Raw genomic sequence first — 55,874 nt, 5'->3', positions numbered from 1 at the left:
GTTAGGTCGCATTCGTTCCGGTCAAGAAGGTGCTGCATGAACCTGATGGAATTGGAAGTCGAGCGTCAGTCGAACCCGGTCGATATGATCGAGTACGTTGCCTCCAACAACGACTGGTCGTTCGAACGGTCCGGCGAGGACGAGATCGCGATGACGGTCGAGGGCCGCTGGACGGACTACCACGTCTCCTTCTCCTGGATGGAGGAATTCGAGGCGCTGCATCTTGGCTGCGCCTTCGATATCAAAGTTCCCGACATCAGGGTCAACGAGGTGGTCAAGCTGCTCTCGGCGATCAACGGGCAGGTGCTGATGGGTCATTTCGACCTCTGGCGCCAGGAAGATGTCGTCATTTTCCGCCAATCGCTGCTGCTTGCCGGCGGTGCGGAGCCTACCAATCGCCAGGTGGAGGTGCTGCTTTCCAGCGCGCTCGATACCTGCGAAGCCTATTTCCAGGCATTCCAGTTCGTCGTCTGGTCCGGCATGGAAGCGACGAAGGCGATGGAAGCCGTGCTGTTTGAAACGGTCGGCGAGGCATAGGATGCCGACGACCCCTTTTTCCTCGACACATCCCGTCGTTCTGATCGGTGCCGGAAACATGGGCGGGGCGATGCTATCCGGCTGGCTGAAAAGCGGCGTTCCGGGCTCGGCCGTTATCGTTGTCGATCCCGGCCCGTCGCCGGCCATGCTTTCGACGATCAGCGAGGCTGGCGCGACCCATCTGACCGCGCTTCCTGCGGATTTGAAGGCAAGCGTGCTGTTCCTCGCGGTCAAGCCGCAGGTGATGGAGATGGTGCTGCCGGCGGTGAAGAGCGCCGTCGGGCCGGATACGGTCGTCGTCTCGGTCGCAGCGGGCAAGACGCTCGATTTCCTCGAGAAACATCTTGGCAAGGCCGCCATGGTGCGGGCCATGCCGAACACGCCAGCCATGGTCGGGCGCGGTGTCACCGGCGCTTTTGCGAATTCACGGGTCGGCGATCCGCAGCGCGAACGCGTCCATTCGCTTCTCAGCGTCTCGGGGCCGGTCGAATGGGTGCCGGCGGAAGCCGATATCGATGCCGTGACGGCGCTTTCGGGCAGCGGTCCGGCTTATGTATACTATCTCGTCGAATGTATGGCGGAGGCAGGCCGTAAACTCGGCCTGCAGGCGGACCTCGCCATGCGTCTTGCGCGGGAAACAGTCGCGGGGGCTGGTGAACTCATGCACCAGTCCCCCGACGACGCTTCGCGGCTGCGCGAGAATGTGACCTCTCCCGGCGGCACCACGGCGGCGGCGCTCGCCGTGCTGATGGCCGAAGACGGCATGCAGCCCTTATTCGACGCAGCCCTTGCGGCGGCGCGCAAGCGGGCCGAGGAACTGGCTGGCTGACGGAGACCATATGGCCGACGAGATCACCTACGCCGATTTCGAGCGTGTCGATATCCGCGTCGGCACGATTATCGAAGCCAGTCCCTTTCCGGAGGCGCGCAAGCCGGCATTCAAACTCCTGATCGATTTCGGTCCTGACATCGGCATTAAAAAATCCTCCGCGCAGATCACCGTGCATTATATGCCGGAAAGCCTGATCGGCCGGCAGGTGCTCGGCGTCGTCAATTTCCCGCCGCGCCAGATCGGGCCGTTCCGCTCGGAAGTGCTGACGCTGGGTTTCGAGGACGAGAACGGTGCGATCGTGCTTGCTGCGGTCGAACAGTCGGTGCCAAACGGCCGAAAGATGATGTGAGCGCGAGCTCACAGTTAAAACGTGTCGCGTCGACTCTGATTCAGGCGACGCGTTTCAAGTTTTATGCATGTCGCCCAAAAAACGCTGCGCACTTTGGGCGACATGCATTAGTTGTTCGGGGCTTCGCCTGAGGTGGTCGCATCGGATCCTCCACGAGGCCTGATCTCCTGCAGGAATGGATTGCTTCGCCGCTCGTCGCCGATGCGGCTGCCGGAGCCGTGGCCGCAGATGAAGCCGACGTCGTCGCCGAGCGGCAAGACCTTGTCGCGGATCGAATCAAGAAGCTGCTGATGATTGCCGCCGGGCAGATCGGTGCGGCCGATCGAGCCGTTGAAAAGTACGTCGCCGAGATGAGCGAAATTCTGCGCACGGTTGAAATAGATGACGTGGCCGGGGGCATGGCCAGGCGTGTGATAGACTTCGAACTCATGGGCGCCGAAAGAGATCTTGTCGCCGTCCTTCAGCCAGCGGTCGGGCACGACGTCGCGCAATCCTGATATGCCGTATTTTTCAGCCTGGGTTTCGATCCGCTGCAGCAGCGGCAGGTCGTCCTGATGCGGGCCAACCACGTCGATGCCGAGGGCTTCCTTCAATTCACTGGCGCCGCCCGCGTGGTCGAGATGGCCGTGAGTCAGCCAGATTTCCTTGATGGTCAGACCGTTCTGGGCAATCGCCTGCAGGATGAGCGGCACGTCACCACCGGGATCGACGACGACGCCTTCCTTGGTATCGGGATCGAAGAAGATGGTGCAGTTCTGCTGGAAGGGTGTCACCGGAATGATGCCGGCCTGGAGCATGCCCATAAGTGCCTCGCTTGGTATCTCTGCTGCTTCGGGTATAGTCCGAAACCGCGGCAAGGACAGCCGGAATCTTCCGCCATGGCGGCCTGCCTCACGGCAAAAAGACGGACTGCAACAAGAGTTTATGCCTCTCTTCGCTATTGCCGTAGAGTGTAAAAATCGAATTTTGCTCAATTCTTCAAGAGACTTGGACGAAATCTCCCGCAAGCGGTGTTTCGCTGGGCGGAGTGCCGGGGAACATCGTGGAACCCCGTGCGTTGTCAGCCCATCGAAACCAAGGAGACGCTCACATGACCTTGAAGAGAAACATTCTGTTGGCTGGAGCCGTGCTCCTGGCAAGCGGTGGTCTTGCGCAGGCGGAGATGATGGCCACGACGGTCAATGATCTCAACGTTCGCGCCGGCCCGGGGCCGCAATATCCGACGGTCGGCCTTGCTACCCGCGGTTCGACCGCGGTGCTTGATGGCTGCATCGAAGGCAGCCGCTGGTGCCGCGTCGACGTCAACGGCATGCGCGGCTGGGTCTATGCCGATTATCTGCAGGTCGATCATGGCGGCAGCTCTGTCATCGTCGAACAGCACCGCGCCGAGATCGGCGTTCCCAGCGTGACTTACGAGTCGACCGCGAGTGTCGTTCCGGCCGATCCGCAGCCGGCGCCGGGCGACGAGTTGCTCGGCCCCGTCGGAGCGGTCGAGACCATCACCCCGCCGGAGACGGTCCGCACTTATATCGAAACCAATCCGGGCCAGACAGTGCAGCTCGGCGGTGACGTCGTCGTCGGCGCGGAAGTGCCTGACAATGTCACCTTCCAGACGATTCCCGACTACGAGTACCGCTATACCAGGATCAACGATCGACCGGTGCTGGTCGACCCGGTACGCGCCGGATCGTCTACGTCTATCAATGACGTGATCGACAGAAACTGAGGCGAGGCGGACATCGGACCGCCTCGTTCCGGGGCGCTTCTCCCTGCCTTAATCCCGCATCGGTTGATTTTTCTTAACGCTTTCCTCCAAAATATGATAAAATACTAATATGCCGAAGGTTCGGCATGGATCGGCGATCGGGGAGATCGCCAGAGGAGGAAATCATGGAAGCCCTACTTCCGCTCATCACACAATTGATTGCCGGTGCAATCGGCGGCAACGCCGCGAGCGCCGCTTTGAAGCAGCAGGCGATCAACGTCGTTGCCCGTACGATCGCCGGTGCGATCGGCGGCGTTGCCGGCGGTATGCTGCTCAGCATGGTCGGTGGGGAAGCGGCTATAGCCGGCCTGATCGCCGACGGCATCGGCGGCCTGATCGGCGGCGGCATTCTCTCGACGCTCGCCGGGCTGGTCATGGCACGGGCGCATAGATAGAGGCCCGACGGATCGATTGCGTGAGGGCCTTCGGCGGCGATCGCCGCCGGATAGACTTCCTTCATCTAGTCGTTCATCGGCCTTTCGCAGATCATCGACGGCTTGAAGCGATATGGGCCGATTTCGGAAGCCGGAGTCACTTCCGCAGCCGAGCCGGCGAGGAACACTCGCTGAAGCCGGGAAGCTCTTCCGGCAGGATTGCGCGTTTCATCACCTCGATTCCGCGATGTTTGGCGAGTTCGATGACGATCTGGCTGCCGATGCCGTCATGAAGCAATCCGGGGTCGGCGTGTGAATAACGCCGTCCTGATGAAGAAGATGTTGGCGCCGGTCGCTTCGGCGACCTGACCGCGATAATCTAGCATCATCGCATCGGCGTAGCCCTTGGCTTCGGGGGCGTGCTGTTGGTCAGCACGGAATCTTGGCGTCTTTCCAGGCGACGAACTCGCCGTTGAACCTTATTTCGCCGCCCAACCGGTCGAAAGGAACCGAACCCATCCCCAAGCTCCTCCGGGGCTTCACGCGCCATGCCTGTTGATTGTTGTCCCCATTACGTTTTATCCACAGACACAAAGGGAAATCGCGTATTGCGTCGGAGTGCCGGACGGCCTTGGTTTCCGGGGAAATGCCAGGGAAACGAGAAACCGTGCGGGGCTTCCGCAGTGTTCGCGGAAAGCTAAGCGAAGCAAATTTATGTCAATAAAGCTGACATATCTTCGCGAAAGTTTCCGACAGTGCGCGGAAAAAGAAGGGAATGCCGAGTGTCACGACAGACCGGCCCGAAAGCAGGCAAGCCAGAGCCGCTGGCCACGCCGATGGAAGATACTGAGATCATCGATTTCGAGATCATCGAGCTGTTCTTCTTCGCCTATCGCGACTTCGTTTCCGATCCTGACGCTATCCTCGAAAAGAGTGGCTTCGGCCGGGCGCATCATCGCGTCGTGCATTTCGTCAACCGCAACCCCGGCATGACGGTAGCCGATCTTCTCGAAACGCTGAAGATCACCAAGCAGAGCCTTGCAAGGGTGCTGAAACAGCTGATCGATTCAGGCTATATTCGCCAGGTGGCAGGTCCTGAGGACCGGCGGCAGCGCAAGCTCTATCCGACGAAATCGGGACGAGAGCTGGCGCTTGCCCTTGCCGAGCCGCAATCGCGCCGCATTGAGCGGGCATTCGAAGGGGCTTCTGCGGAGGTGCGGGAGGGCGTAAAAGCTTTCCTTAGCGGCATGCGGGACAGACAGAAGGCGGATTGAATGGCGGTCAAGACAGATATTTCCGACGATGCGGCGCACTTGCTGGTGGTCGATGACGACTCCCGCATCCGCGCGCTGCTCAATCGTTATCTCGCCGAGAACGGTTTCCGCGTCACCGTCGCCGCCGACGGCGCCGAGGCGCAGCGCAAGCTTGCGGGTCTCGACTTCGACCTGATCATCATGGATGTGATGATGCCCGGCGAATCCGGCATCGACGTCACCCGCGGGCTTCGCGCCATCAAGAACGTTCCGATCATCATGCTGACGGCGCTGGCAGAATCGGGCAACCGTATCGAAGGCCTCGAGGCAGGCGCCGACGACTATCTTTCCAAGCCCTTCGACCCGCGCGAACTGGTGCTGCGTATCAACAACATCCTGCGCCGTAACGCCGGCGGCGAGGGACCGAAGATCGAACAGGTGATGTTCGGCCCCTACACCTTCTCGCTGACCCGCAAGGAGCTGAAGAAAGCCAGCGAGGTGATCCGGCTCACCGACCGCGAGCAGGAGATCATGCTGCTCTTTGCGCGGCGCGCCGGCGATACGATCCCCCGCCATGAACTGATCGGCAACGATACGGAAGTCGGCGAGCGGACGATCGACGTGCAGATCAACCGGCTGAGGCGTAAGATCGAGGACGATCCCGCCAATCCCGTCTGGCTGCAGACCGTGCGCGGCATCGGATACAGGCTGAGCATCGACTAAACTCAAGGTTCGGGACCGGCGCTGATGGTGACGATCGACAGTTTGCGGCGGGAAGACCGCACTTCTGCGCCGGGCTGGCGCTCGATCGTCCGCTGGCTGCGCCGGCGGCTGCCGACCGGACTTTACGCACGTTCGTTGCTGATCATCATCATTCCGATGGTGCTCTTGCAATCCGTCGTCGCCGCCGTTTTCATGGAGCGCCACTGGCAAATGGTGACGGAGCGGCTGTCGCTTGCGGTCACCCGTGACATCGCCGCGATCATCGAGATCATCGAGACCTATCCGCAGAATTCGGATTATAGCGAGATCATCCGCATCGCCCGCGACCAGCTCAGCCTGCAGATCTCGATCGAGCCGGACGGCGATCTGCCGCCACCGCGCGTCAAGCCGTTCTTCTCGATCCTCGACGGCATCCTCAGCGACGAGATCACCGACGAGATCCATCGGCCTTTCTGGATCGACACGGTCGGCAACTCGAACCTCGTCGAGATCCGCATCAAACTCGACAACAAGATCCTGCGGGTGCTGACCAAGCGCAGCCAGACCTATGCCTCGAACACCCATATCTTCATCGTCTGGATGGTCGGCACCTCGCTGGTGCTGATCGGCATCTCGATTCTCTTCCTGCGCGGGCAGATCCGGCCAATCCTGACCTTGGCGCGCGCGGCCGAAAGCTTCGGCAAGGGGCAGAAGCCCGATAATTTCTATCCGCGGGGCGCCGACGAGGTCAGGCGCGCCGGTCTTGCCTTCATCCTGATGCGCGAGCGAATCGAACGACAGATCGAGCAGCGCACCGCGATGCTCTCCGGCGTCAGCCATGATCTGCGCACCATCCTCACCCGCTTCAAGCTGCAACTGGCGCTGGCCGGCGACAATCCCGACCTGCATGGGCTGAACGATGACGTCAACGATATGCAGACCATGCTGGAGGCCTACATGGCCTTTGCACGTGGCGAGGTCGAAGAGGATGTCGGCGAGCTGAAACTCAGTGAGATCTTCGCAAAGCTGGAATCCGATTTCGCCCTGCACGGTAAAAAATTCAGCTATTCCATCGAAGGCGATGACGATATCTCCGTCAGGCCGAACGCCTTCATGCGTCTCGTCACCAACCTTGCCTCGAACGCGCGCCGATATGCCGATAGGCTCGACATCGAGGCCAAGCACAATGCCAAATGGCTGACCGTCATCTTCGACGATGACGGGCCTGGCATTCCCGAAAAGAACCGTGAGGACGTGTTCAAGCCGTTCTTCCGGCTGGATACGGCGCGTAACCTCGATGCATCAGGCACGGGGCTCGGCCTGGCGATCGCCCGCGACATTGCCCGCAGCCACGGCGGCAACGTCACGCTCGGCGACAGCCCGCTCGGTGGACTGAGGGCGACGATCCGCATTCCGGCTTAACTCGCCGCAGTCAGCTTGACGGCTTTGCGCGCATCGAAATCGTCCAGGCGTTCGACGATCCAGCGCCAGAGCGTTACGACCTGCATGAGGAGGTCGCGGCCGAGCGGCGTCAATTCGTATTCGACGCGCGGGGGGATCTCCGGGTAGAGCGTGCGGATGATAAGGCCGTCGCTTTCGAGGGTGCGCAGCGTCTGCGTCAGCACCTTCTGGCTGATGCCCTCGACCCGCTCCAGCAGGCGCGAAAAGCGCAAGGGTGCGCCAGCATCAGAGAGCGCGTGCAGGATGCGTAGCGGCCACTTTGCCGCCGCCCGTTCGATCAAGGCGCGCGCCCGCGCATCCTGTTCGTCCGTCATGTCGCAGCAGAAATCGAATATGTCGCTGGTCACTTCAGTTACCTCGAGGTGCGTACAGATCTTGTTGGTACCTTCTTTCGATCGGAAACAATAGAACATACATGGGCCGGGAACCAATCAAGGAGGTTTCCGATGTCGAAGGTATGGTTGATAACAGGGAGTTCGCGCGGTCTCGGCCGGGCACTGGCGGAGGCGGTTTTGGCCTCCGGCGACAATCTGGTGGCGACAGCGCGCGATCCCGGCCAGCTTGCCGATCTTTCCGAGCGGTATGGTGATCAGGTCCTGACGCTTGCGCTTGACGTGACCGACGAGGCGGCGGCAGCGGCGGCAGTCGAGGCGGGTGTGAAGCGGTTCGGGCGCATCGACGTGCTTGTCAACAATGCCGGCTACGGCAATGTCGGCTCGATCGAGGATACCAGCCTTCCCGATTTTCGAGCCCAGATCGAGACCAACCTCTTCGGCACGATCATCATGACCAAGGCAGTCATCGCCCTGATGCGCGGGCAGGGAGCAGGGCACATCATCCAGTTCTCATCCGTCGGCGGCCGGATCGGACCTGCCGGGCGTGGCGCCTATTCGGCGGCGAAATTCGGTGTCGAGGGTTTTTCCGAGGTGCTGGCGAAGGAGGTCGCGCCATTCGGGATCAAGGTGACGGTGATCGAGCCCGGCGGCTTCAGGACCGATTTCGCCGGCGCCTCGACGGTGCTTGCCGAAGGGCGGCAGGACTATGCGGAGACGGTCGGCGCCACGGTGCGCTTCCAGCGTGAATATGACGGCCGTCAGCCTGGTGATCCGGCGAAAGCGGCTGCGGTCATCATCCACATTGCCGGCCTCGACGCACCACCGTTCCGGCTGCTACTCGGCAGCGATGCTGTGCGCAATGTCGAGAAGGCGGATGCCGCGCGCATCGCGGCCGATCGGGAATGGCGCGCCGTCAGCGTCTCGACCGATTTTGAGCCGGACGCCGAGGTGCAGGCGATGCCCTGGGAGAAGAAGTTCGGTTGAGGAAGCCAAAAATGAAAGCGCCGCTGAAGAGCGGCGCTTTGCGATGAACTGTCGGAAGATCAGCCGGCGGTGCAGAAGTGGCTGCGGCCGTCATAGCCGATATAGGTGCCGGTGCGCGGATCGAAGGACCGGTAGCGGTAGGAGCAATAACGCTCCCATTGCGGCGACCAGGGCTCCACCGTCGCACGCACCGGCGCATAATATCGCGGCTGCTCGACATAACGCGGCTCCTCAACATAGACGCGGCGCGGCGCGCGGTAAACCGGAGCGGGCTCGTAGTAACCCGGCTCGTAGGGCGGGTCGATGTAGCGAGGCTCGTCGTAAACAGGACCGTTATTGGCATTGGCGATAGCCGAGCCGACGATCAGTCCGGTTGCAAGGCCGACAGCGCCGCCGACCAGCGCGTCGTTGCGACGCCAATGACGGTCGCGAGCCGATGCTTCGCCGATAGCAGAAAGGGTGAGGGCGGCAGCCGTTGCCGTCAGCAGAAGAGTCTTGGCGAGCCTGTTCATCAGCATAAATCCTAATCCCGGAAACCGAATGCCGGTCCCTTTCTCGATGGCCACAGTCGTACAGATTTGTAGCTGAACGAAGGCTGAACGACAAAACCCGGCATTGCTGCCGGGCTTCAACTCGAATTCGCCAGCCTTGTTAAGGGTTCAGCCCGCAATCTGCAGATTGACGGCCTTCGGGCCCTTGCCGCGGCGATCCGGCTCCGTGTCGAAGCTTACCTTCTGGTTTTCCGTCAAGCCGGCCAGGCCGGAGGCCTGAACGGCAGAAATGTGAACGAAGATATCGGCGCCGCCCCGGTCCGGCTTGATGAAGCCGAAGCCTTTGTCGGTATTGAAGAATTTTACAGTGCCAGTCTCTGCCATGCGTCAGGTCCTTTTCTCTCTGCCCGCCATCCACACGGGCAGCATCATAGCATTGCCTCCTTGCGGGAGGTGTTGGCAGGCAATTCTTGAAATGTGAGAAAAAGGTCCCCTCTACCTCGGCCTGTTCCAGGCAGGGCTTCCGCCCGCCATTTTCGGAACCGGCTGACCGGGATATTAGCGTTCCCGGCGCGCAAATACTTAAGGACTTCCCATGCTCGCAAAATGCCCGAACGCGCTGAGAGTGCTGCGTTTAAAGGATTTTGGCAAGCAAAAGTTTTTTAACGTGTCGTTGCGGGCACACCCTTGCCGATATCCAATTTGCGCAAAAACGCAAAATTTCCTTCGCTGATAGGGAATGATTAACGTTTTATATCGTCTGCAATATAAGTTCCGAGCAGATTTTCCCAAAAATGCAACGTGAACGCGTCTCTCGCGGCAAATGAATTTTTTTCCCGATGCGTGACTCACCCATATTTGGACGCGTGTTCACGCGGCTGGCAAGCGCCGGCGGGTTAGTCCCGGCACGAGTTCGACTACAAGCATAGCGATAAACATGAGCGCGCAACCTGCATAACCTGTTACCGGCATCGTCTCGCCGAGCAGCAGGGCGGCGAGTGAGGCGCCAAAGAGTGCTTCGGAAGAAAGGAAGATCGCGGCCTGCGAGGGCGTCGTGTAGCGCTGGCCGATCACCTGCAGCACGAAAGCAACGCCCGAGGAGAAGATGCCGACATAAAGGATCTCCGGCGCCGCGGCCTGTATTGCCGAAAGGCTGACAGGTTCGACGGCTGCGGCAACGGCCAGCGCACAGACCGCGGTGACGGCAAATTGCGTGGCGGAGAGCGCAAGCGGCCTTCCGGTCTCGGAAACGGTCGTGCCGGCAATGGTGATCTGAATTGCCCAGAAGACGGCACAGACGACGGTCAGCAGATCGCCAGGTGTCAGCGCCGAGAGATGGCCGCCGGACAGGAGATAGATGCCGGTGACCGCCATCAGCGCGCCCGGCCAGATGATCCAATGCGGGGCACGGCGCAGAAAGAACACGGCGATCAGCGGCACGAAGACGACGTAGAGGCCGGTGATAAAGCTGGAATTCGTCACCGTCGTCGTCTGCAGTCCGACCTGCTGCGTGGCTGCGCCACCGAAAAGGGCCAGGCCGATCAGGATATAGAGCTTCGCATGGCGCGCACTGGTCTTCTCTTTGGCCCTGCGCGCTTCAAAAAGAACGAAGGGCAGCACGGCCAGCGTGGCGACGGCAAACCGCAGGCCAATGAACCAGAAAGGGCCGATCGCCTTCATCGCCGTCGACTGCGCGACGAAGCCGCCGCCCCAGATAGCGGCTGCGAGCAATAGGAGAAGGTTCGCCTGAACGCGCGTCATGTCGTCCTCTATGGGAAGGGATGTGCCCCGGCGGTTAGCAGTTGCGTTTCCTCCAGGCAAGGGTGAAGATTTCATGCCTGACGACGGAGGTGAGACCATGCGACGCCAAGAATGGAAGCCGGCCGGTGATGCCGCGCCCAGGACGGCAGGCTATTCCGGCACGCCGCTCGTCAGGAAACTCGGCCTTGCGCATGGGCAGGCGGCTGCTCTTCTCGGCATTCCTGAAACGATCGTCGCCATCAATGGTTTCGACGGTTTTGCGTCGGTCGTCCGCGCGCTTCCCGAAACGCCTCAGCGCATGTTCGACTATGTGCATTTGTTTACGACAGAACGGGCGACGCTGGAGGCGGTCGCGCTTGCGCTTTTCCGTGCCCTGAGGCGGGATGGGATGGTCTGGATTTCCTGGCCGAAGAAGAGTTCCCGCGTGCCGACCGACATCACTGAGGACGTGCTGCGGGAGGTTCTGCTTCCAATCGGTCTGGTCGACGTCAAAGTCTGCGCCGTCGACGAGATCTGGTCCGGGTTGAAGTTCGTCATCCGCAAGGAACTGCGCGGCGCGTTGTGACGTCTCAGCCGTTGCGGGCTTGCGCTCTGGAGATCCTGAGCAGCGCGCCGTCGTCTTCGTCCGTCACCATCAGTAGCGCGCCGTCGGGTGCAACGACGACGTCGCGGACGCGGCCGTATTCGCCCTTGAACAGGCGCTCCTCGGCAACGAAGGCGCCGGTTTCGTCACGCTGCATGCGCGAGAGCAGCCGGAACTTCAGCGCAGCGACGATGAAATTGCCGTCCCATTCCGGGAACATGGCGCCGCGATAGACGACCAGCGCGCCAGGTGCGATCGACGGATCCCAATAATGCAGCGGCTGTTCCAGCCCTTCCTTGGCGGTGCCTTCGCCGATCTCGGCGCCCGAATAGTCTCGGCCATAGGTGATGATCGGCCAGCCGTAATTCTTGCCGGCCTCGGGCTGGTTGATCTCGTCGCCGCCGCGCGCGCCGTGTTCGACGGTATAGAGCTTGCCATCCTTGGCGTCGAAGGTGATGCCCTGCGGATTGCGGTGGCCTTTCGACCAGATTTCCGGCAGCGCCTTGCCCCCGTCCTTGAACGGATTGTCGGCAGGGATGCTGCCATCGGCATTGATATGGATGATCGAGCCGGCATCGTCCTGCCAGTTCTGCGAGCGGTTGCGGTTGCCGCGATCGCCGACGCTGATGAACAGCGTACCGTCAGGGGCAATCGCAATACGCGAGCCGTACTGGATATTGCCTGATGTGAAGCGCCGCATGGTGAAGATAGGCGTCACGGCGTCGAGTGTCTTCTCGTCAGTGGAAAGCATGGCGGTGAAGGCTTCGGTGCCGGAGCCCCGGCTGTTGGCGATGGCGGCGGTGAAATAGAGTTTGCGAGATGTCGCAAAGTCCGGCGCGAGCGCCACGTCCATCAGGCCACCCTGGCCACGGGCACTGACCTTGGGCACGCCCCCAATCGGGTCGGAGATCTTGCCGTCGCGGACGATGCGCATGCGGCCCGGCCGCTCGGTGACGAGATAGGCGCCATCGGGCAACACCTCGACTGCCCAGGGATGTTCGAGGCCGTCGGCGAGCTTGTCGACATGGACGGCGAGTTCCTGCGTATTGATGGTGTCGGCCGCATCCGCCGATACGGCGCCGAACAGGACCAGCGCTGCGGCGAAATGGAAGGCAGGCATTCTCTTCATCTTGCTTCCCCGTCGTCTCTACAGGCTGAACGTGGAGCGGGCAGGGGAGAGCTTCAACCCTCATTCAGCCTGCAATAACGGCTTTGTGTTCTGCGGTTGAACGGAACCCGTGACCTGGCCATCGACCAGTTCCGCCTCGAGGATGTAGCGCAACGGCCCGCGTTCGGTGGCATCGAAGGGCCAGCAGGTGGTCAACACCAGGCGGTGGCCATCGGAGGAGGGATCGATGCCGTTGGCATCCCATGGGGCGATGCGGCCCTCTCCGGCCTTGAAGGCCAATAGTTTGCCGTCGCGGCGAGTGACCTCGATCGTATCGCCCGGCCTTATATATTGCAGCCAGCGGAAATGCGTGTCGCGATGGGCGGCGATGACGGAGGTGCCTTCCTCGCCGGGCTGTGGCGTGTTGACGAGCCAGGCCGGACCGAAGGCCAGAGCCTCGCCAGAGGCGCCGGAGAGCACGATCGCCTCCTTGCCGAGACGCGGGGCGCGCACCTTTGCCTCCGTGGTGAAATCCGCCCAGGGCCAGGGTTTTGTCTCTTCGCCTCGCAATTCGGCGGCGAAGGCGCGTTTCAGCAGGATCTGGGAGAGTTCCGCCTTCGCCTTCAGCAGGAAGCCGTCGCCGATCAGCGCCAAGCCATAGAGGGCAAGGCCGGCGATGGCAAAGGCGATCGCCTTTTCGATCGAGGAAAGTCGCCAGAGGAAGAAACCCTTCCGCTGGCGAGGCTTCGGTATGTCGTGGGCCGTGGCGGCGGCCATGGCGAGCTCCAGATAGGTCGGAAGCGGCTTGAATTCGGCCGCTTCCTCGTTCTGGCTTGCGGAGAGCCTAGAGACCATTGCGCTTGGCTCCGACCGCGATCATGCGCTTGAGGCGGCGGCGCCAGACGGCCAGTCCGCTTGCCGCCGTCAGCGCCAGGAGCAGCATGGTCAGCCCGCGGATGATCTGCTCGTCGGCGCGCGTCGCCGTTTGCGGCAGGTTCACGGTCGTGCTTTTTTGCGCGATCATGGTGGCGGCTTTGGCGGTTGGGGCTGCGGCCATCATGTTTGCGATCTCAGGCGATGCGGCAAGTGCCTGTGTTTCGGCCGCAGCCTGTTCCGGCCCGACGTTTCCTGCCGGCGTGGCCGAGCCATGACGCTCCGCGCCACCAAGAGGGACAGTGTTTTCGCCGAAGACCTTATCGAAATCCCAACCATCCGGCAGATTGAGCGGCAGCTTGGCCGAGCCGAGCGGCTGATCGGCCGGGCGCGACGGGGTGACATCCACGGCAACCAGGCTGGTGACGCGGGAGACGAGATGGTGGGCGAGCGCCACCGTCTCGATATCCTTATCGAGCGCGGCCGGATCCTGACGTTCATAGGCACGGGCCTCGAAATCGTCGATCTTGCGGCGGGCCCAGAGCTTGGAAATACCGCTGCCGTCGGCGGCATTGGGGATATCCATCTCGACGCGCCAGGGCTGGTCGCCTGTCTTGCCGACGATCTGCAGCTTGCTGGCGGGCTTATCGTCAGGCAGCTGCGCGGTCAGCACGACGGGTTCGCCGCTGTAGAGGTCCGGCATCGGGTTCGGCGTGATATCCTCGGCTTCGATGCCTTGGAAGGTCGCTGAGATATCGGTCATGGCTGGGTTCTGCAGCTTGGCGAAAAGCTCGCCCATGCGGCTTGCCACCTGATCGGTCGAGCCGATCGCCGTGAAGGTGCCGCGGCCGACTTCGGCCGCCTTGGTCATGAAATAGGTGTTCGGCGCCGAGCCGATGCCGACGGTGAAGACGCGGGCATCGCCGCGGTTTGCGGTGATTTCCTGGAACAGTTGCTGTTCGTTGCCGATCGCGCCATCCGTCAGGAACACGATCTGGCGTAGCGCTCCGGTGGCGACCGGTCCCTGGTTGCGCAGCGCAGCCTGCAAGGCAGGCAGCATTTCCGTGCCGCCGTCGGCTGTCAGGCCTCGGACATAGGCGATCGCCTTTTCGCGATTGTCAGGAGTGGCAGTGACGAGACCTTTGAAGTAGTCCGTCATCGTATCGTCGAAGCGGATGACGTTGAAGCGGTCGTCGGGGTTCAGCTTTGAGATGGCAAGGGCCAGGCTCTGCCTTGCCTGCTCGATCGACGGGCCGGACATGGAGCCGGAATTGTCGATGACGAAGACCACCTCGCGTTTTGCCGGCGGCGCTGCCGTATCCGGGGCCGTGGGCGGGGTGACGAAGGCGAGCAGATAGGTCTTGCCATCAATCACTTCACGGAAGAGGCCGGCACTCGGCATTTTGCCGGGAGCGGCCTTCCAGGTGAGTTCGAAATCCTTATCGGCGGGAACGGTGTCCGCCTTCAGGCTGATCGTCCTCGCCTGGTCGCCATCCTGGCTGATATCGACGTCGTGGAAAGACGATTTAACATCGCCGAGCGGGAAACCGGCCCGGAGGCCGACGGTCAGCGAAACCGGATTGATCCTGGCGTTCTCACGCGGATCGAGCACGGGGGCTTCGATCTTGTCGCGGTTTTCCACCGGGTCGCGCGGCGTGGCGAAACCGGTGCCGTTGTTGAACTCGACAGTCTGGACGATCGGCGCCGGATTGTAGCGCGGAGCGACGACCATCGGGAAGCGCAGCGAGAACTCGCCACCCGACTGGTGGACGGTCTGCTGGTATTCGATCTGGACGACGATGGTTTCGCCGGGACCGATATTGGCGACCTGGTTTGTGAAGATGTTCGGCCGCTGCTGCTCGAGCAACGCCGTCTTCTTGCCCTCGGCCTTGGCCTGCTCGTAGATCTCGCGGGCTTCCTGGCGCGGCTTGATCTGGCCTTCGATGAAGCGTTCGCCGATCTGCATTTTCAGTGCGTCGACGGCGGAATTGTCCGGCAGCGGGAAGACGTAGGTGCCTTCGACCCAACCCCGGCTCGGATTCTGGAAGCGCTGCGTCACCTTCACCCTGGCGATCGGGCCGGAGACATCGATGGCGACATCGGTCTTCAGCCGCGGCGCTTCGACATAGAAGCCCGGCTCCTTCGACGGAAAGAGCAGCGAGCCGCTATTGACGTCGTTCGGCCGGACAAGCGCCGCGAGCTGGGCGGATGCCTGTGGCGTCTCGGTGGCGCGGGCGGCGGAGGCAAGCCCCAGTATCGCGGCGATGCAGGCGGCAAAGGCGGTGACGGCAATAAGGACTGAAACGGAAATTCGGCGCGCACGAATGCGCCCTATAATAAACTCATCTTCCAGAAACATTGGCATACCCTCAATAACCAATTTCGGATGCCGGATGATGCGGCTTCGATCTCGGCGCGCTCGCGACCGAATTGCGGCGTGGCGCGGCATTTGTTGCGGCTTATTCGTGGCAATGGCCGAATTCGACGATGCCACTGATTTCAGGGGATAAATCCCGATGACTTCGGAGATTGATTCAAGATCTCCGCATAGCGTTTCGACCGCGTGACGCAAGGCTTCTCCGAAGGGGCGGCATGCCGGGCGGGCGGCGCGGCGAACCGATCAATAAGAATCATGCCACCATGACGCCTTTCCGCTTGAAATGCCGTCATACATTGGACATAGAGCTAACCGCAGAACTCCGGTCCCGGCTTTCTGCCCGTTTCAACCATTAGGACCGTTATCATGGCTTTCCTTGCCGATGCTCTTTCCCGTGTGAAGCCTTCAGCCACCATCGCAGTCTCCCAGAAAGCGCGCGAGCTGAAAGCAAAAGGACGTGACGTCATTGGCCTCGGCGCGGGTGAACCGGATTTCGATACGCCCGATAATATCAAGACGGCCGCCATCGACGCGATTAACCGCGGCGAGACGAAGTACACGCCGGTTTCCGGTATCCCGGAACTGCGCAAGGCGATCGCCGCCAAGTTCAAGCGCGAGAACGGCCTCGACTATTCCTGGGAGCAGACAATCGTCGGCACCGGCGGCAAGCAGATCCTTTTCAACGCCTTCATGGCAACGCTGAACCCCGGCGACGAAGTCGTCATCCCGGCGCCGTATTGGGTTTCCTATCCTGAGATGGTGGCGCTGTGCGGTGGCACGCCGGTTTTCGTTTCGGCCACCCAGGAGCATAACTTCAAGCTCCAGGCCGCGGATCTCGAAAAGGCGATCACGCCGAAGACCAAGTGGTTCATCTTCAATTCGCCGTCCAACCCGACGGGGGCGGCCTATACGCAGGACGAGCTGAAGGCGCTGACGGATGTGCTGATGAAGCATCCGCAGGTCTGGGTGCTGACCGACGACATGTACGAGCACCTGACCTATGGTGACTTCAAGTTCGTCACGCCTGTGGAAGTCGAGCCGAAGCTTTACGACCGTACGCTGACGATGAACGGCGTCTCCAAGGCCTATGCGATGACCGGCTGGCGTATCGGCTATGCCGCCGGTCCGATCCAGCTCATCAAGGCCATGGACATGATCCAGGGTCAGCAGACTTCGGGTGCGACGTCGATCGCCCAGTGGGCGGCTGTCGAAGCGCTGAACGGCACGCAGGACTTCATCCCTGCGAACAAGAAGATCTTCGAAGGCCGTCGCGATCTCGTCGTTTCCATGCTGAACCAGGCCAAGGGCATTGTCTGCCCGGTGCCGGAAGGCGCCTTCTATGTCTATCCGTCCTGCGCCGGCCTGATCGGCAAGACGGCTCCGTCGGGTAAGGTCATCGAGACCGATGAGGATTTCGTTTCCGAATTACTGGAATCCGAAGGCGTCGCCGTTGTTCACGGCTCAGCCTTCGGCCTCGGTCCGAACTTCCGGATCTCCTATGCAACGTCGGAAGAGCTTCTCGAAGAGGCCTGCCGCCGCATCCAGCGCTTCTGCGGCGCCTGCAAGTAAGCCGATTGATACAGCATCGATCGAGGGTCTGCTGGCGAAGGCGGACCTTTTTCTTTGTGGCGACGTTGACGATGTAGCTGCATGTGGCTACATTTACCCTCATGAAGACCGTTTCGATCCGTGATGCGAAGAACCGCCTGACCGAACTCGCCCGTGAGGTCGAGGAAGGTGAAACCATTGTCGTGACACGCAACGGCCGGCCGGTGTTCGATCTCGTGCCGCATCAAAAACGCGGCGGTTTGAACCTGGAAGCCGGTCAGGCTTATCTTCGTGCACGGGGCATCACCAATCCCGTGCCGTTCATTGCGGATGATTTTGATGATCCGCTGCCCGAGGATTTTCTTCTGAAGCCTTTGCCGTAGCCATGAGGCTTCTCCTTGATACCCATATCGTTCTCGCGATCCTCCGCAAGGACGTCGGGCAACGGTTCCCGGAGATTGCCACGCTGCTTGGTGATAGCAAGACTGAGGGCTTCGTCAGCGTTGCAAGTCTCTGGGAAACGGCGATCAAGGCTCGATTGGGAAAGCTGGATCCTGGCATGCCGCTTGAAGACATCGCGCGGTCTCTTGAGGAGATAGGGCTGATACTGTTGCGGATAGAAATACAGCACGTCATCACCGCCGCCGACCCCGAGCCGGAGACGCGCGATCCCTTCGATCGCTTGCTGCTGGCGCAATGCAAGGTCGAGGGGCTGCAGCTTGCGACGGTCGACCGGCTGCTCGTCGATCATCCATTGGCGCTGCGGCTCTAAGTTCACGTTCCGATTCAATATGCTCCTCATCTGAATCCGCTTTGCCTCGCAAGTCGTTGAATTCCGATTCAAAACGTGACGCAGAGTGACGGTCCGGCGGGTGATCTGCGGTTGCGGGTTGGCATCAAACCAACTAGATATCCGGCATCAGTTTAAGTCGCCGCTTCGGGAGGCCGGGATTTTGCAGCAGAGTGCCGTGATCGTCTGTTCGGATGTCAACATGCTGCCGGCCGCCTGCTGCACCCTGCTTTCCGTCAAGCGCAATCTCTCAAGTTCCACTGTCGAGTTCCTGCTTCTCGGTATCGATCTCAAGCCGAACGAGATCGCCCAGGTCGGAAATTTCGCGCGGCTGCACGGCATGGCAATCAAGGTGCTGCCCTATAATACGCCGGATACGGCCCTGCAGGCGCGAGGCCGCTGGTCGGCTGCGACGCTGGCGCGGCTCTACATGGATTTGCATATACCCGATCATATCGAGCGCCTGCTTTACCTCGACGCCGATGTGCTGGCGGTTTCGTCCGTCGACGAACTCTTCACGAGGGATTTTCAAGGCAAGGCGCTTGCCGCCATAGACGATTATGTCATGGCCTTTCCCGAGAAGGCCGGTGCACGGCAGCGGAAGATCGGCATGCACGAGGGCGGTCACTATTTCAATGCCGGCGTGCTGCTGTTCGATTGGTCGGCCTGCCGGTCGAGGGGGCTTTTTGCCAGGACACGGGAGATCTTCGAGGAGCGGTCGCATCTTTTCGAGAATAACGACCAAGATGCGCTGAACGTCACTTTCGATGGCGACTGGCTGGTGCTCGATCCGCGCTGGAACGCGCAGACCGGCCTCCTGCCTTTCGTTGGCCGACCGGCGATCATCCATTTCACCGGCCGGAAAAAGCCGTGGCAGGCGACTGTGCCGTGGGTGCATCGCCGGATGGCCAAGCGTTATGCCGAGGATCTCGCCAATACGCCATGGGCTTCCTTCTGCAGGCAGCCGTCGATGACGGGTCGGATCGCGGGGTTCCTTTCGCATTTGGGAAAGCGGATCGGCGGGCTGGCGCGGCTGGCGCGAACACGCGCTTATTTCAGCAACAGCTAGTGGGACGGCAGAACGCATCGTCCTTGGAAAGTGCATGTGAGCCGATATGGAAGCAATCCCCAGCGACACGCAGACCATGGCCGCCCCGGATAGCGGCTTCAATTTTCTGACGCCGGATGCGTGGAAGGCGCTGTTGTCGCACTATTCCCACATCGTGCTGGTGGCAAACAGTGAAGCCGTCGACTTCAAACGGCTGCGAAGCGAATTGCCGGAGACGGCGCTCTACATCTTCTTCAACAATGTCTATAAGGTGCTCGACGAACCCTTCGCCGGCCATGCAGTGCTGTTTGCCCGCAGCGGCGTGATGGGCGCCAATATCGTCCACCGGCGCGAGGCGGCGGATGTTCTGCACTTCTTTGCCGGCGACGATTTTTTGGGTGTCGTCAACATACGCGTCTCCCCCGAGGAAAACTTCAGCGAAGAGGGCCGCTTCGAAGGCGCTGAAACCCGTCACCTTGATCTGACGAAAATGGTCGTCGACCTCTATCCGGTGGGCAAGATCGCGACAAGTGGTTTTGCGGTGGCGCTGTGGCTCGCCGAGCTGCAACTGCCGGGCAAGATCCTGCTTGCCGGATTTTCGGCCAAGAGGAGCGAGAAGTGGAAGGTTTTCGACGTGCACGACTGGACGTTCGAGCAGATCTTCCTGCGTCTCTTTGCCCGGATGGGCACGATCTCGATGATGGGCGGCGTGGATGCCAGCCCTTATGCGGCACTCGCCAGACGGTTTCCACAGGTGCCGCCGATCGAGATCGCGATGACGGCGGCCGAAGTCCTGTCGGAACGGCTCCACAACGCAAATAGCCAGATCGACAGGCTCATGTCCGTCACCAAATCCATCCGCGCCATCGAGGGTTTCTTCCGGCGCTTCAAGCCGAAAACCCGCAAGCAGCGTTTCCTCGAAAAGTCGAAGGAATGACTGTCGAAGCTCTCCTCAAAAAGTGGGCTGTCAAGCCGCTCTGTGAGTTGACGTTACGCGTGCGGATCACTGCTATCCGTTCCCCTGTCGGGAAGGACCTTCAAAGCCCCAGCGCCGTCAGCATGATGAAGGTGGCGAAGAGGATGAAATGCGTCATGCCCTCGATGGCGTTGGTTTCGCCATCGTTGAGGTTGATCGCCGCGGCAATCAGCGTGATCGCCACCATCACCGTCTGTACCGGGGTCATCGCCATGATGAAGGGCTGGCCGGTATAGAGCGCGATCGCCTCCATGACGGGCACCGTCAGAATGACCGTCGACAGCGAGGCGCCCATGGCGATGTTGACCGTCGCCTGCATACGGTTCCTGAGTGCCGCCCTTAATGCGGTCAGGATCTCGGGAGCGGCTGAAATCGCTGCGACGACGACGGCGGTCACGGCGATCGGCGCGCCGCTGTCGCGCAGGCCTTCGGTCATGAAGGTCGCCATGAATTCCGCGAGCAGGCCGATAATGATGACGCCGACGAGAATGGTGGCGATCGAGATCGCGGCCGACTCGTCGTGGCCCTGCTCGTGCGGACTTTCTTTCTGCCGTTCGGAGCGCGGATAGCTGTAGCTGAAGAAATAGCTGTGCTGGCCGACCTGCATGCGCAGGAAGAGGCCGTAGAGCGCGATCATCGCGACGATGGTGAAGGCGGAATAATAGTGCCACTTATCGCTGGGCACGAATTCCGGCACGATCATCGAGATGCCCATGGCGGTGAGGATCATCACGCCGTAGGTCTTGCCGGAATTGTCATTATAGGGCTGTTCGCCATGCTTGAGGCCGCCGAGCAGGGCGGCCAGGCCGAGAATGCCGTTGATATCGAGCATCAAGGCTGAATAGATCGTGTCGCGCACCAGCGTCGGCGAGCTCTCGCCGCTCATCATGATGGCGAGGATGATGACTTCGACGGCGACGGCCGAGAGCGTCAGGATCATCGTGCCGTAGGGATCGCCGACCTTGACGGCGAGCAGCTCGGCATGATGGGCAACGCGGATCGAGGCGAGTACGATGGTGCCGACCAGGCTAGCGGCGGCAATCAGCGCGACGCCGCGCCCCATCTCGATCGCCGCATGTTCGAAGAAATAGGTGATCGCTGCAACGACAAGTGCGGCGACCAGAAACTTTTCCTCTTTAAAGCGTGACGCGATCCCCAAGCCTCAGCTCCTGTCCCGATTCATGCGTTTTATCTAAGTCACTGATTTCGCATATCAAGCAAGTTCTGGTCGAGCGCCATTTGCAGTCTTCGGCGTTTAATGGAATACTGAACGCCATCGGGGCCGGAAAGCAGATCGCGGCGTCCTCGAATTCTCGTCAAGCGGCCGCGATGATCCGGATCCTTTCCGGAAGCGTGCGAATGCGCAACAAGAAGATGAGGAGACGGATGCATGATCAAGGTGGTCTACGAAGTCGTGCCGCATGACGGCGGCTGGGCCTACAGGCTGGGGGGTGTCTATTCAGAGGCATTCCCGACCCATGCCGAGGCGCTTGAAGCTGCGCGCATCGTCGCGGCCGAACAGCAGGTCGGCGGCGATTCCGCCGAGATCAGTTGGCAGGACGAGAACGGCAAGTGGCATGAGGAATATGCCGAAGGTGGCGACCGGCCGGAAACCGAGGTGGTGGACGGCCAGTGGAAGGATCGCACGGCCGAGGCCTCCCAAGGCATCGGAAGCTAACCATCTCCCGCCAATGCCCGCGCGACGATCGCATCGACGAATTCGTGCTTGTGCGCAGTATAGCCGTCGCCGTCCATCCGGAATTGGGCTGCCAGCCTGCGTTTGAGTGCGGCATAATCGGCCGCCGCATGTGGATGCGCGATGAGATAATCCCGGAAAGCCAGCCTGTTTCGATGAGTGCCGTTGCCGGCCGGGCAAAGGTAGACCCGCTCCGCCGGCACTGAACCTCTCGACAGAAACGCGTGCTGCATAATTCCTTAAATCGGAATCGATTTAAGGGTAAAATTATGCAGCCATTCAAAGTGCTACAGCGTCCTTTGCGCGTCTGAAAAGACGCGCGGCGCTGTAGACGTCGTCGTCATAGCGGTTGCCGCGTGGCTCGTAGCCTTCGGCCAGGAGCACGCGTGTGGCGCCGTCGATATGACCGAGGCTGGGAAGGACGATGTCGATTTCGATGAGCGGCTTGGCGATCATGCCTGGTATCGACGTGCTGCCGATATGATCGATGGACAGCGCCTGCAGCAGCAAGGCCAGAAGCCTGCCGCGGATCCGCTGGAAGGCTTGCGGCCACTGTGGATCGCACGGCACGAGTTCAACCGGATTGTGCGTTGTCATATACATCTCGCCTGGAGTGGCGCGCGTCCGATAGAATGCGCTAGGGACGCTCCATTTTCTGAAATTTGCGCATGATTCTTTCCGAAAATCGATTCCGATTTCGCGGTCACGCACTGGCCGAATATCGGTGATAGTCCTGCAGGCCCCTGACCAATGCATCGAAGGTGACACGGCAGCGCGGCGAAGTCTTCAGGCTCTCATGCATCGCCACCCAGGTGCCGAGCGGTATGGCGAAGGCATCGGGCAGGACGTGGACAAGGTCGAGGTTCCCCCGCGCAAGTCCGATCTGGCAGAGACCGATGCCGACGCCGGCGCGGATTGCCGAGAGCTGGGCAAGATTGCTGTCGGTCCTGTAGGAGAACTCGATGCCGGGCACGGCATAGCGTTTCATCGCCATGCGGACATAGGCCGTCTGTCGGTCGAAGCCGATCAGCCGGTGGTTTGTGAGGTCAGCCAGGGTTTGCGGAATGCCGTGTCGTTCGAGATAGCGGCGATGGGCATGAAAGCCAAGGGGGATATCGCCGATGCGGCGCACGACGAGTGCGGCCTGCTGCGGCTCGGCCATGCGCACGGCAATATCGGCCTCGCGATTCACCAGGTCCTCGATCATATCGGATGCCGAGAGCTCGATCTGCAGTTCGGGATAGGTCTCCTGCAGCGGTCCGAGAATCGCCGGCAGCACTTCGACGGCGATGACCTCGCTGGCGCTGACCCTGACCGTTCCCGCCACGCGCTCGCGCTCACCGGATGCGATACGCAAAAGGGCGGCGGTGGTTGCCGCCAGCGTCTCGGCATAGGGTTTTAGCGCCAGTGCGGCGTCGGTCGGCAGCAGACCGTTCGGTGAGCGGGTGAAGAGTTCGGCGCCGATCGCCAGCTCCAGTGCATCGACATGGCGGCCTATGGTCGGCTGCGTCAACCCCAGTTCGCGGGCGGCGGCCGAAAGCGACCCCTGCTGAAGCACGGTCAGGAAACTGCGGTAGAAATCCCAGCTCGGCTCGACGCTCATATATTTTTGTATAGCAGATGTATTTCTTTCGTCAATTTCGTTTATGCCGTTCTGATGGCATGATCTTCTCATCCGATCGAAGGAGATGATTGTCATGAGCAGTGAAATGAAGACGACCGCCCTCGTTCTCGGCGCGACTGGCGGTATTGGCAGCGCAGTTGCCCGCAAGCTGATTGCGCGCGGCTGGCGCATCCGGGCGCTTAACCGTGATGCCGCCAAGGCGTCGAGGAGCGAGCCGGCTTTCGAATGGGTGCAGGGCGATGCGATGAATGCCGGTGACGTCCTGAGGGCGGCTGAAGGCGTCGGGCTGATCGTCCATGCCGTCAATCCGCCCGGATACCGCGACTGGGAAACGCTGGTGCTGCCGATGCTCGACAATACCATCGCCGCTGCTCGCGCTGTCGGCGTGCGCATCGTGCTGCCGGGCAACGTCTATAATTTCGGTCCCGATGCGCTGCCAGCGCCGACGGAAGAAAGCCCGCAGCATCCGGTGACGAAGAAGGGGGCGATCCGGGTCGAAATGGAGAAGCGGCTGAAGGCGGCGTCACAGTCCGGCGCTGGCGTCATCATCGTCAGGGCAGGGGATTTCTTCGGTCCGGGCACGACGGCCAATAGCTGGTTTTCGTCCGGTCTCGTGACCCCAGGCAAGCCGGTTGGCACGATCAGGAACCCGGGTCGGCGCGATGTCGGTCATCAATGGGCCTACCTGCCAGACATGGCGGAAACCATCGCCCAGCTCATCGAGCGGGCCGATCGGCTGCCGGACTTCGCCGTCTATCACATGGAGGGGTTCTGGGATGCGGACGGTATGCAGATGGCCGAAGCGATCAGGCGCGTCGCCGGCGGCAAGGCGAAGATCGGCGGCTTTCCCTGGTGGATCGTGCCGCTGGCGGCGCCCTTCGTTCCTGTGATGCGGGAGATCAAGGAGATGCGTTATCTCTGGAAGGTGCCGGTGCGGATGCGGAACACCAGGCTTAAGGCTGAACTCGGCAAGGAGCCGCAGACGCCGATCGACGAGGCGGTCAGGGCTTCGCTCGTGGCGCTTGGCTGCCTGCCCGAACCGCAGCGCGAGACGGCGGTCGCCTTTATCGCACATTCGCCTGAGAATGCGGGTTAGATCTGGAGTTCGGCCAGCGCGATCCGGGCGACCGTCAGCGCTTTTTCTGCCTGCTCGATGTTCGGATCGCCAAGGAACCACGCGGCAGAAAGACCGGAATAGGCGGCGATCCATTGCAGCAGCCGCTTCGGCTCGAGCCCGGCCTCCGCCGAGACGATGGCGAGCTGGCGGCGGAAACGGACGGGATCGGTGATCGTCGGCAGCTCCTCGTTGGCGAAGATGTTGGCGAAATCGAAACTGCGCTCGCCGTAGAGTCGCTTTGGATCGATCGCCAGCCAGCCGCGCGCCTCGAAATCGAGGATGTTCTCGTGATGAATATCGCCGTGGAGAACAGCGAGGTCGCGCGGATCGGCAAGGAGCGCGTTGGCGATCGCCGAGCAATCGGCAAGCGTGCCGCCATGCTTGCCCGCTGCTGGTTCCAGATCGCGGAACCAGCGGGTAAGGGGGATGGGATCTGGAAGCGTTTTTTCGCGCGGCGCATGCAGCCGTGCCGCCGTCCCGCAGAGGATGCGGCTTGCCTCGTCGTCCCCGCCGTTCATCGCCATGGCAAGCAGCGAGCGTTTCCCCATCGCCCTTTCGAGCAGCACGGCGTCGTCCTCACGGGCGTAGACATAAGCTGCGCCGTCACCGTCCCACCATTGCATCAGAAGCGCGCCGTATCGTTCGTCGATATCCGCCGCCACTTTCAGCATGGCAGGCCTGTCCTGCCAGAGGACCGGCAGCAGGCGGCTGGAGTGGGTGATGATGGGCTCGCCGTCTGATATGAGCGACCAGCGATGGAGATAAGAATCGAACATGGCGACACACTACAAAGATGCATCGAAAATGGAAATCCCGCCTTTCGGCGGGATTTCGCGGTTCACATCCGAAAGGCTCAGGCGACCTTTTCGAGGATGGGATAGTCGATATAGCCCTTGGCGGTGCCGCCGTAGAAGGTCGACTGGTCGGGCGTGTTGAGCGGCAAATTGTGTTCCAGGCGCTCGACGAGATCGGGATTGGCGATGAAGGGTTTGCCGAAGGCGACGAGATCGGCGCGGCCGCTTTCGACGGCGTCGATCGCCAGATCGCGATCGTAGCCGTTGTTGACCATCCAGTCGGCCTTGCCGCCGGCCTTTTCATAGGTCTGGCACAGCGCCTTGTAATCGAAGGAGGGATTGTCGCCCTGCTTGTAGTCGCGGTCGCCGCCGGTCTGGCCTTCGATGACATGGATATAGGCGAGGTCGTATTTGGCCAATCCTTCGACGACATGGGCGAAGGTTGCCTGCGGATTGGAATCGTAGCTTTCGCCGGACGGCGTCACCGGCGAGATGCGGATCGCGGTGCGGCCCGCGCCGATTTCCTTGACCACGGCATCGACGACTTCGAAGGTCAGACGGGTGCGGTTTTCGATCGAGCCGCCATATTGGTCGGTGCGGTCGTTGATACCGTCGCGGATGAACTGGTCGAGCAGGTAGCCGTTGGCGCCGTGGATCTCCACACCGTCGAAGCCGGCGTCGATAGCGGCCCGGGCAGCCTTGCGGTAATCCTCGATGATGCCGGGGATTTCGGCGGTTTCGAGCGCGCGCGGCTCGGAGGTGTCGGCAAAGCTGCCGGTGCCGTCGGCATTGACCAGATAGGTCTTGGCCTTGGCGACGCGGTTGGTCGAGGAAACCGGCTTGCCGTCGTTCGGCTGCAGCGTCGTGTGCGAGATACGGCCGACATGCCACATCTGGACGACGATCTTGCCACCGGCTGCGTGAACTGCGTCGGTCACGCGCTTCCAGCCGTCGAGAGCCTCTTTGCTATAGAGACCAGGCACGTTGGCATAACCCTGGCCCTGATGGGTGATCGCGGTTGCTTCGGTGATGATCAGGCCGGCGGTAGCGCGCTGGCGGTAATATTCGACGTTGAGGTCGTTGGGGATTGCGCCCGGCGAGCGGTTGCGGGTGAGCGGCGCCATGACGATGCGGTTCTTGACTGAAATGTCGCCGACTTTCGTGGGTTCGAAAAGCTTGGCCATGATGGTCCTTTCTTTTGCGGGAGGATCACTCGGCAGGGGCAAGGGCGGCCCGGCCCCTGGCGGAGAGATAGGTGAGCGCCGTCGCGCCGAGGCCGATCAGGGCCATCAAGGCCGCGGCGAGCGGAACGCGGGTGAGATCGAAGCCGGCGTCGATGACCAGGCCGCCCACCCAGGCGCCGAACGCATTGCCGGTATTGAAGGCACCGATGTTGATCGTCGAGACGAGGTTCGGTGCGTCCTTGCCGAAGCCGACGACGCCGACCTGAAGCGCCGGCACGGCGGCAAAGCTTGCCATAGCCCAAAGGAAGAGGGTGAGTTCAGCCGGGATGAAGAAGCGGCTCGTATAGCTGAAGGCGATCGAAGTGATGGCGATCGCGGCGAAGACGCCGGCAAGCGTTGCGCCGAGCCGCCAGTCGGCAAGCTTGCCGCCGACGAGGTTGCCGATGGTCAGCCCGAGGCCGATCAGGAACAGCGTCCAGGTGACGCCTTCCGGCGACACGCCGGTGACGTCGCGCAGCAGCGGCGCGATATAGGTGAAGAGGGCGAACATCGAGGCGGCGAAGAAGACGGTGGTGGAGAGCGCCAGCCACAGGCCGCTATTCCTGAGTGCCGCGATCTCGCGCAGGATACTGCCGTTTTCTTGTTGCTTGTCCCTGGGCAGGATGGCGATCAGGCCGAGAATGGTGACGATACCGATGACGGTGACGACGCCGAAGGTGGCGCGCCAGCCATAGGCCTGGCCGATCGCCGTGCCGAGCGGCACGCCAAGAACATTGGCGAGCGTCAGGCCGGTAAACATCAGCGCGACGGCGCGGGCCTTGCGGTCTTCGGCAACGAGGCCAGCGGCGACCACCGAGCCGATGCCGAAGAAGGCGCCGTGGCAGAGTGCTGTCACGACACGGGCGATCATCAGCACCCAGTAGTCGCTCGCCAGTGCGCAGAGCAGGTTGCCGGCGATGAAGAAGGCCATCAGCGCAATCAGGGCGGTGCGGCGCTTCAGTTTCGCAGTCGAAATCGCCATCACAGGGGCGCCGATCGCGACCGCCAGGGCATAACCGGTCACCAGCCATCCGGCCTGCGGGATGCTGACCGAGAGATCGGCCGCGACCTCCGGCAACAGACCCATGATGACGAATTCGGTGGTGCCTATCGCAAACGAGCTCAAGGCAAGAACGAGGAGGGCGAGGGGCATTCTAAAGATCCTGCGTCAGTTGCTTGAGGAAGGCGGCGATGGTTTCTTCGTTGCGCTTGTAAAAGATCCACTGGCCGACGCGTTTGGTGGTGACGAGGCCGGCGCGATGCAGCGTGCCGAGGTGGGCCGAGACCGTCGACTGCGACAGGCCGCAGCGCTCGAACTGGCTGGCGCAGACGCCCATTTCGAAAGGATGCTCCTGCGAGGGGAAATGCTTCTCGGGATTTTTCAGCCAGTTCAGAATGTCCATCCGGGTGGGATGGGCGAGCGCCTTGATAATTTCGTCTTTGTCCATCGTCTTTCGCCGAACTGTAAATCGTCTCTGGACGATATATCGATCGTCAGACTTCGATATGCAAATCACGGAGGCGTGAGGCGATGGATTTTATTGAATGAACAAATTTTGGGCAAAAAAAGAGGGCCACCGGAAAACCAGGGCCCTTATAATTGTGAAGGTCAAAAAACCTCCAGAGGGGAACAGCTAATGCGGTGGTACTGGGAGAGAAACCACAAGATGCATCAGCTGAGAGGGATATGGTGCTTCCTTGAGCAGGTTTCAATGCTTTTTTGTGCATGTCTGCTATGCGCCGCACAATTTTTTTGCGGTGCGGCATTTCGCTGAGGAAGAAAGGCAAAAAAAGAGGGCCACTGGAAAACCAGGGCCCTTATAAGTGTGAAGGTCAAAAACCTCCAGAGGGGAACAGCTAATGCGGTGGAACTGGGAGGAAAAGCCACCATGTGCATCAGCTATGTGCGATATGGTGGTTTAATGGGCAAACGGCAACCCTCATTTGTGCATGCCAGTCATGCGTGTTCTGCATAGTCGGCAATTCATCAATAAAACCAGGCTCAAAAGTTCCAGTTTCTGGCCTTGCTGACGATGAAATCGCGGAAGGCTTTCAGCTTGGCGGCGTTCTTGATCTCGTCGGGATAGCAGAAATAGGTGTCGAAGGAAGGGACGTCGGCATTGATCGCCAGCTGAATCAGGCCGGGGTCGCGGCCGACGATGTAATCCGGCAGGCAGGCGACGCCGATGCCGAGCAGGGCGGCGCGCTTGATCGAGGTCTGGCTGTTGATCTGCAGATGCGGGATGCGCTTGTTATCGGACGAGCGGCCGGCGACTTCCAGCCAGTTGACATCGAGCAGGTAACTCGGCGCCGGTTCGCCGAAGGTGATGATGCGGTGATTGTCGAGATCCTCGACCTTTTGCGGCTCGCCGTGACGGTTGATGTAGGACGGGGCCGCATAGACGTGCATGTGCACAGTGAAGAGCTTGCGCTGGATGAGGTCGGATTGCTGCGGCTGGCGCAGGCGGATGGCGCAGTCGGCATGGCGCATGTTCACATCCACTTCCTCATTGTCGAGGATCAGCTGGATCTGCACATCGGGATAGAGCTGAAGGAATTCCTGGATCTTGTCGGTCAGCCAGCCCTGGCCGAGGCCGACGGTCGTCGTGACGCGCAGCTTGCCGGATGGCGTCTCGGTCGTCTCGGTGAGCTGCATCTTCACGGTTTCGAGCTTCAGCAGCACGTCATGGGCGGTGCGGTAAAGCAGTTCGCCCTGTTCCGTCAGAATCAGGCCACGGGCATGGCGGTGAAACAGCTTGGTGCCGACATCCTGCTCCAGCGCGCTGACCTGGCGGCTGATGGCGGATTGGGACAGATGCAGTTTATCCGCCGCATGCGTGAACGAACCCGCCTCGGCAGCTGCGTGAAAAATACGCAGCTTGTCCCAATCCAATGGCATTCCCCCACCCCTCATGCCGATCTTACTCCGCGGCCACGGCGACGGGCATGTGGCCCGTCAGATATCGCTCGGCTTCAAGTGCTGCCATGCACCCCAGGCCGGCGGCAGTGATCGCCTGGCGGAACGTATCATCCGTCACGTCGCCCGCGGCATAGACGCCGTCCAGGCTGGTCGCAGTCGAATCCGGCGCGGTCCAGAGATAACCATTGTCCTTCAGCTTCAGCTTGTCCTTGAAGAGCTCGGTTGCCGGCGCATGGCCGATGGCGACGAAGACGCCATCGATCACCATGTCGGTGATCGCACCGGTGCGGGTGTCGCGCAGGCGCGCGCCGGTTACGGATTGCGGCATCGGCGGCTTGGCCGGAGTGCCGGTAATCTCGGCCACTTCGGTATTCCACAGAACCTTGACATTATCCTTGGAGAACAGGCGTTCCTGCAGGATCTTCTCGGCGCGGAAGAAGTCGCGGCGGTGCACTACTGTCACCGACTTGGCGATGTTGGAGAGATAAAGCGCTTCCTCAACGGCGCTGTTGCCGCCGCCGACCACGATCACATCCTTATTGCGATAGAAGAAACCGTCGCAAGTGGCGCAGGCCGAAACGCCGAAGCCCTGGAAATGCTGCTCGCTCTCAATGCCGAGCCACTTGGCCTTGGCGCCGGTGGCGATGATCAGCGTATCGGCGGTCCAGACCTGGCCGCTGTCGGTGCGGGCGACGAAGGGGCGCTGGTTCATGTCGACTTCGGTCACGAGGTCGTTGACGATCTCGGCGCCGACATGTTTGGCCTGCTGCAACATCTGCTCCATCAGCCAGGGACCCTGGATCGGATCGGCAAAGCCCGGATAGTTCTCGACATCGGTGGTGATCATCAACTGGCCGCCCTGTTCGAGACCGGCGATCAAAACCGGTTTCAGCATGGCGCGCGCGGCATAGACCGCGGCGGTGTAGCCTGCGGGTCCGGAACCGATGATGAGCACCTTGGTATGGCGGGCGGGCATGTCATTTCCTTTCGACTGGCAGGAGGGGCGGCGGCTAGATAGCGATTGCGGCCGTTTCGCGTCCTTGCGCCATTTATGAACGTCCAATGCTTTTATTCAAGGGCAGCCTTGCGTTACCAACAAGGCAAATCGCCCGGATGTGCAAGAATCCGTCATCGGCGTGAAACTTTCTTGCGTATTCCGCGACTTTATATAGAAGCTCCCCGCGGAGAATTAAAGAAAGGCAATGATGTGGGTCGTGCGGAACTCGACGTCATCGACATAAAGATACTCCGGGAGCTGCAGGCAGATGGCCGCATGACCAATGTGGAGCTTGCCGATCGCGTCGGCATCTCGGCGCCGCCTTGCCTGCGCCGGGTGCGCAAGCTCGAGGAAGCGGGCATCATCGAGGGCTACCACGCGATGCTGAACAGCCCGAAGCTCGGCTTCGACCTCGTCGCTTTCTGCATGGTCGGCCTCAAGCATCAGTCGGAAGGCAATCTCAAGGCCTTTGCCGCCGCCACCGCGGAATGGCCTCTGGTGCGCCAGGCCTGGATGGTCTCCGGCGACAGCGATTTCCTGCTGCATTGCGTGGCGGAAAACCTCACCCGCTTCCAGGATTTCGTCATCGAGGTGCTGACGGCGAACGAACATGTCGATACCGTGCGCACCATGCTGACGATCCGGCAGGTGAAGAAGCTGGGACTGGTGGAAGTCTAGAGCCACTCGGCGGATAGACCGTCATCGCCGATTACTTGCGCGATATATAGCCGCCCCGGTTGATGCCGTGGCGCTGGAGTTTGTCGTAGAACGTCTTTCTCGGAATGCCGAGCGCCTCGATGGTGCGGCGCACGTCGCCGTCATTTGCCGACAGTGTGTCGCGGATGATCTCCGCCTCGTAGCGTTCCAATCGTTCGGGAAGCGTAGCGCCCGTTGGCTGCACAGGGACCGCTGCCGCTCCGCCGCCTTCGACGCCAAGCACCACGCGTTCGGCATAATGCGAGAGTTCGCGGACATTGCCCGGCCATGTGTGCGAGGCGAGATGCCGCCGTACATCCGGTGAAAGCGGCGGGGCATCGCGACGGAAGCGCTCCGCGGCGCGGGCAGTGAAGTGGGAAAACAGCAGCGGAATATCGTCGCGGCGTTCTCTCAGCGGCGGAATGGAGATCGTCACGACATTGAGCCTGTAATAGAGATCCTCGCGAAAATCGCCGCGCACCGAGGGATCCCCAAGGTCGATCTTGGCAGCCGCGACGACTCGAAGATCGATCGGGCGCACCTCATTGGTGCCGAGCGGCGTGATCTCGCGCATCTCCAGCACCCTCAGCATCTTGACTTGGGTGGCGGCCGGCATGCTTTCGATCTCGTCGAGGAAAAGCGTGCCGCCGCTTGCATGTTCGATGCGGCCCGTGCGGCGCTTCTGGGCACCGGTGAAGGCGCCGGCCTCGTGGCCGAACAACTCGCTTTCAATGACGGTTTCGGGCAGGGCGCCACAGTTCAACGCCACGAAATTGCCCTTCCGGCGGTGGCTCCACTGATGCAGGAGCTGGGCAACCACTTCCTTGCCGCTGCCCGTTTCGCCGGCGACGAGCACGTCCACATCGGTATCGGCAATATGCCGAAGAATGTTTCTGAGGTTTTCCATGACAGGCGTCTGGCCGATCAGCGGCAAATTCTCCTGCGCATCTTCGGCTGCCTTCCGCAGCATGCGGTTTTCCAGGACAAGCCGCCGCTTCTCGCTTGCGCGGCGCACGCTCTGGACGAGCCGATCGGCGGCGAAGGGTTTGGCGATGAAATCATAGGCGCCGTCCTGGATCGCCTGAACGGCCATCGGAATATCGCCGTGGCCGGTCATCAATATCACCGGCAGGTCGACATCCAAGCCCTGCAACGTGGCAAAGAGCTGCAGTCCGTCGATCTCCGGCATGCGGATATCGGTGACGACGGGGCCGGCAAAGTCCGCCGGCAGATCCGCCAGCGCGGCTTTCGCGCCGTCATAGGCGGAAACGGAAAAACCGGCGAGTTCGAGCGTCTGGGCGGTGGCGCGGCGCAGGTCCTTATCGTCGTCGATCAGCGCAACAGGGGTCGGCGTTTCCATGATCTCAAGCCTTCCTTAGCTGAACGATGAACCGGGTTCCGCCGGTGTCGCTTAAAACCTCCATCCGGCCGCCGTAGTCGCCGACGATATCCTTGGAGATCACCAGGCCGAGGCCGAGGCCGCTTTCCTTCGAGGTATTGAACGGCGTGAACAAGCCCTTGCGGATTTCCGGCGGGATGCCGGGACCGTTGTCGGCGACGGTCACCGTTACCATTCCTGCATCGGTGGATGTTCTGACCTCGACGCGACCTTCTCCGGCCTTCGGCGCCACCGCCTCCAGGGCGTTCTGAAGCAGATTGATGAGCACCTGCTCGAGACGGATCCGGTTCCCCATCACCTGCAGTTCGGCGGACGGCAGGTCGATGTCGAGCGTATCCATGCGACCGGAAAACCGGCTACGCAACAGCATCACCGCGCCCTCGATGACGTCCTTCAATCCGGTTGGTTCGGCGCTGCCGCGGCCTTTGCGGGCAAAGGTCTTCAGCTCCTCGGTGATCGAACCTATGCGCTCCGTGAGCGCCGCGATGCTCTCGAGATTTTCGCCGGCAGGCGCCGTCTGGCCGCGATCAAGGAAGGTGCGGGCGTTGTCCGCATAGGCACGGATGGTCGCCACCGGCTGGTTGATCTCATGGGCGACGCCGGCTGCCACCTGACCCAGGATGGCCAACCGGTTGGCCTGCACCAGATCCTGTTGCACCGCCTGCAGCTTCTGCTCCGTGCTCTTGTGGCCGATGATTTCAGCCTGCAGCCGATCGCGCGCCTGGCTGAGATCCAGCGTGCGCTCGCTCACACGCCGTTCCAATTCCTCCCGCGCTTGCTGCTCACTAGAGATCCGCAGGGCGATCGCATGGCGGCGGCGCAATAGGAAGGCTGCTCCGGCCAGCAGCGGCAAGAGTATGAGCAAGGCCAGCATGCGGGCTTCGCGAATTCCCGCATCGACGGATGGCCCGAGTGCCACGAGATGCTGCAACTGCCATCCAGTTGCGGGAACCGGCATTCCGACATCGAGAAACCTGGTTTTCCCGGCATCGCCAGGCATGACGATCTCAACGACATCAAGGCTGTTGCCGAGGTTCCTGATTGGGTCGAGCGGTAGAGGCTGAAGCGGCGCAGCGCCGAATTGAAGGCTTTCGCGGATCGCTGTCAGCCGGTCTTCGGCGATCCGGCCGATCGTCATGAACCGCCATGATGGAAGACTGGTGATGAGGACAATGCCGCGCTCGTCAACGACGTAGGACGGGGTGCCTGAGGCGTTCCAATCCGCCTCGACGTCGTCGAATTCGACCTTGACGACAACGACACCCAGCAGGCCATGGCTACCCGAAATCCGCTGGGAGATATAGAGACCTGGTTTCTTGCTGACCGTGCCGAGCGCGAAGTGCTCGGCCTGTCCTCGTTCGACCGCCCCCTGAAAATACTCCCGGAAGCGGTAGTCATTACCGACGAAGCTTGTCGGCTCGCGCCAGTTGCTGGCCGAAACCGCCATTCCGTCCTTGTCGATCACATAGATGACGGCGGCCTTCGTGCCCGCCGCCAGCATTTCCAGCTTCTGACTGAGCCGATCGAACGTGCCGGCATCGTTTCCCACCAGTGCCGCGGCGAGCGCGGTGTCCTGCGACAGCACGAAGGGAAGCGCCCGGTATTTTTCTAGGACCGTGCGCAGCAACGCCGCATTCAGCCTCGCATCCATGCGGGCCTGGTCCTCGAGGGCAGCCTCCGCCCGGTGCCGGCCGATCTCGCCGCTGGCCCACAGGCTTGCCACGACAGCGAGGAGGGCGAGCACGGCATAGGCCCACCACATCCGGCGGATGCGGTGCTGCAAGGGCAGGGTAGGCCACAGCTTTTGCGTCAAGGACATGGCGGATTTGTGCATTTTTCTGCACGAAGCGCAAATGGATTTGTGCGGATTTCCGCATTTCTTATTTAGCTCTCAGTAGCTCTGTAAATTTTTCATTAATAAATTCAATCTGTTGGCCGTCGGGGCAAAACTGGCACGGCGATTGCGAAGGAGGTGGCAACAACGGCTGAGCTGTTGGACTTGAAGCGAACGGCTCGGGAGGCCGGAGTTCGTTCCGGACGAGCCATTAGGAGGACATCATGATCGCAGCACCACTCGATGCAGTCGCAGACAGCAAGGGCAAGAAGCCCTTTTATACCCATCTTTACGTTCAGGTTCTCGCGGCTATCGCCGCGGGTATCCTGCTTGGCCATTTCTATCCCGAATTCGGCACCCAGCTGAAGCCGCTCGGCGATGCCTTCATCAAGCTCGTCAAGATGATCATTGCGCCGGTCATCTTTCTGACGGTTGCGACCGGCATTGCCGGCATGAGCGACCTGCAGAAGGTCGGCCGGGTCGCCGGCAAGGCGATGCTCTACTTCCTGACATTCTCGACATTGGCGCTCATCATTGGCCTGATCGTCGCCAATGTCGTCCAGCCCGGCGCCGGCATGAACATCGATCCTGCCTCGCTGGATCCGGCCGCCGTCGCCGGCTACGCCGCAAAGGCGCATGAGCAGAGCATCGTCGGTTTCCTGACCAACATCATCCCGACGACGATCGTCGGCGCTTTTGCCGATGGCGACATTCTGCAGGTACTGTTCTTCTCGGTGCTCTTCGGCATTGCGCTCGCCATGGTCGGCGAAAAGAGCCAACCGGTCGTCAACTTCCTCAATGCCCTGACTGCGCCCGTGTTCAAGCTCGTCGCCATCCTCATGAAGGCTGCGCCGATCGGCGCCTTCGGCGCCATGGCATTCACCATCGGCAAGTACGGGGTCGGATCGATCGCCAATCTCGCCATGCTGATCGGTACCTTTTACATCACCTCTCTGCTCTTTGTCCTCGTCGTTCTCGGCGCGGTCGCCCGCTACAACGGCTTCTCGATCGTGGCGCTGCTGCGCTACATCAAGGAAGAACTGCTGCTGGTCCTCGGCACCTCGTCTTCGGAGGCCGCCCTTCCGGGGCTGATGAACAAGATGGAAAAGGCCGGCTGCAAGCGCTCGGTCGTCGGCCTCGTCATCCCGACAGGCTATTCCTTCAACCTCGACGGCACCAACATCTACATGACGCTCGCAGCGCTCTTCATTGCCCAGGCAACCGGCATTCAACTTTCCTGGGGTGATCAGATCCTGCTGCTGCTGGTGGCGATGCTGAGCTCCAAGGGTGCTGCAGGCATCACCGGCGCCGGCTTCATCACGCTTGCCGCAACGCTCTCCGTCGTGCCCTCCGTGCCGGTCGCCGGCATGGCGCTTATCCTCGGCATCGACCGCTTCATGTCGGAATGCCGGGCGCTGACCAACCTCGTCGGCAATGCGGTGGCGACGATCGTCGTCGCACGTTGGGAAAACGAACTGGATACGGCGCAGCTCGCCGCGGCACTGGGCGGCCAGACCGGAGAGGATATTTCGGCTGCCGGGCTGCAGCCGGCCGAATAGTCAGCCGCTATTCCTTATCGTTAGAATCCCTGCAGCGGCCCGTTATCCAACGGGCCGTTTCTCTTTCTGCGTCAGCCGCGATTGTCGCCGAGAAGGCTGTTATAAACGGCGCCGATCGCGCTTGCTTCCTTCTCCAGCGCAAAATTCATCCTGACATGCCGTAGCGCATTCTCGCCATGGGCGAGCGCCAAAGCGGGATCGGCGATATAGGGCGCGATTGCCCGCGTCAGCGCCTCGCCATCGCCGGCGGCGACGACCGAGCCCGTCTCGCCCGTGACGATGAGCTCGGCATAGGCGCCGGCGTCCGATGCCACCACCGCGGTGCGCGAGGCCATGGCTTCGAGCGGCGTCAGGCCGAAACCCTCGTTGCGGGAAGGGGCGACGTAAAGCGTCAGGCGGCGATACCAGACCTTGATGTCCGGCACTTCGCCGAGGAAGAGGATACGGTCGCTGAGCCGGGCGGCCGCGACATCCGCCTTGAGTTTGTCGCCAAATGCCATGTGTTCGGCCGTCACCCGGCCGGAGACGATCGCCGTCCAGTCGGGATGCTGTGGCAGCAGTTCGATCATCGTCCTGACGAAAAGATCGGTGCCCTTCTGATGGCGCACACGGCCGAAGCAGCCGACGAGATGGCGGCCCGGCAGGCCGGTGGCGGCGATGCCGTCCTCCGCCGTTTCCGGCGGATGGAACAAGGCAAGATCGACGCCGTGCTGGATCACCGTGTGCGGCACCTCGAGGAACGAGCCTGATCGATCGCTGGTCGCGATGATAGCGTCCATGCGGCGGATCAGCCATTTCGTATAGGCGGTGTGCCTGCGTTGCGCGGCCGAGGTGAAGAGAAGCTTCAGCGGCATCCGCAACAGATGGCGCAGCAGGATGCCGACGGCCATCTCGTTGTTGCGGCGAGCGTGCCAGACACGCTGGCGCCGGCGCGCCGGCGGGCGCCAGAGGCCGAGGAGTTGCCGTCCCTTAAGTTTCGGCAGGTCCTCCGGCAGGCCGGGGCCGAGTGTCGCGATCTTGATGCCGAGCCGGATCTGGCATGGGATGAGCTGGACGATAGTCGACGTGACGCCGGAGAGCCGGCGCTTGAAATTGGGCGCAATGATCTCGACGTCACGGATATCGGGCAAGGGAGGGGTCTCGCGGCTCGCGGGCGATCAGCCCCAGGAAACCTGGAGGATTTCGTAGGCCTTGGAGCCGCCCGGCGCATTGACCTCGATGGAATCGCCGACTTCCTTGCCGATCAGAGCACGGGCGATCGGCGAGGAGATGGAGATGCGGCCGGCCTTGACGTCGGCTTCCTGGTCGCCGACGATCTGGTAGGTCTTTTCTTCATCGGTGTCCTCGTCGATGAGTTTCACCTTGGCGCCGAACTTGATCTTGTCGCCCGACATCTTGGTGAGGTCGATGACCTCGGCGCGCGCCGTCAGGTCTTCCAGCTCGCTGATGCGGCCTTCATTGTGACTCTGGGCTTCCTTGGCGGCGTGGTATTCGGCGTTTTCGGAAAGGTCGCCATGGGCACGGGCTTCGGCGATCGCCTCGATGATTCGAGGGCGCTCCTCCTGCTGACGCCAGCGCAGTTCTTCCTGCAGCTTGACGAAACCGCCCGGTGTCATCGGTACCTTTTCAACCATTTTTCTGTCCTTCAATCCTCGTATCCGCACAACCAGCGGCGAACACAAAAGAAAACAGGTCCCGAAGGGGAGCTTCGGAACCGTGCCACAATCTTAGTCGGACGCTTATAGCAGATCGCCAAGGCCGATTTCCAGAAAATTCGCATGAAAGAAACGCGGCGCGCCCCAACATCAGGTGATGTGGCTTGAAAATGGGCAGAAATCGCATGGTCCTGATTGACTCTCTGCATGGGAACATATAGTGAACATACTAATGAAGAAGTCGCTTACAGAACGCCTGGCCATCCTTTCCGATGCCGCGAAATATGACGCTTCCTGCGCTTCCAGCGGCACGGTGAAACGTGATTCCCGGGCAAGCGGCGGGCTCGGTTCGACCGAGGGATCCGGCATCTGTCATGCCTATGCCCCGGACGGGCGGTGCATTTCGCTTCTGAAGATACTGCTGACCAATTTCTGCATCTACGACTGCGCCTATTGCGTCAATCGCTCGTCGAGCAATGTCGAACGGGCGCGCTTTACGCCCGAGGAGGTCATCTGGCTGACGCTGGAATTCTATCGCCGCAACTATATCGAAGGCCTGTTCCTTTCCTCCGGCATTATTCGTTCGTCAGATTACACGATGGAAGAGATGGTCCGCATCGTCCGCGAACTGCGTGTGACCCACAATTTCCGCGGATATATCCATCTGAAATCGATCCCCGAGGCGTCGCCGCGTCTGATCGAGGAGGCGGGGCTTCATGCAGACAGGCTGTCGCTCAATATCGAGTTGCCGACGGATAACGGCATCACCCGCTTCGCGCCGGAAAAGAAGCCTGCCAATATTCGGCGTTCGATGGGGGATCTGAGGCTGAAGATCGAGGCCGCCGGCGAACCGACGCTGCGGACGAAGAAGCGTCAGCGTTTCGTGCCGGCCGGCCAGAGCACGCAGATGATCGTCGGCGCCGATGGCGCGAACGATGCGACGATCCTTGCGACCAGCGGCCGGCTTTACAGCAGCTACGGGCTGAAGCGCGTCTATTATTCCGCCTTCAGCCCGATTCCGGACTCGTCGAAAAATCTGCCGCTGATCAAACCGCCGCTGATGCGGGAACACCGGCTCTATCAGGCCGATTGGCTCTATCGATTTTACGGTTTCGGCATAGACGAGATCACCGCGAACCAGGCGGGAGGCATGCTCGATCTCAGCCTCGATCCCAAACTTGCCTGGGCGCTCGCCAACCGGGCCGAATTTCCCGTCGATATCAACAGGGCCGAGCGCGAGCGGTTGCTGCGTGTGCCCGGTCTCGGCACCAAGACAGTCAAAGCGATCGTTTCGGCACGGCGTTTTCGCCGGTTGCGGCTCGACGATCTCCAGCGGCTCGGCGTTTCGATCAAGAAGGTTCAGTCCTTCATCTCGGCGGAAGGCTGGTCGCCGCGCCGATTGATCGAGCGCCCCGACCTTCGCGCCATGTTCGAACCGCAACCCGAACAGTTGTCGTTGCTGTGATGCGTCGGGTCGTGCTTGCAGGACGCGGGGAGCTTGCCGAATGGCGCGACGCCGCGCGCGCTTTCGCGGCCGCGGGCATCCTGCCGGAAGAGATAGATTGGCGCGAAAAAAGCGAGGAGGCGGACCTTGCGTTTCAGCGCGACGCCATGCCGCCGGCGCCCGTCATGGCACGCAAGCCGATGACGGTGCCGCCCGCCTTCATCGAACTCGCAGAGACAGTTCTCTGTCATTCCGACCCGGCGCGTTTTTCCCTGCTTTACCGTCTGCTCTGGCGGCTGCAACTGGACCGGCAACTGCTTGAAGTGGCCTCCGACGAGGACGTCGCCTGTGCCAGGCTGATGGCGAAAAACGTTCGGCGCGACGCGCACAAGATGACGGCCTTCGTCCGCTTCAAGGAGGTTGGTGCGGTGTCGGCAGGCCGTCGAAAATTCCTCGCCTGGTTCGAGCCGGATCACCATATCGTCAGGCGAACAGCGCCCTTCTTCCAACGGCGCTTCACCGACATGGACTGGCTGATCGCCACGCCCAAGGGATCGGCCGCCTGGGACGGAGAGCGGCTGACGATGAGCGACGCGCCGTGCGAAAAACCCAATCTCACCGATGCTACCGATGACCTCTGGCGCACCTACTACGCCAGCATTTTCAATCCGGCGCGGTTGAAGCTGAAGGCGATGCAGGCGGAGATGCCGAAAAAATACTGGAAGAACCTGCCGGAAGCCGATCTCATCCCTGGGCTGATCGCATCGGCGGAGAGCAAGGTGCGGGCCATGGCTGCAGGGGAGGCGACCCAGTCGTTGCCCTTTCACGATCGCCTGCAGGAAGCCGCGCGCAGCATTCCAGTTGAACCTGAAGCGCCGGCGGGCACGCTGGAAGCACTGGGCGCGGAAGCTGCCGGCTGCACCCGCTGTCCGCTTCATGCGAAGGCGACGCAAACCGTATTCGGGGAGGGGCCGCGCGATGCAGAGGTGATGTTCGTCGGCGAGCAGCCAGGCGACCAGGAGGATATATCAGGGCGCCCCTTCGTCGGTCCCGCCGGCAGGCTGCTGGACCAGGTGATCGCTGAAGCGGGCATCGACCGCTCAACGCTTTACGTCACCAATGCCGTCAAGCATTTCAAATATGAGCCGCGCGGCAAGCGTCGCATCCATCAGAAGCCCAATATGGGGGAGGTGAAGCATTGCCGCTGGTGGCTCAATCTGGAGATGGCACTGATCAAGCCGAAGCTGATCGTTGCCATGGGGGCGACAGCGCTCGCGGCGCTGACCGATACGAAACAGCGGCTGCAGGATGTCAGGGGGAAAGCGATCGCGATCGACGAGAAGCGAACGCTCTTTGTGACAGTGCATCCGTCCTATCTGTTGCGTATTCCCGACGAGCGGCTGAAAGCGGAAGAACTGGCGCGATTTCGCGAAGATATGCTGAAAATTCAGCGCCTTATGCTGGCAGCTGCATAAACTGATTCCGAAGCCTCTGGCGCCATCGCTGATCGAGCGATGGCGCTGCCCTATCTCAGGCGAAGTAGCTCTGCAGCGGCCGCACTTCCAGATTGCCGGCCTTCAGCGCTTTGATCGCCTGGGCGGCGGCCTCGGCGCCTGCCATCGTCGTGTAATAGGGCACCTTCTGCATCAGCGTCGCACGGCGTAGCGACTTGGAGTCCGAGATCGCCTTGTTGCCATCGGTTGTGTTGATGACGAGCTGGACCTGGCGATTGCGGATCGCGTCCTCGATGTGCGGACGGCCTTCCAGCACCTTGTTGATCTTGGTGGCGGTGATACCGTTTTCGGCGAGGAAGCGGGCGGTGCCGCCGGTCGCCAGCACTTTGAAGCCCTGCTCGACGAGGATGCGGATCGCCGGCAGCACGCGCGGCTTGTCCGCGTCGCGGACGGAGACGAAGACCGTCCCATCCCGCGGCAGCTCGACGCCGGCGCCGAGCTGCGACTTGGCGAAGGCTAGCGCAAAATCGGTATCGAGGCCGATGACTTCACCCGTCGAGCGCATTTCCGGGCCGAGCAGCGTGTCGACGCCGGGGAAACGGGCGAAGGGGAAAACGGCTTCCTTGACGGCGATGTGCTTCAGCTTGCGCGGATCGGGCTTTTCGCCGTAGGCGGCGAAGGTCGCGTCGAGTTTTTCGCCGGCCATGACGCGGGCGGCGATCTTGGCAATCGGCGCGCCGATGGTCTTGGCGACGAAGGGCACGGTGCGCGAGGCGCGCGGATTGACTTCGAGAACGTAGACGGTGCCGTCCTTGATGGCGAACTGGACGTTCATCAGGCCGCCGACATTGAGCGCCTTGGCCATGGCTTTCGCCTGGCGTTCCAGCTCGTCGAGCATCTCGTTGGAGAGCGTGCGCGGCGGCAGCGAGCAGGCGCTGTCGCCGGAATGGATGCCGGCCTCCTCGATATGCTCCATGATGCCGGCGACATAGACGTCGGTGCCGTCCGAGAGGCAGTCGACGTCGACTTCGATGGCGTGGCTAAGATAGCTGTCGAAGAGCAGCGGGTTCTTGCCGAGCAGGGTGTTGATCTGACCGGTCTTGTCGTTGGGATAACGCTGCTTGATATCCTCCGGCACCAGTTCGGGCACGGTATCGAGCAGGTAGCTCTGCAGCTGGCCTTCCGAATGCAGGATCTGCATGGCGCGGCCGCCAAGCACGTAAGAGGGGCGAACGACCAGCGGGAAGCCGATTTCGGTGGCGACCATGCGGGCCTGCTCGACCGAATAGGCGATGCCGTTGTTCGGCTGGTTGAGGTCGAGCTTCATCAACAGCTTCTGGAAGCGGTCGCGGTCCTCGGCAAGGTCGATCATATCAGGCGCGGTGCCGAGGATCGGGATGCCGTTCTTTTCCAGCGCCTCGGCAAGCTTCAGCGGCGTCTGGCCGCCGAACTGGACGATGACGCCGACGACTTCACCCTTTTCCTGTTCTGCCCGCAGGATCTCGATCACGTCCTCGGCCGTCAGCGGCTCGAAATAGAGGCGGTCCGACGTATCGTAGTCGGTCGAAACGGTTTCCGGGTTGCAGTTGATCATGATAGCTTCATAACCCGCATCCTTCAGCGCGAAGGCGGCATGGCAGCAGCAATAGTCGAACTCGATGCCCTGGCCGATGCGGTTCGGACCGCCGCCGAGGATGACGACCTTCTTGCGGTCGGACACTTCAGCCTCGGAGCGGGCGGCGCCGACAAAAGGCGTCTCATAGGTCGAATACATATAGGCGGTCGGCGAGGCGAACTCGGCCGCACAGGTATCGATGCGCTTGAAGACGGGGCGGACGTTCAGGCTGTTGCGGAATTCGGCGACTTCCTTCGGGCGCTTGCCGGTCAGTGTCGCCAGGCGCGCGTCGGAAAAGCCCATGGCCTTCAACATGCGCAGGTTGGCGGCATCATCCGGCAGGCCGTGCTCGCGGACCCGGGCTTCCATCTCGACGATCGCCTTCAGCTCGGCGATGAACCAGGGGTCGATCTTGCAGCCTTCGTGGACTTCGGCTTCGCTCATGCCCTGGCGCAGCGCCTGGGCGACCATGCGCAGGCGATCGGGCGTCGGTGTGCCGATTGCAGCGCGGATGGCGTTCTGGCTGGATTCGCCCTCTTCAAAGCCGGGGATCTCGATTTCGTCGAGGCCGGTCAGGCCGGTTTCCAAGCCGCGCAGCGCCTTCTGCAGCGATTCGGCGAAGGTGCGGCCGATCGCCATGACTTCGCCGACCGACTTCATCGCTGTCGTCAGAACCGGCGAAGCGCCGGGGAATTTCTCGAAGGCGAAACGCGGGATCTTGGTGACGACGTAGTCGATCGACGGTTCGAAGGAGGCAGGCGTTGCGCCGCCGGTGATGTCGTTATCCAGTTCGTCGAGCGTATAGCCGATCGCCAGCTTGGCGGCGATCTTGGCGATCGGGAAGCCGGTGGCTTTCGAGGCGAGCGCAGACGAGCGCGACACGCGCGGGTTCATTTCGATGACGACGAGACGGCCGTCTTTGGGATTGACGGCGAACTGGACGTTCGAGCCACCGGTCTCGACCCCGATCTCGCGCAGCACCGCGATCGAGGCGTTGCGCATGATCTGGTATTCCTTGTCGGTCAGCGTCAGCGCCGGGGCGACGGTGATCGAATCGCCGGTATGGACGCCCATCGGATCGATGTTCTCGATCGAGCAGATGATGATGCAGTTGTCCGCCTTATCGCGGACGACCTCCATTTCATATTCCTTCCAGCCGAGCACCGATTCCTCGACCAGCACTTCGGTGGTCGGCGATGCGTCGAGGCCGCCGCCGACGATCTCGAAAAATTCCGAGCGGTTGTAGGCGATGCCGCCGCCGGTGCCGCCGAGCGTGAAGGAAGGACGGATGATGGCGGGCAGGCCGACATGATCGATCGCCTGGGCGGCAATTGCCATGGCATGGCTCATGTAACGCTGCTTGCGGTCGCTCTCGCCGAGATTCCACTGGTTTTCCAGCTCGTCCAGCGCCTTGTCGAGGTCGGATCCCGAGAGGCTTTCACGCAGCTTGACGCGTTCGGCCTCGTGCGTCTTGCGGTCGAGGTCCTTGATGTCGGTGGCGTTCGCCAGCATCGAGCGCGGCGTTTCCAGCCCGATGCGGGCCATCGCCTCGCGGAACAGCGCGCGGTCTTCGGCCATGTCGATGGCGGCGGGCTTGGCGCCGATCATCTCGACATTGTAGCGGTCGAGCACGCCCATGCGCTTCAGCGAAAGCGCAGTGTTCAGCGCCGTCTGGCCGCCCATGGTCGGCAGCAACGCATCCGGGCGTTCCTTGGCGATGATCTTGGCGACGACCTCGGGGGTGATCGGCTCGACATAGGTGGCGTCGGCAAGGCCCGGATCGGTCATGATCGTCGCCGGGTTGGAGTTGACGAGGATGACGCGGTAGCCTTCCTCCTTCAGCGCCTTGCAGGCCTGGGTGCCGGAATAATCGAACTCGCAAGCCTGGCCGATGACGATCGGTCCCGCGCCGATGATGAGGATCGATTTGATGTCTTGGCGCTTCGGCATGAGTGCTTCCGTTTTCTGGCTGCGCAGAAAGCCGGCCAGGGTGGGAGATCACCGGGTCGGGTCGCGCATGCTGGGTCTTTTCAGGCTAGAAGCGGCTTATAGGCAAATGTATTTGCAAACGGAACCCCATAAATCGCGGAATCGACAGGAATCCAACACGGCGCGAAAGGCTATTTCCCATCAGACACGACCGCCACCCAGATTTCGCCGTCGCCCTGCTTCCGGAAGAGCGAAAGCGGGAGTCCCGTCAAGCGCTTGGCGCCTCTTCTTTACGTGAAGCGGCGGCGCACATCCTCGGCATAGCTGCGGCTGACCGGGATTGCCGTGCCGTCGCGGGTGAGGATCAGCAGCCTGCCATTGTCGCGTTTCAGGCTTTCGACATGGGCGTCGGCCACCCAGTGCGAGCGATGGACGCGAAGGCCCGGCGTCGCGGCGGTTCCCTTCAGCGCATCGGCGAAACGCAAGAGCACCAGTTCGCGCCCGCGGCTGGTCACTACCTCGGTATAGTGGTCCCTGGACGGAGAGGCGCAGCAGCGAGCCACGATTCTCAGGCTTCAGCCGGTCGAGGATCGAGGCGCCGGGGCTGGGGGTTTCCTGAGGTGCTGCGGCTTCGGCGATTTTCTGGCTCATCGCCATATAGGTCAAAAGGCAGAAGAGGGCGCAGAGCGGCATCGCAAAAAGCGCGCGCTGCAGGCCGCTTTGCAGCGTCGTCGCTTCGCCGGTGAAGACATAGTCGACGAGGCCGATGGCAAAACCGATCGGCAGGGCGGCTATGAGCGAGCCCGCCATCATGCGGGCGAACATGGAAACGATCACCTCCCGCAGCAGTCTTTCGGCCGCGACTGCGCAGAGAATAGCGATCGCCCAGGCAAGGGCATGCAGGGTCAGCCAGTAGGCGAGGCGTTCGCCGAAGGCCATGCTTTCCATCGTGCCGTAGGGGCCGGTGACGGCAAAGAGCAGGACGATCGCGGCAAAGGTTCCCCCGAAGCGCCGGGAGTGGAGAAAGACCTGCAATTCGCGAAGCGTGGATTGCAAGAAGAGGTGAATCACGAAGTTTTCCTGCCGTTCGCGCGGTTCGGATTGACGCAGATGAAGTCTTGGCGGAAAGAAGGATTGAATTCAACCGGATGTCGCTCATGACCCTCGAACCGCTCCTCGGCGCCCCGCTCGCCGTTCAGATCCATGTCACTGCTGTTACGCCGGCGGCACTTCTGGGCGCCTATATCCTGCTGCGTCCCAAGGGCACGCCGCTGCACCGGCTGCTCGGCAGGATCTGGATGGTGCTGATGGTTGTCACGGCGATATCGAGTTTCTTCATTCATGAGCTCGATCTCTTCTACGGGTTCAGCCCGATCCATTTTCTGTCGATCGCAACGTTGTTCGGCAGCTGGAATGCGATCGCTGCGGCTCGTCGCGGCGATATCCGTCTGCACAAGCGCATCGTTGCCGGGCTTTATTTCGGCGGCATCGGCCTTGCCGGCCTGTTCACTTTCCTGCCTGGCCGGATCATGCATGCGGTCGTCTTCACCGGCGCGGAATGGCCAGCTGTCCTTGCTGCGGCGGTGATCGGCTCGATCCTGATCGCAATCGTGCTGCGTCGCCGACGCGGGCGCCTGATTGCCCGATGAAGTCGCTGGAATTCCGGCCGCCGACGGATATATAACTCCTTGAGCGCAAGCACAGGCATTGCCGGGGAGAGCGAAGATGGAATGGAGAGGCCGGCGTCAGTCCGACAATATCGAGGATCGCCGTGGCGGTCCGACCGGCGGCGGTTTCGGCCGCGGCGGTGGCTTCAACTTTCCTTCCGGCGGCGGCGTTCGCCGCGCCGGCGGCGGTCTCAGCATCGGCACGATCATCTTCCTCGTCGTCATTTATTTCATCTTCAAGATGATGGGCATCGATCTGCTGCAGGTGCTCGATACCGGCGGCACGACGAGCGGTCCGGGCTACGAGCAGAGCCAGTCCGGCGGAACACGTGCGCCCGCCAATGACGAGATGACCGCCTTCATGCGCACCGTTCTTGCCGAGACCGAGGATACCTGGCAGGGCATCTTCCAGGCGCAGGGCCAGAATTACGAGGAGCCGCGCCTGGTGCTGTTCTCGGGCTCGACGGCCTCGGCCTGCGGCTCCGCATCATCTGCAACAGGTCCTTTCTACTGCCCCGGTGACCACAAGCTCTATCTCGATACCGAATTCTTCCAGGAGCTTTCCGACCGCTTTGGCGCTTCGGGCGATTTCGCGGAGGCCTATGTCGTTGCCCATGAGGTCGGCCATCACGTGCAGAACCTGCTCGGCATCCTGCCGAAGTTCAACCAGGCCCGCCAGCGCATGAGCGAGGCCGACGCCAACAAGATGTCGGTGCGCGTCGAGCTGCAGGCCGATTGCTTTGCGGGCATCTGGGGCAAATATACCCAGCAGAAGGGCCTGCTCGAGTCAGGCGATCTGGAGGAAGCGCTGAACGCAGCCCAGCAGATCGGCGACGATTCACTGCAGAAGCGGTCACAGGGTTACGTCGTCCCGGAAAGCTTCAACCACGGTACCTCGGAGCAGCGGGTCAAATGGTTCAAGCGCGGCTTCGACAGCGGCCAGCTGTCGGCCTGCGATACGTTCTCGGGACCGGTTTGAAGAGAGATGAAGGGGCGCATGGCACGAAGCACATCGCAGCCCCTTCCACTCCTTGCTTACTTCTCGCTGTCCATATGCTGCAGCATATGCTCGGGATAACGCCCACCCGCCGCCGCGTCTTTCGGCACGGCGCGTTCGATGACGGCGAAGTCTTCTGGCGACAGATCGACTGCGCGTGAGCCGAGCGCCTCGGTCAGCCGGTCGCGGCGGCGGGCGCCGATGATCGGGAGGATGTCCTTGCCCTTGGCGGCGACCCAGGCGATGGCGATCTGGGCGACCGAGACGCTCTTTGCCTGGGCGATCTCGCGCAGCTTCTCCACCAGAGCGAGGTTCTGCTCGATATTGCCTTCCTGGAAGCGTGGGCTGTAGGCGCGGAAATCGCCGGCCGTTCCGCCCTGGCCCTTCTGCCAGTGGCCGCTGATCAGGCCGCGCGAGAGCACGCCGTAGGCGGTGATCGAAATACCGAGTTCGCGTGTCGTCGGCAGGATCTTCTCCTCGATGCCGCGCGAGATTAGCGAATATTCGATCTGCAGGTCGACGATCGGGGCGACAGCGGCGGCGCGGCGGATCGTGTCGGCGCCGACTTCCGACAGGCCGATATGCCTGACATAACCTGCCTTGACCATGTCGGCGATGGCGCCGACGGTGTCCTCGATCGGTACGTTGGGATCGAGGCGGGCGGGACGGTAGATGTCGATATAGTCGACGCCGAGGCGCTGCAGCGTATAGCTGAGGAAGTTCTTCACCGCGACCGGGCGGGCGTCGATGCCGCTCCAGCCGCCGACGGGATCGCGCAGGCCGCCGAACTTGACGCTGATGACGGCTTCCTCGCGCCTGCGGCCCTTCAATGCCTCGCCGATCAGCATTTCGTTATGGCCCATGCCGTAGAAATCGCCGGTGTCGAGCAGGTTGACGCCGGCATCGAGCGCGGCATGGATCGTCGCGATGCTTTCTGCGCGATCGGAGGGGCCGTACATGCCCGACATGCCCATGCAGCCGAGGCCGATGGCCGAGACATCGGGTCCAGTCTTTCCCAAGCGATAGGTTTGCATGGTCTTCTCCTTCGTCCTCGCCCCGAGCGGCGCTGTCGATATCGTTCTACCGCATTCGCGTTCGAGCGATAATCGGACGGCATCGAACAGGCTGTGCGGGAAAATGTACAATGGGCGATCCTTTGAGAGATCTGGATGCCGTCGCGGCAATTGCAAGGGAATGCGTCGCCCGGCGATTCGCTTGGCGGCTTTCGGTCTCCTGAAGCTGGAACGGCAGCGTGCGCCCTGCGGTTGAGGCGTCTCGTGAACTTCCCGTTGAGCATTATCAAAAACTTTGAAATGTTCACGGATTGTTTCGGTTTCTTTTCTGAGCTATGTCATTTTCTCGGCGATGAGATCGTCTTTTCAGAACCAACCGCTGTAGAGATGCCTCATGCTTGACCCCAAATTCGTTCGACGCGGCCTTTTCCTGGTCTTCATCATCCTTTTCCTCGACATTATCGGCATCGCCATCATCATGCCGGTGCTGCCCGCCTATCTGGAGCAGCTGACCGGCGGCAGCGTCAGCGATGCGGCGATCGACGGCGGCTGGCTGATGCTGGTCTATGCCGGCATGCAATTCCTGTTCGCGCCACTGCTCGGAAACCTGTCCGACCGTTTCGGCCGCCGGCCGATCCTGTTGCTTTCGGTGCTGACCTTCGCGATCGATAATTTCATCTGCGGCATTGCCACCAGCTTCTGGATGCTGTTCGTCGGCCGCGTGCTTGCCGGCATCAGCGGCGGCAGCTTCGCCACCTGCTCGGCCTACATCGCCGATATCAGCACGGAGGAGAACCGGGCGAAGAATTTCGGGCTGATCGGCATCGCCTTCGGCGTCGGCTTCACCATCGGCCCCGTCGTCGGCGGTGTCCTCGGCGAATTCGGCCCGCGTGTGCCCTTCCTCGGTGCGGCTGCGTTGTCGCTTCTCAATTTCATCGCCGCCTGCTTCCTGCTGCCGGAAACGCTGGAGGCGAAGAACCGCCGCCGGTTCGAGTGGAAACGCGCCAATCCGCTCGGCGCGTTGCGCCAGATGCGCCACTATCCCGGCATCGGCTGGGTCAGCCTTGTCATGTTCCTGTTCTTCCTGGCGCATGCCGTCTATCCCTCGGTCTGGTCGTTCGTCTCGACCTATCGCTACGGCTGGAGCGAGGGACAGATCGGCCTGTCGCTCGGCATTTACGGCATCGGCGCGGTGATCGTCATGGGGCTGGTTCTGCCGCGGATCGTGCCGGTGCTCGGCGAGTGGAAGACCGCTCTTCTCGGCCTCTGCTTCTCGGCCGTCGGGCTCACCGGCTATGCCTTCGCCTGGGAAGGTTGGGTCGTCTATGTCATCATCGTTGCAACTGTCATGGAAAACGTCGCCGATCCGCCGCTGCGCAGCATTGCCGCCGGCATGGTGCCGCCATCGGCGCAGGGCGAGCTGCAGGGCGCGCTCACCAGCCTCAGCAGCATCACCACCATCGCCGGGCCGCTAATCTTCACGCAGATGTTCGGCTACTTCACGCGGCCCGAGGCACCGGTCACCTTTGCCGGCGCGCCTTATCTTGCCGCCGCCCTGTTCATCCTGGTGGCCGCCGGCGTGTTCCTCCTGCGGGTCCGGGTCCGTCAGCCGGCCGAGGCGCTGGAAGCGGCCGGTTGATCGATCAGAAACGCTGATGTGATGATGAATTTTTCATCATTTGCCTCATTTGGGGTAGTTCTTTGCAGGGCTTTGCTCTAAGCCCGGATGATATTTCGCCACAAGTTGCGGCGACGCATATTTCAATCACAGGACTGGTGTCATGGACACGCCGATCGACGCGCGCAGGCTTGCGCCGACAACCGATAATCGTTGGAGCGCACATTTCCGTGCAACGCTGGCGCTCGGCATTCCGTTGATCGGCGCTCAGCTTGCCCAGCTCGGCATCAACACCACCGATGTGATGATCGTCGGCCGCCTTGGCGCCGAACATCTGGCGGCGATGGTGCTTGCGGCACAGTTCCTGTTCACGATCCTGATCTTCGGTTCGGGCTTTGCTATCGCCGTCATTCCGATGGTGGCGCAGGCCTATGGCCGCGGCGACCTCGTCTCGGTGCGCCGGTCGCTGCGCATGGGTCTGTGGGTGGTGATCGCATACTGGGTCCTCATGCAGCCCGCCTTCTTCAATTCGGAGCAGATCCTTCTTTGGGCGCAACAGAAGCCCGAGGTGGCGAAGCTCGCCCATGGCTACATCATGATCGGCCAGTTCGGTGTGCTGCCAGGCCTGCTCTTCAACGTCATGCGCTCGCTCGTCAGCGCCATCGGCAAGGCGGGTGTCATCCTCAACGTCACCATCGCCACGCTGGTGATGAACGCAATCTTCGCCTACATGCTCGTGCTCGGTCATTTCGGCTTTCCGGCGATGGGGCTCGAGGGTGCTGCGATCGTTTCGGTCGTCGTGCAGACGGCAGGCTTCCTCTTCATCCTGGCTTTCGTGCAGCGGCGGGAAGAGACGCGGCGCTACGAGATCTTCGTGCGGTTCTGGAAGCCCGACTGGCATGCGCTGCTGGAGGTCATCCGGCTCGGTTTCCCGATCAGCGTCACCATCCTTGCCGAGGTCAGCCTGTTCACGGTGGCCTCGCTGCTGATGGGCTATATCGGCACCATCGAGCTCGCCGCTCATGGCATCGCGCTGCAATGGGCCTCGATCGCCTTCATGATCCCGCTCGGCCTCAGCCAGGCGGCAACGGTGCGTGTCGGCGTGGCACATGGCCGGGGCGATTACGAGGGGTTGGTGCGCGCCTCGATCACCGTGCTTATCCTCGCCTGCGCCATATCAGCCGCCGGCGGCGTGCTCTTTGCGGTGGCGCCGCAATTCCTCGGAAGCTGGTTCCTCGACGTCAGCTCGCCGGAGGCGCCTCAGGTGCTTGCCTATGCCGGGCCGTTGATCGTCGTTGCCGGGCTTTTCCAGCTCGTCGACGGGTTGCAGGTGATGGCCAATGGATTGCTGCGCGGCCTCAAGGACGCACGCGTGCCGATGATCATGGCGTTGATCGCCTACTGGCCGATCGGCTTCTTCCTTGCCTGGGCCTTTGCCTTCCCGCTGGGTTTCGGTGGCATCGGCATCTGGTTCGGCTTCCTCGTCGGGCTGGCCGCCGCCGCCGTCATGCTCTGCGCGCGCTTCTACCTTCTTCTTCGCCGGGAGGGAGTGACGGCCGGTGGCTAGCCGGCCGTTTTACCCTCAAGCCGCGACAGGTTTGTAGCTGGCGATATCGGCGCGAATGCCGAGGCGCGCAAACATTTCCTGCGGATCGAAATTGGCGGCCTTATGAGCGGCCGCCACGGCTGCTCGCGCGCGCTCGACGACTTCGGTATTTTCCCATTCGGCAATCGTGACGAAATTGAATTCGCCCGGACCGGCGACCTGCTCCAGCACCCTGTGATCGATGAAACCGTCCTGCGCCTCCAGCAGCTTGTGGGTCATCATTACTTTGACGAGAAATTCCTCTCGCGCCGCTGCCGGCACGATGAACTTGTCCACTCGAAAGAAAGCTCCGCTCATCCATTCTCTCCTGCATCGATGTTTGCAGGCAGATCTGTAATTCCTCAAGTTAAGTTGAGGTCAATATACGGAGGAAGAAAAAGGGCCCACTTATGTGAGCCTTGATCAGAAGTGGGCATTTTTGAAATTCAGCGTTCGGCGAGCGCCGGTTCGCCCTTCTTTTCGCGCACCATGTTGATGAAGCGACGGAAGAGATAGTGGCTGTCCTGCGGGCCCGGAGAGGCTTCCGGATGGTGCTGGACGGAGAAGACCTGCTTGCCGAGGACGCGCAGGCCGCAATTGGTGCCGTCGAAAAGCGAAATATGAGTCTCTTCAACGCCATCCGGCAGCGACTTCGAGTCGACTGCGAAGCCGTGGTTCATCGAGACGATCTCGACCTTGCCGGTCGTGTGGTCCTTGACGGGGTGGTTGGCGCCGTGATGGCCCTGATGCATCTTCTCGGTCTTCGCGCCAAGTGCCAGGCCCAGCATCTGGTGGCCGAGGCAGATGCCGAAGACCGGGATATCGGTCTTGATCAGCGTCTTGATCACAGGCACGGCATAGTCGCCGGTTGCCGCCGGATCGCCCGGGCCGTTCGACAGGAAGATGCCGTCCGGCTGCATGGCGAGTACGTCTTCGGCGCTCGTTGCGGCCGGCATGACAGTCACCTTGCAGTCGAGGCCGGCAAACAGGCGCAGGATGTTGCGCTTGACCCCGTAATCGAGGCAGACGACGTGGTATTTCGCGTCTGTCGCCTTGAGTTCACCGTAACCTTCGTTCCACACCCACGGCGTTTCGGCCCATTGCGAGGACTGGCCCGAGGAGGCGCTCTTGGCGAGGTCGAGACCTTCGAGGCCACTCCAAGCTTTGGCTTCGGCCTTCAGCGTCTCGATATCGAAGACGCCGTTCGGATCGTGGGCGATGACCGCGTTCGGAGCGCCGTTCTCACGGATCCAGGCGGTCAGCGCGCGCGTGTCGATGCCGCAGAGACCGATGACGCCGCGCGCCTTCAGCCATTGGTCGAGGTGCTTGGCGGCGCGGTAGTTCGAGGGTTCAGTGATGTCGGCCTTGAAGATGACGCCGACGGCGCCATGGCGGGCGGCGGGCGTCAGATCCTCGATGTCTTCATCATTGGTGCCGATATTGCCAATATGCGGGAAGGTGAAGGTGACGATCTGGCCGAGATAGGAGGGGTCCGTCAGGATCTCCTCATAGCCGGTGAGCGCTGTGTTGAAGACGACTTCGGCCGGCACCTTGCCGGTGGCGCCGATGCCCTTGCCTTCGATAACCGTGCCGTCGGCAAGAACGAGCAGGGCGGTCGGCTTTTCGATTGTCCAGGGTGCTGTCGCGGTCATCTTCATCCCGTTTCCGGCAGGTGGGCGCGTTGTCGCGCTCGTCGCCATTTGATTTCGCAGGCGTGTGGACACGGCAATGCCGCGCGCTTCAGGCCTGATCACGAATTTTGGTGCAGGTGGCGGTAAATAGCCACGCAATCGCTTAGCGTCAATCTTTGTAGCCGAGATCGTGGCCGTTTTCCTGCGCTTTATCGCATCGACCGCGCAATTTATTTGATCCGCCGCATCAGCGTGGTTTATGAAGCGGCATCAAAACAGGAGTGAAGACCATGCTGCGCGATCAACTCGCCACCCAGCTGAAAGAGGCGATGAAGGCCAAGAATGCGGAGCGGCTTTCCACCGTCCGGCTGATTCAGGCCGCGGTCAAGGACCGCGATATCGCCAACCGGGGCACCGGCAAGGAGCAGGCGAGCGACGACGAAATCCTGCAGATCCTCGCCAAGATGGTGAAGCAGCGCGACGAATCGGCAAAGATCTACGAGGAGAATTCCCGGCCGGAGCTCGCCGCCAAGGAGCGCGCCGAAATCATCGTCATCCAGGATTTCATGCCGAAGCAGCTTTCGGACAGCGAAGTGCGCGCCAACGTCTCGGCGATCATCGCCGAGACAGGTGCCGCGGGTGCCAAGGACATGGGCAAGGTGATGGCGGCGTTGAAGGAGCGTTACGCCGGCCAGATGGATTTCGCTAAGGCGTCGGCGACCGTCAAGGAACTATTGAACGGATAAGCCTCAGATAACCTTTCTTGCCTGCGGTTCGTCAAGGACCGCAGGCCCGAGCACCGCTTCGGCGGCGGCATCGATGATGGCGAATTTCGCCGCCTGATAATTCCAATATTCACGGATGAAGTGGGCCGACAGCCAGAAGTCGCCCTTGCGGGAGGGTTCCGTCCAGCCGATGCTCTCCATGGTCGCTGCCTGCGTCAGAAGCCGCTTCAGGTGGGTGTTGGAGATCATGAACTGTTCGCGGATTTCCCTAAGCGACAGAGGGCCGAGCACGACGCGGTCGGCCGTCCTTGGAAATTTGGGAAGGCGCGAGATCAGGTAGTCCATCACCAGCCCGCCGGTGTTCGCCCAGTTGAAGAGGTTGAACGTGGCGCCCGGACTGCGCACCCGTTCGCTGCCGATGATCGCCCTGGCGATCAGCGGCTGGATCGCTGCCATCATCGCCGAGGGATCGGCGGCAATCTTATCCGCGCGCTTACCGCCGTCGAGGCTGTCGAGGATCATCATATGGGTGACGAGCCATCGGGTGAAATGCTGCTCGGCGATTTCGGTGGGCTCCAGGTAGCGTGTGCGCTTGTCGGGGCCGGGAACGGCTCGCAGGAAGCGATAGGCCAGCATTTCCTGCATGAAGGCCGCGGCCGTATTGCGGCTGGCAATGTCGTTCCTGACCGCGAAATCGATGAAGCGGCCGGAATAGAGGCCGCCGCTCTTTCCGTCTTCGGAATAACCGTAATGAAGCGCGAAGCCGGCATGGGCCATCAGCCAGCGCTGTTGCGCGGCGAAGATCGAGGCGATGCGCGGGCTCTCACGATAGATGGCGAGCATCTGATCGGCGCAATGCAAGATCGCAGCGAGAAAGCGATCGTCGGCTGCAAGATTATCCGCGGTAAAAGCCATTTGGAGAGGTCCAGGGAGTTCGGCGCATACATCTTTCATGCAAGCGCCGCCTGTCAACGATTTTATCGATAAGCGGTTAATTTCAAAGGGAGAGTTGTCGCAAGGAGAGCCAAAATTTAAGAAGGCAGGAGCTGGGGGCGCTCCTGCCTTCTTGCTCTTTGCTTCCACCGGCACGCAGGGCCGAAGCCCAAGCCGGAGGGTATTTGCAAAGGCACCCTTGCGAAGCGGCGCCGGGGGTAGGGATGGTGCTTCGCTCGGGGATCGCTTTGTTGAGATCGAACTTATTGCGGGCTGGCTGCATATTCAAATTACAAAAAAATAATGATTGGCGAAAACGGCGGTTTGATGGGCATTAAAGCGGAGGCTGAGTTGTTGGCTTGAAGACGGGGATGCTCAAATATAGGAATGAATAACTTACTGTTTTTAAATGACTTACTCAAATTTTTCGAAAAACTGCGGCTCTTCGTTGAGCACTCGCGGCGATGGAGTTCCCGGTCAGCGGGGACAATAATGTCGCACCCCTGTCGCAGGGGCGATAACGTGTTGTTGATTGGAAAACCGACGTCGCAGGCAACGGATGCACTTGCCTGTGAATAGCGGGTTTTCATGACAAGTTTCGTGGCATGGAGCGCCAAAGCAGCTTATATGGAGAGTGGCCAAGAGGTATAAATGCGCTTTTCCAACACCTTTCTCGATGAGATCCGCGACCGCGTTCCGATTTCGAACGTGATCGCGCGCCGCGTCAGCTGGGACAAGCGCAAGACCAACGTGTCGCGCGGCGATTACTGGGCCTGCTGCCCGTTCCACGGCGAGAAATCGCCGAGCTTCCACTGCGAGGACCGAAAGGGCCGCTACCACTGCTTCGGCTGCGGCGTCACCGGAGACCATTTCCGCTTCCTGACTGAACTTGAAGGCCTGAGTTTCCCCGAGGCGGTACAGCAGATCGCCGACATCGCCGGCGTGCCGATGCCGCTTGCCGATCCTGTGATGGAGAAGCGCGAGAAGGAGCGCGGCTCGCTGATCGACGTCATGGAAATGGCGACACAATTTTTCCAGGACCAGCTGCAGACGGCGAATGGGGCGAGGGCGCGCGCTTATCTGCGCGACCGCGGATTGACGGGGCGTACCATCGAGACCTTCCGTCTCGGCTATGCGCCCGACAGCCGCAATGCGCTCAAGGAATTCCTCGCCGGAAAGGGTGTCTCCAAGGAGCAGATCGAGGCCTGCGGTCTGGTCGTCCATGAAAACGTGCCAGTTTCCTACGATCGTTTCCGCGACCGCATCATGTTCCCGATCCTTTCGTCGCGTGAAAAGGTGATCGCCTTCGGCGGCCGCGCCATGTCGGCTGACGCGCCGGCCAAATATCTGAACTCCAACGAGACGGAGCTCTTCCACAAGGGCAATGTCCTTTACAATTTCGCCCGTGCGCGGCGCGCGATCCAGGGACCGGGTCGCGGCGATCCTCAGGACGAGAATGCGACCGGCACCATCATCGCCGTCGAAGGCTATATGGACGTGATCGCGCTGCATCAGGCGGGCATCGAGAATGCCGTCGCGCCGCTCGGCACGGCGCTCACTGAAAACCAGCTCGAGCTGCTCTGGAAGATGGTGCCGCAACCG

52 protein-coding genes and 4 pseudogenes (1 of these 56 running past the window's edge) are annotated in these 55,874 nt (G+C 61.5%); 27 read left to right on the top strand and 29 right to left on the bottom strand.

The annotated features are described in order from the left end of the window. Positions 1-36 precede the first annotated feature (36 nt). The 3 genes from OIU37_RS07985 to OIU37_RS07975 are packed head-to-tail and all read left to right on the top strand — an operon-like array spanning position 37 to position 1,718. A complete protein-coding gene (locus OIU37_RS07985) occupies positions 37-537 on the top strand; it encodes a YbjN domain-containing protein (RefSeq protein WP_003541709.1) in 501 nt (166 codons plus the stop codon). Position 538: 1 nt separating this feature from the next. After that, positions 539-1,366: a pyrroline-5-carboxylate reductase gene (gene proC / locus OIU37_RS07980; protein WP_264257077.1), complete on the top strand. Its 828-nt coding sequence runs from the start codon at positions 539-541 to the stop codon at positions 1,364-1,366. Positions 1,367-1,376: 10 nt separating this feature from the next. Continuing rightward, positions 1,377-1,718 (top strand): tRNA-binding protein, encoded by a 342-nt coding sequence (locus tag OIU37_RS07975; protein ID WP_264257076.1) that lies wholly within the window; start codon positions 1,377-1,379, stop codon positions 1,716-1,718. 107 nt (positions 1,719-1,825) lie between these two features. Here OIU37_RS07975 and OIU37_RS07970 read toward each other — a convergent pair whose 3' ends face one another. After that, complete coding sequence (locus OIU37_RS07970) at positions 1,826-2,521, bottom strand: MBL fold metallo-hydrolase (protein ID WP_264257074.1); 696 nt, start codon at positions 2,519-2,521, stop codon at positions 1,826-1,828. Between the two features lie 287 nt (positions 2,522-2,808). On the opposite strand from OIU37_RS07970, the pseudogene OIU37_RS07965 reads away from it, so the two are divergent. Beyond that, positions 2,809-3,425 (top strand): annotated as a pseudogene (locus OIU37_RS07965) (DUF1236 domain-containing protein). Positions 3,426-3,608: 183 nt separating this feature from the next. After that, positions 3,609-3,878 (top strand): hypothetical protein, encoded by a 270-nt coding sequence (locus OIU37_RS07960; RefSeq protein WP_264257073.1) that lies wholly within the window; start codon positions 3,609-3,611, stop codon positions 3,876-3,878. A gap of 65 nt (positions 3,879-3,943) precedes the next feature. Here the strand turns inward: OIU37_RS07960 and OIU37_RS07955 are convergent. Then, positions 3,944-4,282: pseudogene (locus tag OIU37_RS07955) on the bottom strand (aminotransferase class IV); the annotation flags it as partial. A 357-nt stretch (positions 4,283-4,639) separates the two neighbouring features. On the opposite strand from OIU37_RS07955, the gene OIU37_RS07950 reads away from it, so the two are divergent. Genes OIU37_RS07950 through OIU37_RS07940 form a run of 3 tightly spaced genes read left to right on the top strand, consistent with a single transcriptional unit; the run spans position 4,640 to position 7,234 of the window. Further along, positions 4,640-5,131 carry a MarR family winged helix-turn-helix transcriptional regulator gene (locus OIU37_RS07950; RefSeq protein WP_171604179.1) on the top strand — a complete coding sequence of 164 codons (492 nt, stop codon included), beginning with the start codon at positions 4,640-4,642 and terminating at the stop codon, positions 5,129-5,131. Continuing rightward, complete coding sequence (locus OIU37_RS07945; RefSeq protein WP_129419734.1) at positions 5,132-5,833, top strand: response regulator; 702 nt, start codon at positions 5,132-5,134, stop codon at positions 5,831-5,833. It abuts the gene before it with no gap. A gap of 24 nt (positions 5,834-5,857) precedes the next feature. Then, entirely contained in the window at positions 5,858-7,234 is a 1,377-nt protein-coding gene (locus OIU37_RS07940; RefSeq protein ID WP_168310658.1) for an ATP-binding protein, read from the top strand. Here OIU37_RS07940 and OIU37_RS07935 read toward each other — a convergent pair. Beyond that, on the bottom strand, positions 7,231-7,686 hold the full coding sequence (locus OIU37_RS07935) for a helix-turn-helix domain-containing protein (RefSeq protein WP_240602719.1): 456 nt from the start codon (positions 7,684-7,686) through the stop codon (positions 7,231-7,233). The two genes, OIU37_RS07940 and OIU37_RS07935, sit on opposite strands and share 4 nt — an antisense overlap. A gap of 33 nt (positions 7,687-7,719) precedes the next feature. On the opposite strand from OIU37_RS07935, the gene OIU37_RS07930 reads away from it, so the two are divergent. Beyond that, complete coding sequence (locus OIU37_RS07930) at positions 7,720-8,592, top strand: oxidoreductase (protein WP_240602722.1); 873 nt, start codon at positions 7,720-7,722, stop codon at positions 8,590-8,592. A gap of 59 nt (positions 8,593-8,651) precedes the next feature. Here the strand turns inward: OIU37_RS07930 and OIU37_RS07925 are convergent, their stop codons facing one another. The 3 genes from OIU37_RS07925 to OIU37_RS07915 form a co-directional block, all read right to left on the bottom strand. Continuing rightward, positions 8,652-9,104 (bottom strand): BA14K family protein, encoded by a 453-nt coding sequence (locus OIU37_RS07925; RefSeq protein WP_171604176.1) that lies wholly within the window; start codon positions 9,102-9,104, stop codon positions 8,652-8,654. 147 nt (positions 9,105-9,251) lie between these two features. Next, a complete protein-coding gene (locus tag OIU37_RS07920) occupies positions 9,252-9,467 on the bottom strand; it encodes a cold-shock protein (RefSeq protein ID WP_003561293.1) in 216 nt (71 codons plus the stop codon). A 486-nt stretch (positions 9,468-9,953) separates the two neighbouring features. Next, on the bottom strand, positions 9,954-10,844 hold the full coding sequence (locus OIU37_RS07915) for a DMT family transporter (RefSeq protein WP_264257043.1): 891 nt from the start codon (positions 10,842-10,844) through the stop codon (positions 9,954-9,956). A 97-nt stretch (positions 10,845-10,941) separates the two neighbouring features. Between OIU37_RS07915 and OIU37_RS07910 the strand changes: the two genes are divergently transcribed. Beyond that, positions 10,942-11,409 carry a DUF3052 domain-containing protein gene (locus tag OIU37_RS07910; protein ID WP_264257042.1) on the top strand — a complete coding sequence of 156 codons (468 nt, stop codon included), beginning with the start codon at positions 10,942-10,944 and terminating at the stop codon, positions 11,407-11,409. Between the two features lie 4 nt (positions 11,410-11,413). Here OIU37_RS07910 and OIU37_RS07905 read toward each other — a convergent pair whose 3' ends face one another. Genes OIU37_RS07905 through OIU37_RS07895 form a run of 3 tightly spaced genes read right to left on the bottom strand, consistent with a single transcriptional unit; the run spans position 11,414 to position 15,767 of the window. After that, positions 11,414-12,556, bottom strand: coding sequence for a PQQ-dependent sugar dehydrogenase (locus OIU37_RS07905; protein ID WP_264257040.1), 1,143 nt, complete (start codon positions 12,554-12,556; stop codon positions 11,414-11,416). 60 nt (positions 12,557-12,616) lie between these two features. Then, a complete protein-coding gene (locus OIU37_RS07900; protein ID WP_264257039.1) occupies positions 12,617-13,390 on the bottom strand; it encodes a class GN sortase in 774 nt (257 codons plus the stop codon). Further along, positions 13,380-15,767 carry a marine proteobacterial sortase target protein gene (locus OIU37_RS07895; protein WP_264257037.1) on the bottom strand — a complete coding sequence of 796 codons (2,388 nt, stop codon included), beginning with the start codon at positions 15,765-15,767 and terminating at the stop codon, positions 13,380-13,382. The genes OIU37_RS07900 and OIU37_RS07895 overlap by 11 nt, the downstream gene beginning before the upstream one ends. Before the next feature lie 384 nt (positions 15,768-16,151). Here OIU37_RS07895 and OIU37_RS07890 point away from each other — a divergent pair, with 384 nt between their 5' ends. From OIU37_RS07890 to OIU37_RS07870, 5 genes are all read left to right on the top strand, one after another. Continuing rightward, positions 16,152-17,354, top strand: coding sequence for a pyridoxal phosphate-dependent aminotransferase (locus OIU37_RS07890; protein WP_168310667.1), 1,203 nt, complete (start codon positions 16,152-16,154; stop codon positions 17,352-17,354). 101 nt (positions 17,355-17,455) lie between these two features. Continuing rightward, positions 17,456-17,716, top strand: a complete 261-nt coding sequence (locus OIU37_RS07885; protein ID WP_003593113.1) for a type II toxin-antitoxin system Phd/YefM family antitoxin — start codon at positions 17,456-17,458, stop codon at positions 17,714-17,716. A 2-nt stretch (positions 17,717-17,718) separates the two neighbouring features. Beyond that, positions 17,719-18,105, top strand: a complete 387-nt coding sequence (locus OIU37_RS07880) for a type II toxin-antitoxin system VapC family toxin (RefSeq protein WP_168310668.1) — start codon at positions 17,719-17,721, stop codon at positions 18,103-18,105. A 100-nt stretch (positions 18,106-18,205) separates the two neighbouring features. Next, positions 18,206-19,192 (top strand): glycosyltransferase family 8 protein, encoded by a 987-nt coding sequence (locus OIU37_RS07875; RefSeq protein WP_264257461.1) that lies wholly within the window; start codon positions 18,206-18,208, stop codon positions 19,190-19,192. Between the two features lie 46 nt (positions 19,193-19,238). Next, the gene (locus tag OIU37_RS07870) at positions 19,239-20,108 is read left to right on the top strand and encodes a 3-deoxy-manno-octulosonate cytidylyltransferase (protein ID WP_180694494.1); all 870 of its coding nucleotides are present in this window, start codon (positions 19,239-19,241) and stop codon (positions 20,106-20,108) included. Between the two features lie 100 nt (positions 20,109-20,208). Here the strand turns inward: OIU37_RS07870 and OIU37_RS07865 are convergent, their stop codons facing one another. Further along, positions 20,209-21,306 (bottom strand): calcium:proton antiporter, encoded by a 1,098-nt coding sequence (locus OIU37_RS07865; RefSeq protein WP_264257031.1) that lies wholly within the window; start codon positions 21,304-21,306, stop codon positions 20,209-20,211. Positions 21,307-21,537: 231 nt separating this feature from the next. Here OIU37_RS07865 and OIU37_RS07860 point away from each other — a divergent pair, with 231 nt between their 5' ends. Further along, complete coding sequence (locus OIU37_RS07860) at positions 21,538-21,825, top strand: DUF2188 domain-containing protein (RefSeq protein ID WP_003541669.1); 288 nt, start codon at positions 21,538-21,540, stop codon at positions 21,823-21,825. On the opposite strand, the pseudogene OIU37_RS07855 reads toward OIU37_RS07860, so the two are convergent. Continuing rightward, a pseudogene (locus tag OIU37_RS07855) lies at positions 21,822-22,440 on the bottom strand (GrpB family protein). The gene OIU37_RS07860 and the pseudogene OIU37_RS07855 overlap by 4 nt on opposite strands. 106 nt (positions 22,441-22,546) lie before the next feature. Further along, positions 22,547-23,446 carry a LysR family transcriptional regulator gene (locus tag OIU37_RS07850; protein ID WP_264257029.1) on the bottom strand — a complete coding sequence of 300 codons (900 nt, stop codon included), beginning with the start codon at positions 23,444-23,446 and terminating at the stop codon, positions 22,547-22,549. 94 nt (positions 23,447-23,540) lie between these two features. On the opposite strand from OIU37_RS07850, the gene OIU37_RS07845 reads away from it, so the two are divergent. Next, entirely contained in the window at positions 23,541-24,563 is a 1,023-nt protein-coding gene (locus tag OIU37_RS07845; protein ID WP_264257028.1) for an NAD-dependent epimerase/dehydratase family protein, read from the top strand. On the opposite strand, the gene OIU37_RS07840 is transcribed toward OIU37_RS07845, so the two are convergent. The 6 genes from OIU37_RS07840 to trxB all read right to left on the bottom strand — a co-directional run bounded on the left by OIU37_RS07840 (position 24,560) and on the right by trxB (position 30,497). Continuing rightward, a complete protein-coding gene (locus OIU37_RS07840; protein WP_264257026.1) occupies positions 24,560-25,360 on the bottom strand; it encodes an aminoglycoside phosphotransferase family protein in 801 nt (266 codons plus the stop codon). The genes OIU37_RS07845 and OIU37_RS07840 overlap by 4 nt on opposite strands. 77 nt (positions 25,361-25,437) lie before the next feature. Beyond that, entirely contained in the window at positions 25,438-26,562 is a 1,125-nt protein-coding gene (locus OIU37_RS07835) for an alkene reductase (RefSeq protein ID WP_171604164.1), read from the bottom strand. Between the two features lie 25 nt (positions 26,563-26,587). After that, positions 26,588-27,754 (bottom strand): MFS transporter, encoded by a 1,167-nt coding sequence (locus OIU37_RS07830; RefSeq protein WP_264257024.1) that lies wholly within the window; start codon positions 27,752-27,754, stop codon positions 26,588-26,590. A 1-nt stretch (position 27,755) separates the two neighbouring features. After that, entirely contained in the window at positions 27,756-28,049 is a 294-nt protein-coding gene (locus tag OIU37_RS07825) for a helix-turn-helix transcriptional regulator (RefSeq protein WP_180694499.1), read from the bottom strand. Between the two features lie 554 nt (positions 28,050-28,603). Further along, on the bottom strand, positions 28,604-29,500 hold the full coding sequence (locus tag OIU37_RS07820) for a LysR family transcriptional regulator VtlR (protein WP_018446649.1): 897 nt from the start codon (positions 29,498-29,500) through the stop codon (positions 28,604-28,606). 22 nt (positions 29,501-29,522) lie between these two features. Beyond that, complete coding sequence (trxB, locus tag OIU37_RS07815) at positions 29,523-30,497, bottom strand: thioredoxin-disulfide reductase (RefSeq protein WP_180694500.1); 975 nt, start codon at positions 30,495-30,497, stop codon at positions 29,523-29,525. A 231-nt stretch (positions 30,498-30,728) separates the two neighbouring features. Between trxB and OIU37_RS07810 the strand changes: the two genes are divergently transcribed. Next, complete coding sequence (locus OIU37_RS07810; RefSeq protein WP_003541645.1) at positions 30,729-31,196, top strand: Lrp/AsnC family transcriptional regulator; 468 nt, start codon at positions 30,729-30,731, stop codon at positions 31,194-31,196. A gap of 31 nt (positions 31,197-31,227) precedes the next feature. Here the strand turns inward: OIU37_RS07810 and OIU37_RS07805 are convergent, their stop codons facing one another. Together OIU37_RS07805 and OIU37_RS07800 are read right to left on the bottom strand one after the other, a co-directional pair. Next, positions 31,228-32,574, bottom strand: a complete 1,347-nt coding sequence (locus tag OIU37_RS07805; protein ID WP_264257005.1) for a sigma-54 dependent transcriptional regulator — start codon at positions 32,572-32,574, stop codon at positions 31,228-31,230. Positions 32,575-32,578: 4 nt separating this feature from the next. Then, entirely contained in the window at positions 32,579-34,447 is a 1,869-nt protein-coding gene (locus OIU37_RS07800) for an ATP-binding protein (protein WP_264257004.1), read from the bottom strand. Positions 34,448-34,671: 224 nt separating this feature from the next. Between OIU37_RS07800 and OIU37_RS07795 the strand changes: the two genes are divergently transcribed. After that, positions 34,672-36,006, top strand: a complete 1,335-nt coding sequence (locus tag OIU37_RS07795) for a dicarboxylate/amino acid:cation symporter (protein ID WP_264257002.1) — start codon at positions 34,672-34,674, stop codon at positions 36,004-36,006. 71 nt (positions 36,007-36,077) lie between these two features. Here OIU37_RS07795 and OIU37_RS07790 read toward each other — a convergent pair whose 3' ends face one another. Both OIU37_RS07790 and greA read right to left on the bottom strand, forming a co-directional pair. Next, positions 36,078-37,136, bottom strand: a complete 1,059-nt coding sequence (locus tag OIU37_RS07790) for a glycosyltransferase family 4 protein (protein ID WP_171604161.1) — start codon at positions 37,134-37,136, stop codon at positions 36,078-36,080. A 27-nt stretch (positions 37,137-37,163) separates the two neighbouring features. Continuing rightward, a complete protein-coding gene (gene greA / locus OIU37_RS07785) occupies positions 37,164-37,640 on the bottom strand; it encodes a transcription elongation factor GreA (RefSeq protein ID WP_012758398.1) in 477 nt (158 codons plus the stop codon). 253 nt (positions 37,641-37,893) lie between these two features. Between greA and OIU37_RS07780 the strand changes: the two genes are divergently transcribed. Then, positions 37,894-39,126, top strand: a complete 1,233-nt coding sequence (locus tag OIU37_RS07780; protein ID WP_171604160.1) for a putative DNA modification/repair radical SAM protein — start codon at positions 37,894-37,896, stop codon at positions 39,124-39,126. Beyond that, positions 39,126-40,580, top strand: coding sequence for a UdgX family uracil-DNA binding protein (locus OIU37_RS07775; RefSeq protein ID WP_264256995.1), 1,455 nt, complete (start codon positions 39,126-39,128; stop codon positions 40,578-40,580). Before OIU37_RS07780 ends, OIU37_RS07775 begins: the two co-directional genes overlap by 1 nt. Positions 40,581-40,635: 55 nt before the next feature. On the opposite strand, the gene carB is transcribed toward OIU37_RS07775, so the two are convergent. Further along, a complete protein-coding gene (gene carB / locus OIU37_RS07770; protein WP_182208792.1) occupies positions 40,636-44,124 on the bottom strand; it encodes a carbamoyl-phosphate synthase large subunit in 3,489 nt (1,162 codons plus the stop codon). Positions 44,125-44,393: 269 nt separating this feature from the next. After that, a pseudogene (locus OIU37_RS07765) lies at positions 44,394-45,174 on the bottom strand (LytTR family DNA-binding domain-containing protein). 47 nt (positions 45,175-45,221) lie between these two features. On the opposite strand from OIU37_RS07765, the gene OIU37_RS07760 reads away from it, so the two are divergent. Beyond that, positions 45,222-45,752, top strand: coding sequence for a DUF2306 domain-containing protein (locus OIU37_RS07760; protein ID WP_180694509.1), 531 nt, complete (start codon positions 45,222-45,224; stop codon positions 45,750-45,752). A gap of 76 nt (positions 45,753-45,828) precedes the next feature. Further along, positions 45,829-46,749, top strand: coding sequence for a neutral zinc metallopeptidase (locus tag OIU37_RS07755; RefSeq protein ID WP_171604155.1), 921 nt, complete (start codon positions 45,829-45,831; stop codon positions 46,747-46,749). Between the two features lie 56 nt (positions 46,750-46,805). On the opposite strand, the gene OIU37_RS07750 is transcribed toward OIU37_RS07755, so the two are convergent. Further along, on the bottom strand, positions 46,806-47,801 hold the full coding sequence (locus OIU37_RS07750; protein WP_264256993.1) for an aldo/keto reductase: 996 nt from the start codon (positions 47,799-47,801) through the stop codon (positions 46,806-46,808). 373 nt (positions 47,802-48,174) lie between these two features. Here OIU37_RS07750 and OIU37_RS07745 point away from each other — a divergent pair, with 373 nt between their 5' ends. Both OIU37_RS07745 and OIU37_RS07740 read left to right on the top strand, forming a co-directional pair. Next, positions 48,175-49,419 (top strand): TCR/Tet family MFS transporter, encoded by a 1,245-nt coding sequence (locus OIU37_RS07745; RefSeq protein WP_180694512.1) that lies wholly within the window; start codon positions 48,175-48,177, stop codon positions 49,417-49,419. A 142-nt stretch (positions 49,420-49,561) separates the two neighbouring features. Continuing rightward, positions 49,562-50,965 (top strand): MATE family efflux transporter, encoded by a 1,404-nt coding sequence (locus OIU37_RS07740; RefSeq protein WP_264256991.1) that lies wholly within the window; start codon positions 49,562-49,564, stop codon positions 50,963-50,965. Positions 50,966-50,980: 15 nt separating this feature from the next. On the opposite strand, the gene OIU37_RS07735 is transcribed toward OIU37_RS07740, so the two are convergent. Together OIU37_RS07735 and carA are read right to left on the bottom strand one after the other, a co-directional pair. Further along, on the bottom strand, positions 50,981-51,301 hold the full coding sequence (locus OIU37_RS07735) for an antibiotic biosynthesis monooxygenase (RefSeq protein ID WP_171604150.1): 321 nt from the start codon (positions 51,299-51,301) through the stop codon (positions 50,981-50,983). A 128-nt stretch (positions 51,302-51,429) separates the two neighbouring features. Continuing rightward, complete coding sequence (carA, locus tag OIU37_RS07730; RefSeq protein WP_264257460.1) at positions 51,430-52,635, bottom strand: glutamine-hydrolyzing carbamoyl-phosphate synthase small subunit; 1,206 nt, start codon at positions 52,633-52,635, stop codon at positions 51,430-51,432. Between the two features lie 269 nt (positions 52,636-52,904). Between carA and OIU37_RS07725 the strand changes: the two genes are divergently transcribed. Next, positions 52,905-53,360 carry a GatB/YqeY domain-containing protein gene (locus OIU37_RS07725; protein ID WP_003541620.1) on the top strand — a complete coding sequence of 152 codons (456 nt, stop codon included), beginning with the start codon at positions 52,905-52,907 and terminating at the stop codon, positions 53,358-53,360. A gap of 3 nt (positions 53,361-53,363) precedes the next feature. Here OIU37_RS07725 and OIU37_RS07720 read toward each other — a convergent pair whose 3' ends face one another. Both OIU37_RS07720 and OIU37_RS07715 read right to left on the bottom strand, forming a co-directional pair. Then, the gene (locus tag OIU37_RS07720; protein ID WP_171377530.1) at positions 53,364-54,254 is read right to left on the bottom strand and encodes a hypothetical protein; all 891 of its coding nucleotides are present in this window, start codon (positions 54,252-54,254) and stop codon (positions 53,364-53,366) included. A gap of 308 nt (positions 54,255-54,562) precedes the next feature. Beyond that, positions 54,563-54,862, bottom strand: a complete 300-nt coding sequence (locus OIU37_RS07715) for a hypothetical protein (protein WP_171604148.1) — start codon at positions 54,860-54,862, stop codon at positions 54,563-54,565. 61 nt (positions 54,863-54,923) lie between these two features. Between OIU37_RS07715 and dnaG the strand changes: the two genes are divergently transcribed. Further along, positions 54,924-55,874: the start of a DNA primase gene (gene dnaG / locus OIU37_RS07710; protein ID WP_264256988.1), read on the top strand. It continues 1,059 nt past the right edge of the window; only the first 951 of its 2,010 coding nucleotides appear in the window; the start codon lies at positions 54,924-54,926; its stop codon lies beyond the right edge, outside the window.

Source organism: Rhizobium sp. BT-226 (assembly GCF_025847085.2).
Lineage (GTDB): Bacteria > Pseudomonadota > Alphaproteobacteria > Rhizobiales > Rhizobiaceae > Rhizobium > Rhizobium sophorae.
Note: the sequence above shows the minus strand (reverse complement) of the source record. Positions and strands in the feature narration are given on the sequence as shown.

Excerpts from the sequence above, each read along its gene's own strand:
- OIU37_RS07985 (WP_003541709.1), top strand. The coding sequence starts at position 37 with ATGAACCTGATGGAATTGGAAGTCGAGCGTCAGTCGAACCCGGTCGAT.
- proC (WP_264257077.1), top strand. The coding sequence starts at position 539 with ATGCCGACGACCCCTTTTTCCTCGACACATCCCGTCGTTCTGATCGGT.
- OIU37_RS07975 (WP_264257076.1), top strand. The coding sequence starts at position 1,377 with ATGGCCGACGAGATCACCTACGCCGATTTCGAGCGTGTCGATATCCGC.
- OIU37_RS07970 (WP_264257074.1), bottom strand. The coding sequence starts at position 2,521 with ATGGGCATGCTCCAGGCCGGCATCATTCCGGTGACACCCTTCCAGCAG.
- OIU37_RS07960 (WP_264257073.1), top strand. The coding sequence starts at position 3,609 with ATGGAAGCCCTACTTCCGCTCATCACACAATTGATTGCCGGTGCAATC.
- OIU37_RS07945 (WP_129419734.1), top strand. The coding sequence starts at position 5,132 with ATGGCGGTCAAGACAGATATTTCCGACGATGCGGCGCACTTGCTGGTG.
- OIU37_RS07940 (WP_168310658.1), top strand. The coding sequence starts at position 5,858 with ATGGTGACGATCGACAGTTTGCGGCGGGAAGACCGCACTTCTGCGCCG.
- OIU37_RS07935 (WP_240602719.1), bottom strand. The coding sequence starts at position 7,686 with ATGTTCTATTGTTTCCGATCGAAAGAAGGTACCAACAAGATCTGTACG.
- OIU37_RS07930 (WP_240602722.1), top strand. The coding sequence starts at position 7,720 with ATGTCGAAGGTATGGTTGATAACAGGGAGTTCGCGCGGTCTCGGCCGG.
- OIU37_RS07925 (WP_171604176.1), bottom strand. The coding sequence starts at position 9,104 with ATGAACAGGCTCGCCAAGACTCTTCTGCTGACGGCAACGGCTGCCGCC.
- OIU37_RS07920 (WP_003561293.1), bottom strand. The coding sequence starts at position 9,467 with ATGGCAGAGACTGGCACTGTAAAATTCTTCAATACCGACAAAGGCTTC.
- OIU37_RS07915 (WP_264257043.1), bottom strand. The coding sequence starts at position 10,844 with ATGACGCGCGTTCAGGCGAACCTTCTCCTATTGCTCGCAGCCGCTATC.
- OIU37_RS07910 (WP_264257042.1), top strand. The coding sequence starts at position 10,942 with ATGCGACGCCAAGAATGGAAGCCGGCCGGTGATGCCGCGCCCAGGACG.
- OIU37_RS07905 (WP_264257040.1), bottom strand. The coding sequence starts at position 12,556 with ATGAAGAGAATGCCTGCCTTCCATTTCGCCGCAGCGCTGGTCCTGTTC.
- OIU37_RS07900 (WP_264257039.1), bottom strand. The coding sequence starts at position 13,390 with ATGGTCTCTAGGCTCTCCGCAAGCCAGAACGAGGAAGCGGCCGAATTC.
- OIU37_RS07895 (WP_264257037.1), bottom strand. The coding sequence starts at position 15,767 with ATGTTTCTGGAAGATGAGTTTATTATAGGGCGCATTCGTGCGCGCCGA.
- OIU37_RS07890 (WP_168310667.1), top strand. The coding sequence starts at position 16,152 with ATGGCTTTCCTTGCCGATGCTCTTTCCCGTGTGAAGCCTTCAGCCACC.
- OIU37_RS07885 (WP_003593113.1), top strand. The coding sequence starts at position 17,456 with ATGAAGACCGTTTCGATCCGTGATGCGAAGAACCGCCTGACCGAACTC.
- OIU37_RS07880 (WP_168310668.1), top strand. The coding sequence starts at position 17,719 with ATGAGGCTTCTCCTTGATACCCATATCGTTCTCGCGATCCTCCGCAAG.
- OIU37_RS07870 (WP_180694494.1), top strand. The coding sequence starts at position 19,239 with ATGGAAGCAATCCCCAGCGACACGCAGACCATGGCCGCCCCGGATAGC.
- OIU37_RS07860 (WP_003541669.1), top strand. The coding sequence starts at position 21,538 with ATGATCAAGGTGGTCTACGAAGTCGTGCCGCATGACGGCGGCTGGGCC.
- OIU37_RS07850 (WP_264257029.1), bottom strand. The coding sequence starts at position 23,446 with ATGAGCGTCGAGCCGAGCTGGGATTTCTACCGCAGTTTCCTGACCGTG.
- OIU37_RS07845 (WP_264257028.1), top strand. The coding sequence starts at position 23,541 with ATGAGCAGTGAAATGAAGACGACCGCCCTCGTTCTCGGCGCGACTGGC.
- OIU37_RS07840 (WP_264257026.1), bottom strand. The coding sequence starts at position 25,360 with ATGTTCGATTCTTATCTCCATCGCTGGTCGCTCATATCAGACGGCGAG.
- OIU37_RS07835 (WP_171604164.1), bottom strand. The coding sequence starts at position 26,562 with ATGGCCAAGCTTTTCGAACCCACGAAAGTCGGCGACATTTCAGTCAAG.
- OIU37_RS07830 (WP_264257024.1), bottom strand. The coding sequence starts at position 27,754 with ATGCCCCTCGCCCTCCTCGTTCTTGCCTTGAGCTCGTTTGCGATAGGC.
- OIU37_RS07825 (WP_180694499.1), bottom strand. The coding sequence starts at position 28,049 with ATGGACAAAGACGAAATTATCAAGGCGCTCGCCCATCCCACCCGGATG.
- OIU37_RS07820 (WP_018446649.1), bottom strand. The coding sequence starts at position 29,500 with ATGCCATTGGATTGGGACAAGCTGCGTATTTTTCACGCAGCTGCCGAG.
- trxB (WP_180694500.1), bottom strand. The coding sequence starts at position 30,497 with ATGCCCGCCCGCCATACCAAGGTGCTCATCATCGGTTCCGGACCCGCA.
- OIU37_RS07805 (WP_264257005.1), bottom strand. The coding sequence starts at position 32,574 with ATGGAAACGCCGACCCCTGTTGCGCTGATCGACGACGATAAGGACCTG.
- OIU37_RS07800 (WP_264257004.1), bottom strand. The coding sequence starts at position 34,447 with ATGCACAAATCCGCCATGTCCTTGACGCAAAAGCTGTGGCCTACCCTG.
- OIU37_RS07795 (WP_264257002.1), top strand. The coding sequence starts at position 34,672 with ATGATCGCAGCACCACTCGATGCAGTCGCAGACAGCAAGGGCAAGAAG.
- greA (WP_012758398.1), bottom strand. The coding sequence starts at position 37,640 with ATGGTTGAAAAGGTACCGATGACACCGGGCGGTTTCGTCAAGCTGCAG.
- OIU37_RS07780 (WP_171604160.1), top strand. The coding sequence starts at position 37,894 with ATGAAGAAGTCGCTTACAGAACGCCTGGCCATCCTTTCCGATGCCGCG.
- OIU37_RS07775 (WP_264256995.1), top strand. The coding sequence starts at position 39,126 with ATGCGTCGGGTCGTGCTTGCAGGACGCGGGGAGCTTGCCGAATGGCGC.
- carB (WP_182208792.1), bottom strand. The coding sequence starts at position 44,124 with ATGCCGAAGCGCCAAGACATCAAATCGATCCTCATCATCGGCGCGGGA.
- OIU37_RS07755 (WP_171604155.1), top strand. The coding sequence starts at position 45,829 with ATGGAATGGAGAGGCCGGCGTCAGTCCGACAATATCGAGGATCGCCGT.
- OIU37_RS07750 (WP_264256993.1), bottom strand. The coding sequence starts at position 47,801 with ATGCAAACCTATCGCTTGGGAAAGACTGGACCCGATGTCTCGGCCATC.
- OIU37_RS07745 (WP_180694512.1), top strand. The coding sequence starts at position 48,175 with ATGCTTGACCCCAAATTCGTTCGACGCGGCCTTTTCCTGGTCTTCATC.
- OIU37_RS07740 (WP_264256991.1), top strand. The coding sequence starts at position 49,562 with ATGGACACGCCGATCGACGCGCGCAGGCTTGCGCCGACAACCGATAAT.
- OIU37_RS07735 (WP_171604150.1), bottom strand. The coding sequence starts at position 51,301 with ATGAGCGGAGCTTTCTTTCGAGTGGACAAGTTCATCGTGCCGGCAGCG.
- carA (WP_264257460.1), bottom strand. The coding sequence starts at position 52,635 with ATGACCGCGACAGCACCCTGGACAATCGAAAAGCCGACCGCCCTGCTC.
- OIU37_RS07725 (WP_003541620.1), top strand. The coding sequence starts at position 52,905 with ATGCTGCGCGATCAACTCGCCACCCAGCTGAAAGAGGCGATGAAGGCC.
- OIU37_RS07720 (WP_171377530.1), bottom strand. The coding sequence starts at position 54,254 with ATGGCTTTTACCGCGGATAATCTTGCAGCCGACGATCGCTTTCTCGCT.
- OIU37_RS07715 (WP_171604148.1), bottom strand. The coding sequence starts at position 54,862 with ATGAAAACCCGCTATTCACAGGCAAGTGCATCCGTTGCCTGCGACGTC.